The sequence below is a fragment of the Streptomyces sp. NPDC003023 genome, from assembly GCF_042888225.1.
Lineage (GTDB): Bacteria > Actinomycetota > Actinomycetes > Streptomycetales > Streptomycetaceae > Streptomyces.
This window is the reverse complement of record NZ_JBIAPL010000005.1, coordinates 113890-169938: the sequence shown is the minus strand read 5'-3', so window position 1 is coordinate 169938 and position 56049 is coordinate 113890. Positions and strand designations below refer to the sequence as shown.

Here is a 56049-nt window from a genome sequence, read left to right as displayed (position 1 = left end):
CTGGGCGACGGCGAGGTCGAGGGCCTCCCGCCCGATGCGCAGCGCGTACCCGCCGGACTCGCTGACCAGGTACTCCGAGGTGAGCGCCTTGCGCAGCCGGGAGGCGTAGGTACGGACGGCGGCGAGGGCCTGCGAGGGCGGCTCCTCGCCCCAGATGGCGTCGATCAGTTCACCGGCCGTGGCGGTGCGCCCGTCGCGGAGCAGCAGCGCGACCAGCAGGGCACGCTGCTGCGGCGAACCGGGCGGCAGCGTCTGCGCGCCCCGCCGCACCCGTACCGGACCGAGCACGCTGAAGTGGAGCTCGGCGTCTTCGCTCGCGAGCGGAGCGCGCTGGTTCGGTACGCGTGGCCCGCTGTCACGGTCCATGGCTGCCCCCTGCTGGTACTGCCGGTACTACCCGGAATCGCCCTCGACAGTCTGCCTTGTCGGGGGTGGCCGCGTCAGCAGTGGGGCCGGTCGGTCTGCGGCTTGACCGGGTGATCGGCGCAGCCGCGCTGATCAGGGGCGACAGACCGTGCCGGGCCCCGGGACGGCGGGTGAGAGCAGTTCGGTGACCGTGACGAAGGTGTAACCGCGTTCCCCGGGGCCGGAGATGATCCCGGGCGCGGAGGGAACGGTTCCGTCGTGGATGCCGTGCGGCAGGGTGACGCCGTCGCGTCCCGCCCGGTCTCCGTATGTCGGTCCGCGTAGCTGACGAACCGTCAGATCGGCGCTATCTTGAAACCATGGAGACCTTCCCCAGGATCATCTCGGTGGACGACCACACGGTGGAGCCGCCCGGCGTCTGGCGGGACCGGCTCCCGTCGAAGTACGCCGGCACCGGCCCGCGCACGGTCCGCGCCCCGTTGAAGGAAATGACCTTCATGGGCGGCAGGTTCGCTCCCGTGATGGGAGCGCCCGGCGACGACGGCCCGATCGGCGACTGGTGGGTCTACGAGGACCTGCACCGGCCCCTCACCCGCCTCGACACCGCCGTCGGCTACGACCGCGACGAGATCAAGCTGGAGATCATCACCTACGAGCAGATGCGCCCCGGTTCGTACAGCGTTCCGGACCGCCTCGCCGACATGGACGTCAACCATGTCCAGTCCGCGCTCTGCTTCCCGACGTTCCCGCGCTTCTGCGGCCAGACCTTCACCGAGGCCGCCGACCGCGAGCTCGGGCTGCTCTGCGTCCGCGCGTACAACGACTGGATGGTGGAGGAGTGGTGCGGCCCCGAGGCGCACGGCCGGCTCATACCGCTGACGCTCGTCCCGCTGTGGGACGCGGAGCTGGCCGCCGCCGAGGTCCGCCGCAACGCGGCACGCGGCGTACGTGCCGTCGCCTTCTCCGAGATACCGCCGCGCCTCGGGCTCCCCTCCGTCCACACCGACGACTGGGACCCCTTCTTCGCCGCCTGTGACGAGACCGGCACCGTCATCGCCATGCACATCGGCTCCTCGTCCAAGATGCCGTCCACCTCGGCGGACGCGCCCCCGGCGGTGGGCTCGACGATCACCTTCGCCAACTGCTGTTTCTCCATGGTCGACTGGCTGATGAGCGGCAAGCTCGAACGGTTCCCCGGTCTGCGGATCATGTACGCGGAGGGCCAGATCGGCTGGATCCCGTACATCCTCGAACGCGCGGACGTCGTCTGGGAGGAGAACCGAGCGTGGGGCGGAGTCGCCGACAAGGTCACCCGCCCGCCGTCCGAACTCTTCGCCGAGCATGTCCACGGCTGCTTCTTCGACGACGCGTTCGGCCTGAAGAACCTCGACGCGATCGGTGTCGGCAACGTCCTGTACGAGACGGACTACCCGCACTCGGACTCGACCTGGCCGAAGTCGAGGGAGGTCGGCGAGTCCCAGATGGGCCACCTGCCCGCGGACGTCGTCGAGCGGATCGTGCGGGGCAACGCGATCGACCTGCTGGGTCTGACCCCCGAAGGGCTGTGGCCGGGGCCGTAGCAAATCGCGTTGAGCGTTCGCCGTGTCCCGTGCTAACCCTGTCGTGATCAGGACGGACGACAGGGGGCGGGCGGCATGGTGCTCGGTGGACTGGTGAAGCTGCGGGCGATGGACGCGGGGGACGCCGACGCGCTGTGGCGGTGGAACCACGACCCGGACGTCATGCGCTGGATGGACGACAACCATCCTTCGTCCCTGTCGCATGTGCGGAAGTGGCTCGAGGAACGGCCGCGCAACACGTACGGCGATCTGCTTCTCGGGGTGGAGGTACTGAGCGACGGCCGGCTGATCGGTCTCGTCGCCCTGCGCGACACGGAGCCCGAGACCGGTATCGCGGAGCTGGACATCTATCTCGGCGAGAAGGACTACTGGGGCAAGGGCTACGCCACCGACGCGATGCGCACCGTGTGCCGCTACGGCTTCGACAAGATGCGACTGCACAAGATCACGCTCACCGTCGTGACGGAGAACACGGCCGCCCAGCAGGTCTACCGGAAGGTCGGCTTCGTCGAGGAGGGCCGTCTGCGGCAGTCCTTCCGGCGGGACGGCGTCTGGTACGACCAGTTCACGATGGGTCTGCTGGCGGGCGAGCTGCGCTGACGGCCGCGTCGGCCGCGTCGTACGCCTGCTTCCCGGGCGCCCCGGCCACCGGCACCATCGGGGCATGACACTTTCCATTGCCGAAGCCGACAAGATCCTCTTTGACAACTTCGCTCCCTGGGTTCTCGAACTCGGACTGTCCGTCCAGGAGGCGGGCGAACTCCACGCCGTACTGCGGCTGCCCTGGTCCGACCGGCTGGCCCGTGAGGGCGGAGGCATGAGCGGACAGGCACTGATGGCCGCCGCCGACACCGCGACCGTGATCGCCGTGTCGTCGGCCCGCGGCTCGTTCGTGCCCATGACGACCGTCCAGCAGTCCACCAGCTTCCAGCGCGCGGTCGTCGGCGCGGACGTGCTGGTGGACGCCCGGATCACCAAGCTCGGCAGGCGGATGGCGTTCGCCGAGATCACGATGACCGCGGAGGGGGCGCCGGAGCCGGCGGCCCGCGCGTCGACGGTGTACGCGCTGATGGGCTGAGGTCCGGGCCGCGGGCCTCTTGCCTGATGCGGCGGAAGCGATGACGATGGCCCTCGCGCAGTTTTTGACGTACCGTCAGATGTGAGGGAGTCCCCCATGGTGGCGTACGGGATGCAGCTTCCGGTCCAGTCGCAGAGCACCCTCTACACCGAACCCTGGGAGGCCTGGGCCGGGCCGGGCGATCTCCTGGAGATCGCCCGCACCGCGGACCGGACCGGTTTCGACTACGTCGCGGTCTGCGACCACGTCGCCATTCCCCGAAGGCTCGCGGACGCCATGTCCACGGTCTGGTACGACCCGGTCGCGACGCTCGCCTTCCTCGCCGCCGTGACCGGGCGGGTGCGGCTGCTCAGCCATGTGGCCGTCGTCGGGCTCCGGCACCCCCTGGTGACCGCCAAGCAGTACGCGACCCTCGACCACCTCAGCGGCGGGCGGCTGATCCTCGGAGTCGGGGCCGGTCACGTACGGGAGGAGTTCGACGCGCTCGGCGTCGACTTCGACGCGCGCGGACCCGTCCTCGACGAGAGCGTCGACGCGCTGCGCGCGGCTCTCGGACCCCAGGAGTACCCGGAGTTCGCCGGGGAGCGGTTCGCGTTCAAGGACCTGGGGCAGCGGCCGCGGCCCGCCCAGGCCCGCGTCCCGCTCTGGGTGGGGGGCTCCTCGCCCGCCGCCGTGCGCCGGGCCGCGCTCAAGGCGGACGGCTGGCTGCCGCAGGGCGACCCGCGCGACAGGCTGCCCGCGCAGATCGCCCGGATCCGGGCCCTGCGGGAGGACGCCGGGATCGAAACCCCGCTCACGATCGGTGCCATCACCGAACCGCTCTACGTCGGCGAACCGGCCTGGCCCACCGGACGCGGAACCCTCACCGGCAAGCCGACAGCGCTCGCGGAGTCGCTGCGCGCCTACGCGGGGATGGGCGTGGACCAGATCCAGGTCCGCTTCCGCAGCCGCGGCGTCACCGAACTCACCGACCAGATGGCGGCATTCGCCGCCGACGTCGCCCCGCACCTCGACTGACCAAGGAGAGCAGGCATGGGCAAGCTGGACGGACGCGTCGTCCTCGTCACGGGTGCGGCGCGCGGACAGGGGGAGCAGGAGGCCCGGCTCTTCGCCTCGGAAGGGGCGAAGGTCGTCCTCGCGGACGTGCTCGACGAACTGGGCGAACCGCTCGCCAAGGAGATCGGTGGGCTCTACGTCCATCTCGACGTGAGTCAGGAGGCCGACTGGAGCGCCGCCGTGGCCGCCGCGAAGGGCGCCTTCGGGAGGATCGACGGCCTCGTCAACAACGCGGGCATCCTCCGGTTCAACGAACTGGTCTCGACACCGCTCGAGGAATTCCAGCTGATCACACAGGTCAACCAGGTCGGCACCTTCCTCGGTATCCGCACCGTCGCCCCCGAGATCGAGGCGGCCGGCGGCGGCACGATCGTCAACACCGCCTCGTACACGGCGCTGACGGGTATGGCGTACGTCGGCGCCTACACCGCCTCCAAGCACGCGATCCTCGGCCTGACGAGGGTCGCGGCGCTGGAACTCGCGGCGAAGCGGATCCGGGTCAACGCCGTGTGCCCGGGTGCCGTGGACACACCGATGAGCAACCCGGAAGGAACGGACCCGGGCGCGATCGAGGACCTTTACCGGACGCTCGTGCCGCTCGGCAGGGTCGGACGGGCCGAGGAGGTGGCGAGGCTGGCGCTCTTCCTGACCGGTGAGGACTCCTCCTACATCACCGGACAGCCGTTCGTCATCGACGGCGGGTGGCTGGCCGGCGTCAGCGTTCTCTGACGAGGTTTCTGACGACTCGTCAGCTATTGACTGTGCGGACACCGGATGGAACAGTCGGCGGCATCCAGAACTGACGGGTCGTCAGGTCCGTCGAAGCCTGAAGGCGGTGAACCCCCTTGGAATTCGGCATCTTCGTTCAGGGATACCTCGGCAAACGCGCGGAGACCGACCCGCTGGCCGAGCACAAGGCGCTGATGGAGGAGACCGAGTACGTCATCCAGGCCGACAAGTCCGGGTTCAAGTACGCCTGGGCCTCCGAACACCACTTCCTGGAGGAGTACTCACATCTGTCGGCCAACGACGTCTTCCTCGGCTACCTCGCCCACGCGACCGACCGGATCCACCTCGGCTCCGGCATCTTCAACCCGCTGGCCCCCGTCAACCACCCGGTCAAGGTCGCGGAGAAGGTCGCGATGCTCGACCACCTCTCGGAAGGCCGCTTCGAGTTCGGCTCCGGCCGCGGCGCCGGATCCCACGAGATCCTCGGGTTCATGCCGGGCATCACCGACATGAACCACACCAAGGAGATCTGGGAGGAGACGATCGCCGAGTTCCCCAAGATGTGGCTGCAGGACGAGTACGCCGGCTTCCAGGGCAAGCACTGGTCCCTGCCGCCGCGGAAGATCCTCCCCAAGCCGTACGGGGCCGCCCACCCGCCCATGTGGTACGCGGCCGGCTCCCCGTCCTCGTACGCCATGGCAGGCAGCAAGGGCCTCGGGGTACTGGGCTTCAGCGTCCAGAAGGTCTCCGACATGGAGTGGGTCATGGAGTCCTACAAGACGGCCGTGAAGGACGCGAAGGCGGTCGGCGCGTTCGTCAACGACAACGTGATGGTGACGTCGACGGCGATCTGCGCGGAGACACACGAACGGGCGGTCGAGATCGCGGTCTCCGGCGGCCTGAACTACCTGCAGTCGCTGCTGTTCCGCTACCACGACACGTTCCCGCGCCCCGAGGGCATCCCGGAATGGCCGGAGCTGCTGCCCGAGTACACGGCCGAGATCATCGAGCTGCTGATCGCGGAGGAACTGATGATCTGCGGCAGCCCCGGCGAGGTCCTGCGCCAGTGCAAGCGGTGGGAGCAGGCGGGGGCCGACCAACTGTCGTTCGGCCTCCCGATCGGGGTGTCGTACGAGGACACGATGACGACGATCCGCCTGATCGGCGAGCACGTGATCCCCCAGATCGACACGGACCCGATCCACCGCACGACCCGGTTCCGCGGGGGCGCGGGCGGCTGAGCGCCTCCGCCGCGCCGGATGTTCCGGGGGCGTCGCCCCCGGACCCCCGCGCCTCGATCGGCGGCGGGGCCGGGTGGGGCGGAGCGGCACTTCCAGCCCGGCCGGCGTTTGAGGCCACCGCGCGAAGCGCGGTACGCCGGGCGGCGACGGGACCGGGCGGAGCCCGCCACGCGGCGGAGCCGCACATGGGTACAGCGGGAAGGGGCGGGTAGGGGAACGGCTCCGCGCAGCGGCCCACCCCCATACGCGTCCCCACCCCTCCCCACCCACGCGGACGGCGTCTTCCCGGACCGCCGTCCGTACCGGCCCGGCCGGAGGAGCCCGTAGCGCGGTCGCGGCCGACCGCCGAGCCTCCGACCGGGCCGCACCCGGCCCGCGACGCCGGACACCCGGCCTCAACGCCGCACCCGCGCACCCGCGCACCCCGCACCTGAACCGCCGCACCCGCACCCGCGTACGCGCGCACCCGCACCCCACCTGAACAGAAGGGGACGCCATGCCCGCCCACCTCATCCGCAACGCGACCGTCGTCGACGGCACCGGCGCCCCCGCCCGCGTCGCCGACGTCGGCATCGGTGACGACGGCCGTATCGCCGTCATCGCGGAGCCCGGAAACGCTCCCGAGGCGAGGACCACCGAGGACGCCACCGGCCTCGTCCTCGCCCCCGGCTTCGTCGACCCGCACACCCACTACGACGCCCAGCTGTTCTGGGACCCGTACGCCACCCCGTCCCTCAATCACGGCGTCACCACCGTCGTCGGCGGCAACTGCGGTTTCACCCTCGCCCCGCTCAACCCGGAGCGCCCCGGCGACGCCGACTACACGCGCCGGATGATGTCCAAGGTCGAGGGCATGTCCCTCGTCGCCCTGGAGGAGGGCGCCCCCTGGAACTGGCACACCTTCGGCGAGTACCTGGACGCCCTCGAAGGCCGCATCGCCGTCAACGCGGGTTTCATGGTGGGTCATTGCGCGCTCCGCCGGCATGTGATGGGCCCGGACGCGACCGGCGGGCAGCCGACTCCCGCCCAGCTCGAGGCGATGCTCGCCCTTCTCCACGACGCGATGGACGCCGGTGCCTGGGGGCTCTCGACCACCCAGTCGTCGACCCACTCCGACGGTGACGGAATGCCGGTCGCCTCCCGGCACGCCCTCCCCGCCGAACTCCTCGCACTGTCCAGGGCGGTCGGCGAGCACGAGGGCACGCAGCTCGAGGCGATCGTCGCCGGCTGCCTCGACCAGTTCGGGGACGACGAGATCGACCTGCTCGTCGAGATGAGCGCCGCCGCGGGCAGGCCCCTGAACTGGAACGTCCTGACCGTCGACGCTTCCGTACCCGAACGCGTGCCCCGCCAACTGGTGCCGTCCGAGCGAGCCCGCAAGGCCGGCGGCCGGATCGTCGCGCTCACCATGCCGATCCTGACGCCGATGAACATGTCGCTGGGCACGTTCTGCGCCCTCAACCTCATCCCCGGCTGGGGCGAGATCCTGTCGCTCCCCGTACCGCAGCGGATCGCGAAGCTCCGTGACCCGGCCGTCCGCGCCGAGATGCTGCGCCGCGCCGAGTCCAAGGAGGCCGGAGTCTTCCGCCGTCTCGCGCACTTCGGCCGTTACGTCATCGGTGACACGTACACGGCACAGAACGAGGGCCTGAGCGGTCGCGTCGTCAGGGACATCGCCGCCGAGCGCGGTCAGGACCCGTTCCACTGCCTGGTCGAGATCTGCGCCAACGACGACCTGCGCACGGTTCTGTGGCCCATGCCCGCCGACAACGACCCGGACTCGTGGGCGCTGCGCGCCGAGACGTGGCAGCACGAGGACGTCCTGCTCGGCGGCTCGGACGCGGGCGCGCACCTGGACCGGATGTGCGGCGCCCCGTACACGACCCGCTTTCTCGGCGACTGTCTGCGCGGCCGGAAACTCGTCGGCCTGGAGCAGGCGGTGAGGATGCTGACCGACGACCCGGCCCGCCTCTTCGGGCTGCGCGACCGGGGCAGGATCGTCGAGGGGCACCACGCCGACCTGGTGCTTTTCGACCCGGAGCGCATCGACGCGGGTCCGGCGACCCTCGTGCACGACCTGCCGGGCGACAGCCCGAGGCTGGACGCGAAGGCGATCGGCATCGTGTCGGTCCGAGTGGGCGGCGTGGAGACGATACGCGACGACCGGCTCACCGGTGCCGTGCCGGGCACCGTGCTCCGCTCCGGCCGTGACACCAGGACGGTGTCGACCCGGTGAGGGAGCAATTGTTCATAGGTGGCGAGTGGGTCGAACCCGACGACGGCCACTACGCGGTGGTCGACCCGGCCACCGAGGAGATCGTCGGACTCGCGCCCGAGGCGAGCCGCGCCCAGGTCCACGAGGCCGCGCGCGCCGCCCGTGAGGCGTTCGCCGCGTGGTCCCGTACGAAGCCGGAGGAACGGGCGGCGATCCTCGACCGGGCCGCCGACCTCGTACAGCGCGACTGCGAGGCGTACACGGAACTCGCCCGCGCCGAGAGCGGGGCGACGACGGCCACCGCCCGCGGTATGCAGGTGGCGGTCGCCGCGGCTCGCTTCCGCCGTTATGCCAGGGGCGCGCTCGAGCCGGTCGAGCAGCCGCTGCCCCCGCAGATCAACGCCGCGGGTCCGATGGGGAAGGCGGCCGTGCTGGGGGCGCTCGCCGTACGCCGCCCGGTCGGTGTGGTCACCTGCGTCACCTCGTACAACAACCCGTGGGCGAACGCGGCCGGCAAGGTCGCACCGGCGCTGGCCATGGGCAACACGGTGGTCGTGAAACCGGCACCGCAGGACCCGCTGTCCGTGTACCGCATGGCGGCGGCGCTGCGGGAGGCGGGCGCCCCGCCCGGCACGGTCAATGTGGTCACGGGCTCCGCGGCGGCCGTCGGCGAGGCCGCCGTCGACTCCCCGGACGTCGACATGGTCAGCTTCACCGGCTCGACGGCGGTGGGGCAGCGCATCGCGGAGGTCTGCGGCCGCGGGATGAAGCGGCAGCTGATGGAGCTGGGCGGCAAGGGCGCGGCGCTCGTGTTCGACGACGCGGACCTCGGCGCCGCGGTGCGCGGGATCGGTACGACGTTCTCCTTCTACAGCGGCCAGATCTGCACGGCGCCGACGCGGGTGATCGCGCAGCGCGGTGTGTACGACCGGCTGGTGGACGGTCTCGCCGCCTTCGCGGGCGCTCTGCGGGTCGGCGACCCCGCCGACCCCGCGACGGTCGTCGGCCCGGTCATCTCGGCGGTGCACCGGGACCGGGTGGAGTCGTACGTCCGGCTGGGCAGGAAGGAGGGCGCCCGTCTGGTCACGGGCGGCGAGCGCCCCGCGTACGACAAGGGCTTCCACGTCGCCCCCACCCTCTTCGCCGACTGCACGAACGACATGCGGGTCGTACGGGAAGAGATCTTCGGCCCGGTGGTCGTCGTGGTCCCGTTCGACGACGAGGAGGAGGGCGTCGCGCTGGCGAACGACAGCGACTACGGCCTCATCGACTACGTCTTCTCCGGTGACGTGGCGCGCGCGTTCCGGGTGGCGGGCCGGCTGCGGGCGGGCGGGGTGGGGGTGAACACGATCGGCAGGAACATGGAGGCGCCGTTCGGCGGGTTCAAGAGAAGCGGTGTGGGCCGGGACGTCGGCTCGTACGCGCTGCACGCGTACAGCGAGCTGCAGTCCGTGGTGTGGTCGGGCTGAGGGCTGAGGGCTGAGGGCTGAGGGCTGAGGGCTGGGGGCTGAGGGCTCAGGGCGGAGAAGCCGGTACGGCCGGGGCGCCGGGAGGAGGCCGTGGGCACCGGGCAGGGGCATCGCCGCTGCTTCGGTCACCCGCGAGCGTGGTTACCTCCGGAGTAATCGACGCCCGGTCGGCGCCTCGGCAGACTCGGTCCCATGACGACCACCACAGCGGACGCCACCCGCGCCACCGTCCAGAAGTTCCTCGCCCTCCGCTTCGCGGGGGACACCGAGGGGCTCACCGCGCTCTTCGCCGACGACGTCGACTGGCTGCTCGCCGAGAACCCCGTGGTCCCGTGGATACGTCCCCGCTCGACCGCCGCCGAATGCGCCGCCCAGGCCGCGGAGCTGAACGAGCACACCGTGGCCGAGGACGCCCGCGCGTCCGTCGACACCTTCCTCGTCGACGGTGCCGACGCCGTCCTGACGGGGCACCTCTCGGGGACCGTCCGAGCCACCGGCAAACCCTTCGCGGGCCCCTTCGCGTTGCGCCTCACCGTCGAGGACGGCCGCATCACCCGGCACCACCTGTACGAGAACAGCGTGTCGATCGCGGCAGCCTGCACTCCTTGACGGGTCGGTCGGCGGCAGCCCCGGCGATCGGGTCCGTCCTGGCCGCCCGAACGGCCGGTGAGCTGGGAGGATGCCTGCCATCGGCATTGCCGGGACGCTCACGACGGAGCGGACGCCGCCGGATTCGATCGAACGCACCCAGGCGCGGCCGTCCCCCGTCGTACCGGACGCGCCGGAGCCCTGTCCCCGTGGGCCGGGCGAGGGCAGGTGAATCACCGCGGGAAAATTTGAAACCGGGCAAATCGGACGTTGCTGCGGTTCCCGTATTCCGGAAGGGGGTTGCCGGACCTCTCGATGTACTGCCGGTAACCCTCGTGGGTCTTTCAATTGTCGCCCAGGTGGCCAACGCGACCTTGGAATCGAACCCCGGCGAAGTGTCCGGCATCCGGATCTTGATCTTCCGGATGTGGAAACCGCAGCACTTAACGTCCTGCTCATGACTCAGCTGGATGCGCGGCCACAGGCCGGAGACACGGTACGGAGCGCCCCCGACGGGGGTGTCCGCACCAAAGGCCTCGGAGGCAACTCCGTCGGCCTCATGGGTGGAGCCGTCATCGGTGTGTCGACGGTCGCCCCCGTCTACTGTCTGACCTCCACGCTGGGGCCGACCGTCGGAGAGGTCGGGCTGCAGATGCCCGCGATCTTCCTGGCCGGCTTCCTGCCGATGCTGCTCGTCGCCTTCGCGTACCGCGAGCTCAACAAGGCGCTCCCCGACTGCGGCACCTCCTTCACCTGGTCGGTGAAGGCCTTCGGCCCCAAGGTCGGGTGGATGTGCGGCTGGGGACTGCTCGTGGCCACCGTGGTGGTCCTCTCCAACCTCGCAGGCGTGGCCACGTCCTTCTTCTGGCTCACCGCCGGAGAGGTCACGGGCAGCGGGAGCGTCGCCGCGCTCGACGGCAACAAGGCCGTCCACATCCTCACCACCCTCGCCTTCATCGCCGTGGCGACGGCGATCAGCTACCGCGGGATCACCGCGACCAAGTGGGTCCAGTACGCCCTGGTCGGCCTCCAACTCGCCGTCGTCGTGATCTTCGCGGCCATGGCGATCGCCAAGTCCGACGAGGTCGCCGGCTCCCTCGACTTCTCCCTGTCCTGGATGAACCCCTTCGGCGTCGAATCCTTCTCCGCCTTCACCGCCGGGCTCTCCCTCTCGATCTTCATCTACTGGGGCTGGGACGCCTGTCTGTCCATCAACGAGGAGAGCGTCGGCAGCGCCCGCACCCCCGGCCGCTCCGCCATGCTCGCCATGGTCGTCATCGTCGCCTCGTACCTGATGGTCGCCATCGCCGTGCAGATGTACGCCGGCATCGGGGAGAAGGGCACCGGCCTCGGCAACCCGGACACCTCCGACAACGTGTTCGCCGTCCTGGCCGACCCGGTCATGGGCTCCGGACTCGGCATCCTGCTCTTCGTCGCGGTCCTCGCATCCGCCGCGGCGAGCCTCCAGACGACGTTCATCCCGGTCGCTCGCACCGCTCTCGCGATGAGCGCGTACGACGCCATGCCGAAGGCGTTCGCCAAGGTGCACCCCCGCTTCAAGACCCCTGGCCTCGCCACCGTGGCCGCGGGTGCCGCCACCGGTGTCTTCTACACGGTGATGAGCCTCGTCAGCGAGAACGTCCTGGTCGACACGATCTACGCACTCGGCCTGATGATCTGCTTCTACTACTCGATCACGGCCTTCGCCTGCGTCCGGTTCTTCCGCAAGGAGCTGACCCGCTCGACCGCGAACCTGTTCTTCAAGGGCGTCCTCCCCGGCATCGGCGGTCTGATGCTCACCGCCGTCTTCGGCAAGACCCTCTACGACATGTGGGATCCGGCCTACGGCTCCGGCTCCTCCGTCCTCGGCATGGGCTCGGTCTTCGTCATCGGCGTCGGCCTGCTGGTGCTCGGCTTCCTCCTGATGCTCCTCATGCGGCGCCGCAGCCCGGAGTTCTTCCGGGGCGAGGTCCTGACGAAGGAGACACCGGCACTGGTGCTGGCGGACTGAGCGTGCCGGTCCGCCGGCCCGGCTGTCGGTCGGTGGCCGACACCGGGCCGGTGCCCGCCACGCCGCCCCGCGTCACACCACCCGGTGCCACGCCGGCCCCGCGTCACGCCGTGCGCTCGGCCATGCCCCGTTCCACGCAGAACTCGTTGCCCTCCAGGTCGGAGAGGGTCACCCAGCCCCTCCCGTCCGGGACGCGGTGATCGGCGACCAGCGTGGCCCCGAGGTCCAGCAGACGCGCCACCTCCTCGTCACGGGTGCGGTCCGTCGGCACGATGTCCAGGTGGACGCGGTTCTTGAGAGTCTTCGGCTCCGGGACGGTGACGAACAGCAGCGTCCCGCCCTCCGTCTCGACCAGCGCCTCCGGGTCGCCCGGAGCGTCCTCGTCGGAGACCTCGGCGTCCAGTACCGCGGCCCAGAAAGTGGCGAGACGGTAGGCGTCGGCGCAGTCGACGGTGATGTGTCGAACAAGGGATCCCATGGGCGGAGGGTAGGGCCGAACCGGCGCGGCAGCACGGGGTTTTCACAGTCGGGGGCGATCCCCGATAGAGTCCGGGGCCGGGCCGCCCGCACCGCCGGCGGCCCGGACACAGTTGTGCTCTCGCCGGCGTCCGCGGCGTCAACTTCCCAGGAACACAGGGTTGGTGAAGGCCGCAGGCGGCCCCGGCAGCGGTGGCAGCACCGCCGGGTGACGCACCTCGGCGCGTACGTACGCCGCGTACTGCGCGGTCGTGCGCCACTCCACCGTGCCGGTGCCGTCCGCGGGGAGCGCCGCGGAGTGCAGCACCCCCTGGTCGGTCACGAACCGGACCGTGCAGCCGGGAGCGCCGGACACCTCGAGACGTACCGTCACCGGGTCGTCGTCCGCCACCCGCAGCCGCTCGCCGATGCCCGCGTGACGGCCGCGACCGCCACTCGCCGAGAACGCGAGGGACACGTCCTTGGACTCGGCCACGTAACTCCGCCCGGCGCGGATGCCGTCGAGGATCGCCCCACGAGTCAGGTCGTCGGCGAGGACGACGGTCTGCGGTGTGCCGACCGGGTCCGGGTCGCGGTGTGCGTCGCTGCTTCCCATGGCCGGGGTCCAGCGCTTCCCGGTGCGGGCGGCGAGCCCGAGCGTGCCGTCCCAGTCGGCGAGCGAGACCTCGTCGTCGGGGGTCCAGGGCCCGTTCCACACCTCCACCGCGTCCGCCTCCCCGAAACCGAACTTCCAGTTGCAGCCGATGCAGGTGGCGTGCGGGTGCGCCGGGACGACAAGGCCGCCCGCCCGGCGGATCTCACGGGCGTAGTGCCCGAAGCGGTTGTCGCGGGCACGGTAGCGCCAGTCGACGAACACTCCCGGGTCGGTGCCCAGCGCGACCACATGGCCGTTGCGGGTCGTGATCTCCTCCCCGAGCAGGATCAGCAGGTCGTCACCGGCCTCCTCGGCCCAATGGGCGTGCGCCGCGTGCGTGTTGTGCTCGGACGAGTTGATGAAGTCGAGCCCCGCCGCCCGGGCGAGGGCCGCGATCTCGGCGGGAGTGCGCCGGCCGTCGGAGTACAAGGAGTGGATGTGGCAGTCGCCCCGGTACCAGGCGCGTCCGCGCCCCTTCGCACGCTCCGGCGGATACACCGGCGTCACGGGCTTCGGCGTCGACCCGTGGATGAGCGTGACGGTGACCTCGTACGCCAATCCCTGCGGCGCCACCGTGTACGGGCCGAGCGCGATGTGCCACATGCCGGCGCGGATCGGGCCCGCGATGTAGCCGGGGGTCGCGTCGTCGGCCCGGATGAAGAACTCCTTGCGTGCACCGCCCGACCAGCCGCGGAAGCCGTCACCGCCGAGTCCGGTGCCGCGCTCGTCGAAGACGCCGATGTCGAGCGCGTTGCCCTGCGTACCGGCCGGGACGGCCGGCTTCTCGTACGTGTACGAGACCCGGATCTCCCGTACACCGCGCGGCACTTCGACCGGCAGGTAGACGTAGTCGGGGGAGCCGGGCGGCAGTGTGCCGCGCACGACCTCGGTCTGCGGCTCGCCGTCGCGCGCCGCGGCGCTCGCGAAGCTCACGCCCCCCAGCGTGAGCGCGGCGGCCGCTCCGGTGACGAGCAGACCGCGCCGTGCCATCGCGTGTCCCGCGTGTTCTTCCTCGTTGCACATGCCGTCGGACTCCCCAGGGTGTCGAGAGACTTCGGTGGCGCAGTCGAACTCTGGTATTGAGCCGTTAACGGACGGCCAAGGGAAGGGGTTCGACCGACGACGCCGTCATGACCGGCGACGGGCCGCCCCTGACGGCATACGTTGGTCGTATGCGGATCTCGACCACCATCTTCCTGACCGACGAGACGATCAGCCCGGTGCGGCTGGCCCGCGAACTGGAGCAGCGCGGCTTCGCCGGCCTCTACGTCCCGGAGCACACCCACCTCCCGGTGGAGCCGGCCACCGGCCACCCCGCGGGCGGCGAACCGGCCCGCGAGTACGGCCGCACACTGGACCCCTTCGTGGCCCTCGCCCAGGCCGCGGCGGTGACCTCCACCCTCCACCTCGGCACGGGCATCACCCTGGTCGCCCAGCACGACCCGATCGGCCTGGCGAAGCAGATCGCGTCCCTGGACCACGTCTCCGGCGGCCGTTTCACGCTCGGCGTGGGCTTCGGCTGGAACAAGGAGGAGGCGGCGGACCACGGCGTCGAGTGGTCGAACCGCCGCGAGCTCGTACTGGACCGGATGCGTCTGATGCGCGCCCTGTGGGCTCCTGAACCGACCGCCTACAAGGGCCAGTTCTGCTCGGTCCGCCCGTCCGCGGCCTTCCCCAAGCCGACGGGCGGCGCACCGCGCATCCTGGTCGGCGGCGCGGCGGGCCCCAAGCTGTTCGCCCACATCACGGAGTACGCCGACGGCTGGATGCCGATCGGTGGCCGCGGCCTCACGGAGACGATGCCGCGACTGCGTACGGCCTGGGAGTCGGCCGGCCGCGACCCGGGCACACTCCGGGTCGTCCCGTACGCGGTCCGCCCCTCGCCGGGCAAGCTCGCGCACTACGCGGAGCTGGGCGTGGAGGAGGTCGTCCTGCAACTGCCGCCGAGCGACGACGCGGCGGTGCTGCGCACGCTGGACGAGTACGCGCAATATCTGTAGGTCCGATACGTCGCACGACCGGATCGGGTACGGGCGCGCGTGCCGACACGAGCAGGCGCCGCGTACGCGACCGTCAGCGATCTCGACGCACTCCCCGCCCCGCCACTGGTGCTCATCGCTGACGCGGACGCATGTGGCCGCCGGCCAATCGCTGGTCAGAGCGGGGCGCGTGCACGGTGGTGGTTGCTGCCCATCGGCAGCCGGGGCCACGACCCCAAGACGCACCGTCCACGGTGAGGGGACGTTCCTGACCCGTCGTTGATCCGGCCGGAGGGCTCGACCTGTCGAAGGATCAGCCTGCGGACCACTCGGGCCTGTCCGGCGGACCTCGCCGGGGTCGCGGGGTTCCGCACGCGAGTCTGCGGCGTACAGGGGGGCGTCGACCCGATCCGGTCCGATCCGCCGGATCGGCCATAGGATGGCCTCTCATGAGCCGCCTCACCGATGACGTGCCGTTGCTGGAGTTGCTGTGCGCCGCTGACGAAGTGCGGGTCCCTGGCGAACTCGAGTCGTCGCGCCCTCACGAGAACGCTCCCGACGCGGTGGTGGACACCTACGCAGTCGACGGCGGTCGGCTGCTTCTCACCTTTTGGCGCGGCCGGTTGCACGAGGTGATCTACCAGACCCCGGCGGAGTCCGGAGAGGACGCGTCGCGGCGCAATGAACGACTGTTCGCGCACTACGGACAGGGCGACGGCTGGACCGAGATTCTCGACAACGGTTTCGGCAAGACCTATCGCCGTGCCGATCAGCAGCAGTACGCACTGTGGAGCTACGTGATGGACGTCGCGACCTTCGGCACGATGGACTTCCATCAGGTCAAGTGGTGAGTCCTGTCCGACGGATCGTGGTCGGAGCCACAGTCGGATCGCTGCCGCGGTGACTGTGCCGCGGAAGTTCCGGCGGGGGCCATGCCCGGGTCTTCGGTCTCACCTGCCGCGGACCGGCGCCCGTTCCGGTGGAGGCGAACGGGCGCCGTGACCGCTTCGGCGTCAGACCACGTCGACGTTCACGCGGATGTCGCCGTTGATGCGGACATCGACATCGAGGTCCACGTCGAGGCCCACCTGGGCCTTGAGCGTCGCCTTGAGCTTGGCCTCGATCTCGGCCGCGACAGCGGCCTCGACCGAGGCTTCGGCCTCGACGTCCGCCTCGGCGACGACGGCGATCCGGATGTCGACGGTGCGGTCCAGGTTGACCCGCGCGTCGACGGCGACCGTGACGTCGACGTCGAGCTTCGCCTCGAGCACTGCTTCCACATCGGCCGCGATGGCAGCCTCGAGCGGAGTGACCTGCTGCGTGGCCGAAGCGGCGACGGGCTCCGCCGGGACGGAGGCAAGTGCGGTGGAGGACGCGCCGAGTGCGAGAGCCAGTGCCGCGACGGGGACGACGACGGTCTTGAGAGCCTTACGGCCGGTGAACGACATGCTTGAACCTTCCGTGAGCGGGAAATGCCGTTTGGCCTGTCGCTCGGACAGGCCAGCCCCATGGCTTCCCCGGCCGGAGGTGCGCAGCGGCACGTCACGCGTGATCTTCGCTGAGTCGGGCGAAGGCATTTGCCACGCTCGTCCGCAGCGGCCCGGCAGTGCCGACGGTCGCCGGCGGGCGATGCCGTGCGATGCCGAGCGGCTCAGGCCGGTCGGCGCCCTCCCGCCTGTGACGCGCGCGTCATGGCATGGACCGCAGGGGCGGGTGCTGGGTCGTGATGCCCGGCGGCTGCAGCAGGGGGCCCGGTTCGGGGCCGGGGTCGTCGGCGGTGACGACACCGGCGGCTCGGTGGTCGAAGCCGGCGGGCCAGCGGGTGCGGTCGCTGGCGACCGCACCGGTGAGGCGGGCATCGGTGAGGTCGGCGGTGCTCAGGTCGGCGCCGCGCAGATCGGCCAGGCGCAGGTCGGTGCCGTGGAAGACGGCGCCGCCCGCGTCGGCCTTGCGCAGGACGGCCTCCCGCAGGTCGGCCTCGGTGAAATCCGCGTCGCGCAGGTCGGTTTCCACCAGCCGTGCGCCGCGCAGGTCGGACAGCGCGCAACGGGCCCTGCGCAGCACCGCGGTCTTGAAGTCGGCGTGCCGCAGGTTGGCGGAGACGAGCGACGCCTGCGTCAGGTTGGCCTGGTACATGCCCGCCGCCTCCAGGCAGGCGCGGTCGAGGTTCACCTCGGGCAGCCACAGCCCGTCGCAGTCGGCCCGGCGCAGATCGGTGACGCTGAGGTTGACCCAGGACTGCTCGCGGTGCCGGCACAGCACACCCAGACCGGTCAGCGCGACTTGCGCGTCCGGAGCGCGGATCTCCAGCGGAGCCACGTCGTTGATCGGCACGTCCGCCGGCGGTGACTGCGGCCCGTCGGGCGGCCAGGGAAGATGGGTACGCAGGTACGCGGCCTGGACGGAGATGACGATCTCGCGGTCGCGGGCGGAGTGCTCCGCGATCCGCCACAGCGCGTGTAGTCCGCCGATACGGGTCTCCAGCCTGTCGGTGCCGAGCTGGTCGACGGCCCGGCCGAACCGGTCGGTGACGTAGCCCTCCTGGGTGGCGCGCAGCCCGTCCTGGCTGATCCGGACCTGCCGCCAGGTGGCGTATGCGCCGAAGAGCAGGATGACGCCGCCGACGGCCTGCAGCAGTGTCGTGCGGACGTCGTTCACCGCCTTCAGGCGGTCCTGCGGAGCTATGTCGGACCCGGCGAGCTCCCGGTCGACCACCGCACTCGGCAGAACGAGGAGTGCCATGCCGAGAACAACCAGGACCACCGTCCCGGTGAGCAGGGCAGCGACGGCGCGACGCCCAATTGTGCGGCGTCGCCAAGGTGGTTGACGGCGATCCAGTTCCCCCATGCTCATGGCAAGGAGCTTACGACGCGGGTCGCAGGGCCGGCGGGTGGACGCCCGCCGTCACGTCGCTGACCAGTGAGTACTCCGACGCCGCCTGCGTCGGGTCGTACGCGCACTCCGCGTGGGCGCCGCCGTGGAACCGGCCGCCGTCCCTGTACCAGGTGTAGACCTGGCGGCCGTCGCCGTCGCGCTCGGTGCGCAGCGTCCAGTCGCCCCCGCCGGGTGACTCGTCGAACGACACGATCCGCCAGCCCTCCTCCTTCAGACGGTCGCGCAGGGCACGCAGCGCGGGGAGGGCGTCGGACTCCGGGACGCCGTCCAGCTTCCACTTGTGGGAGAGGGCGTAGGCGCCGTCGACGGACTCGTCGGCGACGCTCTCCAGGCCGTCCGGGTAGCAGTGGCCTGCCGACAGGGAGTTGAACTCGCCCGGCGGGAGCGTCGCACCGAAGCCGAGGACGTCGTACGCGACCTGGGAGCGGGCGGTCGTGCGGTCCGCCATGGTCTGCGGGGCGACCTTCGGGTAGTCCTCCGGGGTCGCGCGCTGGACGCCGTACGTCACCAGGACGACGAGCACCAGCAGCAGCGGGATGCCGATGATCGCGGCGACGGCGATACCGGCGAACCGGGCGACGGAGGTACCGGTGCGGGACCGGGCGAGGTCTTCGTTCACGGAACGGACGTTACGAGGACGGGCGGCCCGGCCGCACCCGTCGGCGGGCTCAGTTCGCATGGGCACGGGTACTCAGCGGACCTGGCAGGCCCGGGCCGGGTCGCCGGCCGGCGCTCGTATGCTCGATGCATGACCGATCACCAGGGCGGACACCAGGACGGACACCGGGGCGGACCCGGCTCCGTACGACCCACAGAGAACGCGATGCGACGTGCGCTGAAGCGGGCCAGGGACGGGGTGGCGCTCGATGTGGCGGAGGCCACCGTGCTGTTGCAGGCGCGGGGGGCGGATCTGGCGGACCTCACGGCGTCCGCGGCGCGTGTGCGGGACGCGGGGCTGGAGGCCGCCGGGCGGGCCGGGGTCATCACGTACTCGAAGAGCGTGTTCATCCCGCTCACCCGTCTGTGCCGGGACAAGTGCCACTACTGCACCTTCGCGACCGTCCCCGGCAAGCTCCGCCGGACCGGACACACGGGGGTGCCGGGGGTGCCTCCCACGTCGAGGACCGTGGGGGCGTTCATGTCGCCCGACGAGGTGCTGGAGATCGCGCGGCGCGGGGCGGCGCTCGGGTGCAAGGAGGCGCTGATCACCCTCGGCGACAAGCCGGAGGACCGCTGGCCGCAGGCCCGTGAGTGGCTCGACTCGCACGGGTACGACGACACGATCGCGTACGTACGGGCCATGGCGATCCGGATCCTCGAGGAGACCGGGCTGCTGCCCCATCTCAACCCGGGTGTCATGTCGTGGACCGACTTCCAGCGGCTCAAGCCCGTCGCGCCGTCCATGGGCATGATGCTGGAGACGACCGCGACCCGGCTGTGGTCCGAACCGGGCGGGCCGCACCACGGCTCGCCCGACAAGGAACCCGCCGTACGGCTGCGGGTGCTGGAGGACGCGGGCCGGACGAACGTCCCCTTCACCAGCGGCCTGCTGATCGGGATCGGCGAGACGTACGAGGAGCGCGCCGAGTCGCTGTTCGCGCTGCGCCGCGTCTCCCGTGCCTACCACGGCATCCAGGAGCTGATCCTGCAGAACTTCCGTGCCAAGCCGGACACGGCCATGCGCGGCATGCCGGACGCCGAGTTGGACGAACTCGTCGCCACCGTCGCCGTGGCCCGGCACATCATGGGACCCTCGGCCTGTCTGCAGGCCCCGCCCAACCTGGTGGACGCCGAGTACGCGCGGCTGATCGGCGCAGGCATCGACGACTGGGGCGGCGTGTCCCCGCTGACGCCCGACCACGTCAACCCCGAACGTCCCTGGCCCGCGATCGATGAGCTCGCGGCCCGGTCCGCCGCCGAAGGATTCGAGCTGCGTGAACGGCTCTGTGTGTACCCGGAGTTCGTGCAGCGCGGCGAGCCGTGGCTCGATCCGCGGCTGATGCCGCACGTACGGGCGCTGGCCGACCCGGAGACCGGCCTCGCGAGGCCGGACGCGATCGCGGCCGGGCTGCCGTGGCAGGAACCCGACGAGGGCTTCACCTCGGTCGGGCGCACCGACCTGCACCGAACCATCGACACCGACGGCCGTACCCACGACCGCCGCGACGACTTCGACCACGTCTACGGCGACTGGGACGCGCTGCGCGAGGCCGCCGCACCCGGCATGGTGCCGCAGCGCATCGACACGGACGTGAAGGCCGCTCTGAGCACGGCCGCCGACGATCCCACCGTCCTCACCGACGACCAGGCCCTGGCGCTCCTCCATGCCGACGGGCCGGCCCTCGACGCCCTCACCCGCATCGCCGACGAACTCCGCCGTGACGTCGTCGGCGACGACGTCACGTACGTCGTCACCCGGAACATCAACTTCACCAACGTCTGCTACACCGGCTGCCGTTTCTGCGCCTTCGCCCAGCGGCGCACGGACGCCGACGCCTACACCCTCTCCCTCGACCAGGTGGCCGACCGGGCGCAGCAGGCGTGGGACGTCGGCGCGGTCGAGGTCTGCATGCAGGGCGGCATCCACCCCGACCTGCCCGGCACCGCGTACTTCGACATCGCGCGGGCCGTCAAGGAACGCGTCCCCGGCATGCATGTGCACGCGTTCTCGCCGATGGAGGTCGTCAACGGGGCCAGCCGTACCGGCATGTCGATCCGGGAGTGGCTGACGGCGGCGAAGGAGGCCGGCCTCGACTCGATCCCCGGCACGGCCGCCGAGATCCTCGACGACGAGGTGCGCTGGGTCCTCACCAAGGGCAAGCTGCCCACCGCGACCTGGATCGAGGTCGTGAAGACCGCGCACGAACTGGGCATCCGGTCCTCGTCCACGATGATGTACGGGCATGTGGACCAGCCCCGCCACTGGCTGGGCCACTTCCGCACCCTGGCCCGCATCCAGCAGGAGACGGGCGGTTTCACCGAGTTCGTGACGCTGCCGTTCATCCACACCAACGCACCCGTCTACCTGGCGGGCATCGCCAGGCCCGGTCCGACCACGCGCGACAACCGGGCCGTCACGGCGATGGCCCGTGTCCTGCTCCACCCGCACATCACCAACATCCAGACCAGCTGGGTGAAGCTCGGTGCGGAAGGAGCGGCGGAGATGCTGCGCTCAGGTGCCAACGACGTCGGCGGCACGCTGATGGAGGAGACGATCTCGCGGATGGCCGGGTCGAGTTACGGTTCGTACCGCTCCGTCCGTGACCTGACCGCCATCGCGGAGGCGGCAGGCCGGCCGGCGAAGCCGCGTACGACCCTGTACGGCGAGGTGCCGGCCGAGCGGCAGCAGGCGGCGAGCGCGTCCGACGGGCATCTCCCGGAGCTGCTGCCGCTGCTGCCGGACTGACGGGGGCGCGGAGCGGCTCGTGGTTCGGCCGGGGCGGCGGCGTGCCGGAACTCCCCGCGGTCCTGGCGCGTCAACAACAGGCGTGACCTCCACCAGCCCGCCGTCCTGGCCCCACTGCGGCGCCGACGCCGGCCCCGCGGACCCGGTCGGCTGCCGCGGCGCCCGGGTCGCCGGCCGCCCCGCGTGTCTGGCCCACCTTGCCCCGGCCGACCGCGCCGCCTGGCTGACGGCCCTCGGACCGGGCGCGGACGTGGAACTTCGCGGGACCACGTTCACGACGGATCTGCTCCGCCGCCTGCTCGACGCGGTCCGGGACCCGGCGACAGGGCGCCCCGCCTTCGGGGAGGCGCTGTTCACAGGAGCGACGTTCCTCGGCGAAGTACGGCTGGCCGGTGTCTCGTTCGCCGGCAGCGCCCGGTTCGGCGGGGCGACGTTCCTGGGGGACGCGTGGTTCGTCAGCGCCACGTTCGCCGGCACGGCGCGCTTCGGGTCGGCCGACTTCGCCGGGGCCGCGCGGTTCGACCGGGCCGTCTTCTCCGGGGACGCCAGATTTCCCGGCGCGCGGTTCCAGGGCCGGGCCTGCTTCGCGGGCGCGGCGTTCTCCGGAACGGCCCGGTTCGGCGGGACGGAGTTCGCCGGCGCCGCCGAGTTCGACGGTGCGGTGTTCGATGGAACCGCGCGCTTCACACGGGCGCGGTTCGAGGGTGCCGACCAACTGGGTCCGCTGGTGTGCGGCGGCCGGATGGACCTCTCGTCGGCGGTGTTCGCCGAGCCCGTGACGATCGAGGCGGCGGCGTCGGAAGTCGTGTGCCGCGCGACACGATGGCAGTCGACCGCCATCCTGCGACTGCGGTACGCCGCCGTGGATCTGGCCGACACGCGGCTGGCCCAACCGGTCTCCGTCGTGGGCCGGTTCGCGCCGCTGCTGTCCGAGCCCGGGCAAGGAGCACAGGCCGAACAGGCGCTCGGGGACGATCCGGGCGTCCGTGTGCTCTCCATAAGGGGTGTCGACGCCTCCATGCTCACCCTGGCCAACCTGGACCTGGAACGCTGCGTCTTCAGCGGCGCGCTCCACCTCGACCAACTGCGGCTGGAGGGGCGTTGGACGCTGGGCACCGCGCCTTCCGGCTGGCACATGCGCGGCCCGCTGCCGCTGCGATGGACGCGACGGCAGGTCATCGAGGAGGAGCGGCAGTGGCGTGCCCTGCGGGGTCGGCCGGCCCCCGCCCGCAGAGGGTGGGGCGACGCACCGCCCGACCCGGACACGGTCCCCGGCCTCGCCTCCCTGACCACCGTCTACCGGCAGCTCCGCAAAGCCCGCGAGGACAGCAAGGACGAACCAGGGGCCGCCGACTTCTACTACGGCGAGATGGAGATGCGCCGCCACAGCCGGGGATCCGGCACCGCCGAACGCCGGCTGCTCCAGGCGTACTGGCTGCTCTCCGGCTACGGACTGCGCGCCACGCGTGCTCTCGCCTGGCTGCTCGCGGCCATGACCGTGTCCGTTCTCGCACTGACCCTGTGGGGTCTGCCCACGTCGGAACCGAAGCCGCGTACCACCGGCACGATGCCGGTCGCGGGGCGTGAGATCTCCCTCGAGACGGAGGCGCCGCCGCCCACCCTGAGCGGGCCGGTGGCCGATCGGATCACCGGCGCGCGGATGGAGAAGGCGCTCCGCATCGTGATCAACTCCGTCGTCTTCCGCGCGAGTGGCCGGCCGCTCACCACCGTCGGCAGCTATGTGGAGATGACGTCGCGGATCGTGGAACCGGGCCTGCTCGCCCTCGCGTTGCTCGCCGTTCGAGGACGAATCAGGCGATAGCGACAGCTGGCGACACGTCGCGACATTCCTGCCCGTATTCGTGTCCGTACTCCGCGAGGAGAAGCCGGGGGGTCGCCGGGCGTCCTCTGAACGGCCGCCCCGTTCGATTACAGTGCTGGGCCGGGCACGATTCGTTCGGCGATGTCGGGGGAGGAGCGCGGTGAGCGCAGCAGCCACGGCCGTGTGGGGCCGGGCCGAGCAGCAGGACTTCCGTGCCAGGGTGCGCGGTGCGCTGCTCGGCGGGGCCATCGGCGACGCGCTCGGCGCAGGTGTCGGCGGGCTCACCATCGACGAGATCCGCGCCGCTCACGGTGCCGACGGGCTGACCGACCTCACGCCCGTCAACGGCCGCAGGGGCGCCGTCACGGCCGCCACCCAGCTGACCCTGTTCACCGTCGACGGGCTGATACGGGCCCAGGTCCGCCGCGACACCGGGGCGTGGCACCCGCCGACCGATGTGCACCGCGCGTACCTGCGATGGGCCGCGACCCAGAGCGACTGGGGCCCCGACGAGCGCCGCAAGGAAAACGGCTGGCTCGCCCGCGAGGAGTGGCTCTACACCCGCCGCAATCCTTCCCGTGACACCGTCACCGGGCTCGCCGACGAGAACATGGGCACGCTGCAGGCCCCCAAGAACCCGACCGCGCGGGACGCGGGGGCGCTGGTGCGGTCCGCACCGTTCGGGCTGCTGGTGGGCTGGGAGCCGCAGCTGGTGTGCCAACTCGCCGTCGAGTGCGCCGCGCAGACCCACGGGCATCCGACCGCGTACCTGTCGGCCGGCGCGTTCGCCGTCATCGTGCACGGCCTCGCCCGCGGTGAGACGCTCGACGGCTCCGTACAGCGGGCGCTGGCCCTGCTGGCGTCCCGGCCCGGACACCAGCCGGTGACGGACGCGCTCAAGCACGCGCTGGGCGCCGTACGGCAGGGCATTCCGAGCCCGGCGCGTGTCGCATCGCTCGGGGAGGCGCACGTCGCGGAGGACGCGCTCGCCATCGCCGTCTACTGCGCGCTCGTCGGCGAGGACATCCGCCACGGGCTGCGTCTCGCCGTCAACCACGACGGCCCGTCGGAGGTCACCGGGGCAGTCTGCGGCGCGCTGCTGGGCGCGCTGCACGGGGAGACGGCGCTGCCGCCGGCGTGGCTGTGCGAACTGGAAGGGCGTCCGACGGTCCTGGAGATCGCGGACGACTTCGCGATGGAGATGACTCAGGGCCCGGCGCTGCACAGCCCGACGGTGACGGCGCCGGGCTGGCTGGCGCGGTATCCGCGGGGTGCGGCGGAGCTCACGTGACGGCCTGACGGCTGACGGCGACAGGGGCCTCGAGCGGCTTGGGGGGCCTCGAGGGCGGTGGCCCGGCGGTCGCGTGGTCAAAGAGGGGCGGCCCGTGCGGCCTGGGGACGGGGACGTACGAAAGCCTGGGGCCCGGCGGCCGGGGGTGTACGAGGCGTGTGCGACCAGTTGCTCGTACGGACGAGCGGCGGCCCGGGGGCCCGGGGGCCCGGGGGTCCGGCGGGTGTACACACGGGCCGGTGGCACGACCGTCGTCACGACGGTCAGCGGGCATCCGTTCCGCGGGCGAGGAGGGCCCGGACTCCGTCCGGTCCCCTCGTCCCGCGGCGCGAATGCCCGCGCAGGAGGTGGCAGGCGGGGTCAGCCGCCCGCGGCCTCGCGGCCGGCAGCGGCCGGGACCAGGCCCACCGCGCCGGCGCCGCTCGCGTCGTCGCCGCCGTCGTCACCGTTGATCTTCGCGAGGACCTCGTCCCGCCCCGGGGTGTCCTCCGGCTTGATCCAGCCGATCACGATGTAGAGGACCAGCGACACGGCCAGCGGTACCGAGATCTGGTACTGGAGCGGCACACCGCCCTCGACGTTCCAGCTGATCGGGTAGTTGACCAGCCAGAAGGCGACCAGGCCGACACCCCAGCTGGTGAGGGCCGCGGTCGGTCCGCTCTTGCGGAACCAGGGGAGCAGTCCCAGCATCAGCGGGATCGCGATCGGCCCCATCAGACCCGCCACCCACTTGATGACGACGGTGATGATGTCGCCGAAGAACGGCGAGTTGACCTGTGTGGCGATCGCCATCGACAGGCCGAGGAACAGCAGCGTCGTCAGGCGCGCGGCGAGCAGACCGGCGCGGGTGTCCCACTCGCGGACCTTGCGGGACACGGCGGGCATGATGTCGCGGGTGACGACCGCGGCGATGGCGTTGGCGTCGGACGAGCACATGGCCATCGTGTGCGAGAAGAATCCGACGATGACCAGACCCAGCAGACCGTGCGGCAGCAGCTGCGCGGCCATCAGCGCGTAGCTGTCGGCGGGGACGTCGGTCTCGACGAGCAGTGGTGCGACCCACATCGGGAAGAAGAGCACGGCCGGCCAGATCAGCCACAGCAGGGCGGACAGGACACCCGAGCGCTGCGCGGACTTCGCGGAGTCGGTGGCCATGTAGCGCTGGGCCTGGTTCCACATGCCGCCGTTGTACTCGAAGGTCTTGATGAAGAGGTACGCGATGAGGAACACCATCATGTACGGGCCGGCCAGCGGCTCCGCGTGGCCCTTGAGCTCGGGCTCGTCCCACACGGTCCACAGGCTGCTGAAGCCGCCCAGTTCGGCCATGACGGCGACGAGCATCGCGATGCCCGCCACGAACTGGATGACGAACTGGCCCAGTTCCGTGAGCGCGTCGGCCCACAGGCCGCCCACCGTGCAGTAGACGGCCGTGACGGCACCGGTGATCAGGATGCCCATGTTGAGGGAGACGCCGGTGAAGACGGAGAGGAGCGTGGCGATGGCCGCCCACTTGGCGCCGACGTCGACGATCTTCAGCAGTACGCCCGACCAGGCGAGTGCCTGCTGCGTCGGCAGGTTGTAGCGGTTCTTCAGGTATTCGAGCGGCGAGGCGACGTGCAGCCGCGACCGCACCCGGTTGAGCCGGGGCGCGAACAGCCGGGCGCCTGTCGCGATGCCGATGGCGATGGGGAAGGACCAGGTGACGTACGAGGTGACGCCGTAGGTGTAGGCGATGGCCGCGTACCCGGTGAACATCACCGCGCTGTAGCCGGACATGTGGTGCGAGATACCCGAGAGCCACCACGGCATCTTGCCGCCGGCCGTGAAGAAGTCGCTGACGTTGTCCACACGCTTGTGGGACCAGACGCCGATCGCGACCATCACGCCGAAGTAGCCGATGAGTACGGCCCAGTCGAGACTGTTCATGCCCCCTCCAGGGGTCCGGTCCGTCTTGTGAACGCCGTTCATGGTGTGGCGCGCCACAGCAGCGGGACAACGCGTTGACGAGTCAAGAGGAGGTAAAGATGTTCGACTTGTTGACTTCAGTTCATATCCATGACCGACAGAAGGGCGAAAACATGGCCGCATCGGATGTTCGCCGATGCGGCCCCTTCATGTCGAGAGCGGCTGTCACCTCATCAGTTCGCCCGCGTTGACGAGAAGCGACTGACCGGTGATGGAGCGGGCGCGGTCGGAGGCCAGGAAGGCCGCGGCCTGGGCGACGTCCTTGTCCGTGGCCAGTTCCGGAAGAGCCATCCGCTCGGTGAGCCGCCCGAGCACCTCGTCCTCCGGCACGCCCTCGGAGTCCGCGGTGAAGCTGACGTGCGCCTGCACGGGCGGCCCCCACATCCAGCCGGGCAGCACCGTGTTGACGCGTATCCGATCGGGGCCGAGCTCCCTCGCCAGCGAGTACATCGCGGAGGTGAGCGCACCCTTGGACGCGGCGTACGCCGCCTGCCGCACCTGCGACGGCGCGGCCACCGCCGACTGTGTGCCGATGATGACGACGGATCCGCCCCGCGCCCTGAGTCCGGGCAGGCACGCACGGGTCATCCGCAGCGTGCCGAGGAGATTGACGTCGAGGACCTTCTGCCAGGTCGTGAAGTCCGCGTCCTGGAGGCCGCCGAAGCAGCTGTCCCAGGCGGCGACGTGCACCACCGCGTCGATCCGCCCGAAGCGTTCTGTCGCGAGCGCCGCCAGTGCCTCGCACTGGGTCTCGTCGGTGATGTCGGTGGCCCGGTGGGCGGTGCGCGCGCCGCCGGGGTCGATCTCCCTCGCCGACTTGGCCAGATTCGCCTCCGTGCGCGCCCCGAGGACGGCGTTGCCACCGTCCTCGACGACGGCGGCCGCGACCTGGTGCCCGAGTCCGGGCCCGACGCCGGACACGATGACTGTCCTGTCCCGAAGCAGCATCCCGGCGCCTCCCGAGGCTGGCGATCCATCTGACGGAGCGTCAGAGTAGGTCGCACCGGCCGAGGACGGAAGGGGAACACCCGTGAACGAGGACACGCGAAGCGAGGATCGGCGCGCCGAGGACACGCGCAGCGGGGTGTACGCGGAGCTGGCGTCGGTCGGCCCGTACGGGGTCCGCCCCGGCCACGCGCTGATCACAATGGTCGAACCGCATCCCGGACAGGAGTACGCGTACAACCGCTGGTACGAGGACGACCACTACTACGCCGGCGCGATGGCGATGCCCTGGATCTACGCGGGCCGCCGCTGGGTGGCGACCAGGGACCTGCAACTGCTGCGCTACCCCGAGGACTCGGCGGTCGCCCGGCCGGTGACCGCGGGATGCTACATCTCGACGTACTGGATCACCGAGGGCCGATACGCCGACCACATGAAGTGGACGGTCGCCATCAACAAGCGGCTCAACCGGGACGGGCGCGTGCATCAGCAGCGTACGCACGTCTTCACGGCCTTCCAGGACCACGAGGCCACCGTCTACCGCGATGGAGCGGCCGGCCCTCGCGACCACCATGCGCTGGACCATCCGTACGACGGGCTGGTGGTCCAGGTCATCGACGCCGACGGGCCCGCACGGCGGGCGGAGCTCCTGGAATGGCTGCGGGTGAAGCACCTGCCGGGGAGGCTGGCGGGCTCGCCCGCGGCGATGGTGACCGTGTTCAGGCCCACGCCGCTGCCGGGCGACCGGATGACGTATGTGAAGCAGGTGGAGGGCGTGGACACCCGGCTGACGCTGCTGTGGTTCCTCGAGGAGGATCCGAGGGAGCGGTGGGAGGACACGTTCGCCGGACTGGACGCGGCGGTCGCCGAGTCGGGGCTGGGGAGGGTGGAGCTGGTGGCGCCGTTCGTACCGACGGTTCCCGGGACCGATCGTTACGTCGACCTGCTGCGGTGAACCGGACCGGCGGCGTGGCCGAGCCCCCTCGGCCGGGACGGCGAACCAGTCGAGAGGGCTCTCGGTAGTGTCTTGGTGCTGGGCGTTGCTCGCGTTGCCTGCGTCGCTCGCGTTGATCGCATCGCTCGTGTTGGCCGCATCGCTCGCGTCGCCCGGGTCGGTGCCGTGGCCCGCGCTGTGCGCTCGGACGTGCTCAGCCGAGGTCGAACGCGCCGTCGCCCGCGTCGTTCACTTCGTTCACGAACGCGTTCCACGACTCGGGGACGAAGGTGATCGTCGGACCCGCGGGGACTTTGGAGTCCCGTACGGAGATCGCCTGGACGACTGGAGACCTGACCTCGATGCACGCGCCGTTCCCGGTGGAATACGAGGACTTCGTCCATGTCTCCGTCGCGCCCTGAAGGATTGCCATGTTCGCTCCGCTTCCGGCAAGTGGTGTGATCTGAGCCAACGTTCTTGCTGGCGTGATCGACGCTACTCGCCGAGTGGGGCGCGTGAGACGGGCGTTCACTCGACCGGATGGCATATTCCATACGGCTCTTCCGCCGCGCCGTAGCTCTGGTGTACCGTTCCGCTCCCCTTGTCAGACCGGGGATGTTCGCACGTAGTCCTTGGCGATGTCGGCGATGAACTGCCGGGTCTGCTCCACGTTCAGCGCCTGGGCGCGCAGATGCTCGTACATGACGCTGTACTTCTGCACGTCGTTGGCCTTCTCGAGGTACAGGTCACTGGTGACGCCCTCGATGTAGACGACGCTCGAGTCGGAGGCGTCGGGGAACTCGAGGATCGCGTACTGGCCGTTGATGCCCGGATGCGCGCCCATGTCGAACGGCAGCACCTGCACCGTGACATGGGGCTGATGCGACAGTTCCACGAGATGCTCGAGCTGCTCACGCATCAGCTGCTTGTCGCCGACCTGCCGACGCAGCGCAGCCTCGTCGATGACCACCCACAGGCGCAGGGGGTGCTCGGTGTCCCTGATCCGCTCCTGGCGGCGCAGACGTACGCTGACCCGCTTCTCGATGTCGGTCGACCCGCTCTCGGGCAGCGCTCCCGTGATCAGCGCTTCCGCGTACTGCCGGGTCTGCAGCAGTCCGGGGACGACCTGCGGCTCGTACACGCGCAGGCTGGCCGCATCGGTCTCCAGACCGATGTAGACGCTGTACGGGATGTCGCCGAAGGCGTGCCACCAGCCCTGCTGGCGGGAGTCCTTGGCCATCTGCATCAGTGAGTCGACGATGCGGTGGTCCTCGACCTCGTACACCCCGCACAGATCGCGGACATCGCGCTGGCTGATGGAGCGGCGGCCGTTCTCGAGGCGGCTGATCTTCGACTGGGAGACGAGCAGGCGCTCGGCCACCTCCTCGGCCGTCATACCTTTCAGCTCCCGGAGCCGGCGCAGCTCCTGCCCCAATCGGCGTCTCCTGACGGTGGGATTGACGTTGGACGCCACGGAAACTGCACCTCCGGCTGTGTAGCTGTGCGTATCTACTGCTGAGCACATTGCCACCAATGGTGGTCGCCGCGCTGCGAAATGGCTACACACGCGGACGCCGCGGCTGCACATGGGAACGCGCGGGGCAGCGGCGTGGCTGCCCCGCGCGTCCCACTTGCGGCTCCCGAACCGGCCGTTGGGGACGACGGTGCGGCGGTCCTGCGATGGGGTGTCGGGTGGTGCGGGTGGTGCGGCTCCTGCGGGTTCTGCGATGCCGCGGTCAGTGCGCGGCGACACGTGCGGCCATGCTGCCGCGGCGTGGTTGCATCGGTACGGGCCCCGGCTGGCGGCCTACGGGTGCCGCTGCCTGGTTGTTGCGGCGCGGCGGCTGCGCGGCCACACCGTTCTGGACGTCCATCACCGCGTGCGCGACGAGACCGCCCATCGGGTCGTGCCTGATGAGGTCCCGCAGACGGGACCGCGAGGAACGCCCTTCGTTGCCCGGGTACAGGTGCTTGCCGAGTCCGACCGCGTGGGCCAGCGCGGCGAGCGCCGCGGTCCGCGGGTCCGGCGGTACGCCGGTGCGGATCGCACTGTCCAGCCGGGCCCTGATGTCCCGGCTGATAGCCGTCTCCGTCGCCTGGTAGCGAGTCGTCGGCAGAACTCCGCACATCTGACCCGCCACGGCATGCACCATGCCGCACCGCTCCAGATGCGAGAGGTAAATCTGGCGCAGCCCCAGGCGGGGCCCGCCGATCCAGTGGACCGCCCGTACCGGGCTGCCGCGTCTGCGCAGCAGTTCCAGTGCGGAGTCCAAGGTCGGATCTCCTGTCGGCCGTGGCATCACCACGGCGATACGATCCCCGTCTGGGGCTATCCGTCCTGCCAGAGCCAGCTCTACTAGCTGTGCCCCGGCCAGGCCGAGGTCGAGCGACTGCGGCTGCGCTGTGGTACCCGTTGCCGGGTCCAGAGCGAGCAACAGAAGCTCCTCCGGAAGTGTTCTGCGGCTCCTGCCCATCCATGCCTCCCCGCGTGGATGAATGACAGGGTGACCCCTCTCACATTGGTCTGTCGAGAGCGCCTGGGTGCTTTGTTAGGGAACCGATAGGTATGTCGTTCTCGTCTAGCACGGGAGCCAAGCGCTCACACAGGACACTGGTAGATGGTTCGGACATCGACGGACCGTCGCGGGTCGCCGGTATTCGGCACCTGTGAAGAGATACGCATGGCGCATGGCACATGACTCATGGAGGAGGCACGGTGGCGGGCGAGTCCCCCGACAAGTCGGAGCAGCGGAAGTCGTCGGGGGAGACGACTCAGGAGGAGCGCGACCCCCGTCTCGCCGTATTCCGTCAGGCCACGCACGGGCCCGGTTCCGATCACGACACCTCCCGGACGACGGCGGACGACACCCCGGAGGGTCCGGTCCGCGTGGACCAGCCGACGGCGGTCTTCAGGACCACGCCGCCGTCGGACGAGCCGGACACTCCTACGGGCAACGACGCGCGCCTGCGCGCCGCGGTTGCAGCGTGGGTGGCGTCGGACGCCGACGGGGCCGACGGCACCGAGGCGGCCGACGCTTCGGAACCGCCTGCCTCGGCTCCGGAGGCCCCGGAGGGTTCGTCGGATGCGTCCGATGCGTCCGATGCGTCGGACGCGGGGAGCGCGGGGGGCGCGGGGGACGATGACGCGTCCGGTGCCGCACAGGACACGGCCGCGCCGTCGGAGGACGGCGACGCGGAGCAGGCCGACGCGCAGCCGCAGGCGTCCGTCTCCGGGGACTCCCGTACCGCCGGGTCGCCTGGGGACTCCGAGGCCGTCCTGGACGGCCACACGGACGCCGGTGCCGCTTCTGAGCGCCGGGCGGACTCGTCGGACGACGACGCCGCCGACGCGGAGCCGGAGGCGTCCGACCCCGAGATCACCCCCGGGACAGCGGCCGCGCCGGCTGCCGCCCACGACACCGCCGACGCCGCCGACACCGCCGACACCGCCGACGCCGAAGGCGACGCGGGCGACGAAGCCGCGACGCCCGCCACCGCGACCGAGAGCGCGCCCGCGGCCGCCGACGCAGACGGCGGCGCCGTGAAGAAAGCTTCCCCCGCACCGTCGATGAGTGCGGATGCAAAGCTGGGCGACGTCGGTGTCGACCAGCCGACGGCCATGTTCAAGGCGCTGCGTCGCCCGGTCGTCGACCAGCCCACCACCGCCCTCAAGATGCCTCCGGTCGCCGAGCCCGCGGCAAAGCCGGATCCGCAGCCGGAACCGGAGCCGGAGCCGGAGCCCAAGGGCGAGTCGAAGCCGGAACCGGAGCGCGCACCGGAGTCGAAGACGGCGCCCGCACCGAAGGCGGCGGAGCCGGCATCGAAGCCGGAACCGAGGCGCGAGCCGGAGGCCGAGGCCGAGCGCACCAGCACCTTCGTGCCGCTGCGCCGCGACGACGTGCGCCCCGCGCCCGCCCAGCCCCTCCCGGCCGCCGCGCAGCCCGCCGCCGCGCAGCCCGCCGCCGCGCAGCCCGCCGCCGCGCAGCCCTCCGCCGCACAGCCCTCCGCCGCACAGCAGCAGCCCGCCGCCGCGCAGCCCCCCGCGTCGCTCGGTGAAGCCGAGCGCACCAGGCAGCAGCCGATGCCTCCGCTGCCGCCCCTGGACCTGCTCGCCGAGCTGACGAACACTCCGCCGCCGCCGGAGACGCCGGTGCGCACGATCGTGCGCCGGGTCAAGATCTGGACCCCGCTGGTCCTGCTCCTGCTGATCGTCTTTGCAGTCGTACAGCTGGTGCGTCCGCTCCCGGACCCGACGCTGGCGCTCTCCGTCGAGGAGACCTACACCTTCGAGGGCGGCAAGCTCGAGCTGCCGTGGCCTGCCGAGGGCCAGGGCGCGGCGGAGGTGGTCGGGGTCGGCAGCCTCGGTACGTACGGTGCGCAGAAGCCCGCCCCCATCGCGAGCGTCGCGAAGACGATGACGGCGTACGTGATCCTCAGGGACCACCCGATCAAGGGCAAGGAAGTCGGCCCGAAGATCACCGTGGACAAGCAGGCCGAGGAGGAGTCGAAGGCCAAGAGCGAGTCGACGGCTCCGATCAAGGAGGGCCAGCGGTTCACGGAGAAGCAGATGCTGCAGCTGCTGATGATCCCCTCGGGGAACAACGCGGCCCGTCTGCTCGCGCGCTGGGACGCCGGTTCCGAGGAGGCGTTCGTCAAGAAGATGAACGACGCCGCCAAGGACCTGGGCATGACGAACAGCACCTACACCGACCCGAGCGGCCTCAAGTCCAGCACCGTCTCCACCCCGCTGGACCAGATCAAGCTCGGCAAGGCCGTCATGGAGAACGACGTCTTCCGGGAGATCGTCAACATGACCCAGGCCGAGATCCCCGGCATCGACGGAAAGATCCGCAACAACAACGACCGCGCTCTGCTGATGGAGGGTGTCGGCGGCATCAAGACCGGCTCCTCCACTCCGGCCGGCGGCAATCTGCTCTGGTCCGCCAACGCCCTCGTGGACGGCGAGATCCGCCGCATCATCGGGATAGTGATGGGCGCGCAGGACGCTGCCCAGCTCTGGCAGAAGCTGGAGAAGGCGATCGACTACAGCATCGCGGTGATCCCGCCGGCCCAGGAGGCCGTCACCTCCGCCACCGTCGTCAAGAAGGGCGATGTCGTCGGTTACGTCGACGACGGCCTCGGGGGCCGCACACCGGTGGTCGCCACCAAGGATCTGAAGGCGGTCGGCTGGTCGGGCCTCGACGTGAAGATCGAGATCGCCCCGAACGGCAACGCGCTCCCGCACTCGGCGAAGGCGGGCACGACCATCGGCCAGGTGTCGGTCGGCGAGGGAGTCGGGAAGGTCAGCGCGCCCGTGGCCCTTCAGCAGGACCTCGCGGAGCCGGGCTTCGGGGCAAAGCTCACCCGGCTCGGCTGAAGCCGCGGGCGGCACCAGGGCCGTTGACGCCGGAGGAGGAGGGGAAGCCCGTGGCAGGGCTTCCCCTCCTCCTCTCGTCTCACCCGCCGGCCCCGGCGCCGGCCCGGCTCCCGTCGACGCCGAAGTCGCGGAGCCCGTGCCGCGCTTCGCCTCGTACAAGGTGTCCCCGGCCCGCATCCGCCTGGCGACCGAGCGGAGGGCTCCCGCGGTCCGCCCAGTAATGTGAAGGGCCTTCGCCGCGTCCCAGACGTCCCGACCAGGAGCCCGAAATCACCACCATGCTGAACGTCTCGCCGCCCGTCGCCGCGGAACGGGCCGTATGGACCCCCCGTACCGCCGCCGCGGTGATACCTCTGACGGTGGCGTTCGTCCTGGGTGTCTGGGGCATCCGGCGTGAGGGCGGCGTCTGGCGGGACGAGGTCGTGACGTACGACATGGCGCACCGCACCCTGCCGGAACTGTTCGGCACACTGCAGAACGCCGATGCCGTCCACGGCCTGTACTACCTCCTCATGCACGGGCTGTTCGCGACCTTCGGCGGGGACCTGATCACCCTGCGGATGCCGTCCGTACTGGCGACGGCCCTGGCCGCGGCGGGCATCGGACTCCTGGGCCGCCGGCTCGCCGGGCCCAGGGCCGGCATCTTCGCCGGACTCGTCTTCGCCGTGATCCCCGCGGTGCAGGAGTACTCGCAGGAGGGCCGCTCGTACGCGGTTGTCTGCGCGCTGGTCGTCTGGGCCTCCTACCTGCTGGTGAGCGTCGTGTCCCGGCCCAGGGGGCCGCTCTGGGCGGCGTACACGCTGGTGACGCTGACCGCCTGCCTGCTCCACGAGTTCGCGGTGCTGATGCTGACCGCGCACGGTGTGACCGTCGTGTTCGCCGGCGTGCCGCGTGCGGTCAAGCGGGCCTGGGCCAGGTCGGCCCTCTGCGTGGTCGCCGGTCTCGCCCCGCTCGCGGTGTTCAGCATGGGCCAGTCGGAGCAGGTCGGCTGGATCATGTGGCCCGACCCCGTACAGCTGTTGACCTTCGGGGCGATGGCGGTCGTGGGGCTGCGGTGCGCCCGTACCCCGGTGCGGTCGGGCGGGCCGATCCGGCTCAGGACACTCGCGGTACCGCTGCTGATCCTGCCCTCGGTCGTTCTGATGCTGGCGTCGCAGCTGAAACCGATGTACGTCGAACGCTATGTCCTCTACTACGTCATAGGGTTCGCGCTGCTGTTGGGGGCGGCGCTCGACCGCGGACTGCGGTCGCACTCCGCGCCGGACCGGACCGCGCGCCGGAAGTGGGCCTCGCTGTTCACGGTCGCCGCGGTGCTCGTGGCCCTTGTGCCCGTCGCCGTTCATCTGCGCAGTCCCGAGAGCCGGGTGGACGACGCCACCGCCGTGGCGTCGGCCGTGGCGGAAGCCTCCGAACCCGGCGACGGCGTCGTGTTCTCACCGGCCAGGCGCCGGGTCTGGGCCCTGGCCCGTCCGGAGGAGTTCAGGGGCCTGCGCGACCTGGCCCTGGTGCAGCAGGTGGCGTCGTCCGAGTCCCTCTACGGCGAGGAGACATCGCCCGAGCGGACTCGCACGCGGATGCTCGAACAGAACCGCATCGTCGTGCTCGGCGACCCGGAGGGCAGCCCGCTCGACGCGAACGAGCAGGAGGCCGTGAAACGCGCGACGCTCGAGGACCACTTCGAGCAGTGCAGCAGCAAGGAAGTCACGGGCGCGCGGATCTCGGTCTACGCACGGCCGGGACACTGCTCCGGCCGCTGACGCTCCCCACCTCGCCCTTCCTGTGCCGTGCCCTGCACGGCGGGCGGCCGATGCGCGCCACTCTTACCGGCGTTAACACTTATGCGACCGTGGCCACTGATGCATAGTGGTCGAGCTCTGACATACCGATCGGTCGGTCTACGGGGTTCGGGTGCGACATGGTCTTCAAGCGATGGAACGGATGGGCCGTCTCGGCAGGGGGCGTCGCGCTGCTGATGCTGACGCCCGCAGTCGCCGGATGCCAACCGTCCGGAGGCGGCCCCTCATCGGCGGGGGCCCCGGCGCCGGGAACGGAGGGCGACCCGAGCGACCTCGGCGGCGCGCCCGACCGGATCGTGCCCACCGAGGAACCGGAAGCCACGCGGGCACCCGCCCGCCCCAGCCCGAAACCGCCGACGGGGCCCAAGGAACCGGCGACACCCGGTCGCCCCCCGTACTCGGCCTGGGCGGGGCCGGGCTGCACCGGGGGCGGCGGTTACCGCGAGAGCGGCCGCGTCGGCGACGGCTTCGACGGCTGGTACACCGTCAGGTCCGGCGGCCACCGCGGCGACGGCTGCGACGGGCGCTTCACGGCGATCCCCGTGTCGGGCAGCCGCACCGAGGACAGCGGCGGCACGGCGACGTGGTCCTGGTACGTGGGCAGCGGCTACCGCACCTGCTCGGTCGCCGTGGTCGTTCCCGTGAGCGATCGCGACCGTGACGTGGCGGGCGAACCGACGACGTACCACGTCCTGTCCGACCCGGACGATCCCGGCAGTGTCGTCAAGGCGTTCGACATCGACCGGACGAGACTGCGGGGCACCGGCCTCGTCGTGGAGAAGGTCCCGGTGCACGACCAGCGGCTGACCGTCCAACTGGTCGACAGAGGCGGTGACCGGGGCGGCGAGGGCCGCGACGGCGCGCACCACGCGGCGGCCCAGATGCGCGCGGAGTGCCGCGCCTGACGGCGGTCACACCGAAGATCGACCTTGCCGTACCGGCGGGAACGGCACTGCTGCATAGTGTCCGTCATGGTTTGCGAGGGATGCAGACGCACGTCGGGTACGTGCGACAGGTGCGCGGGTGCCACCACCCGGACACGACGCCGTCACCGGGCCGCTCCGGCGCGCCCCAGGATGCTGCTGGGCGTCTGCGTGGCCCTCGTCGCCATGGGGACACTGCTCACGGGTGCCGTGCTGCTGATCGGTGACGGCGGGGGCCAAGCGGTGAGCGAACCCGCGGTCCCCGGAACGGACATCGGGGTCGGTGGCCGCCCCAACCTCATCTCCCCGACGGACGTGGCGCCGTCCGTCTCCCAGGACGCCTCGAAGTCCTCGCGTCCCACGGCCGATTCGTCACCGCTCGCCACCCGGTCCGCCACGTCGGCCTCCGCGAGCCCGACGCCCTCGACCCTCCGGTCGGCTTCTCCCTCCGCCTCGCCTCCGTCGGGCGAGCCGACGCCGTCCGGCACCCCTGGCTCCGGCCCGAGTCCCGGTCCCACACCGTCCGGCGACTGGCGTGACAACGACAACTGCGACGAGTGGGGCGACGGCGACCGCAACGGCAACGGAAACGGCCGACACGGCCGCGACGACTGCTGGTGACGTGACAATCCCGGAGTGAAGATCACCGCCCGCGCGCTCAACCGCGCCACGCTCGCCCGGCAGTTGCTGCTCGAACGACGACCGCTCGATGTCGGGGACGCCGTTCGGCAGGTGGTGGCGTTGCAGGCACAGCAGCCCGCCGCTCCCGCCTCGTCCCGGGCGACCTGATCCTCAACTTGTGGGGGCGGCCACGTCCAGCTCTGCATCGGCAACGGCAAGGTCGTCCAGCGCCCGGTTCCGGCCGGACGGTCACCGTCGCGCGGCTGCCGCCGGCCTCGCAGGCCGTCGCATGCCGGCACATCGCAGGCAGGGGCGGCGCCGCAGGTTTCGAACGGAGACGTCGGCGTACAAGTGTCCTGTCGTCAGCTCGCCGTTCGGTCCAGCCGCAAAGGGGAGGCGAGGATCTCCTCAAGAACGAACGACGCATCCGTCGGCAGGCCATCGCCGTCGCGAACCGCTCCGGCGCAGACGACCAGGGCCTTCCAGAGCGCCCAGGCCCGTCCACGCTCCCAGGTGGCCTCGTCCACACCCAGCCGTTCACGGAACGCGGCGCGGCTCCTGCCGGTCAGCATCGTCCAGGCGATCGACAGATCGCAGGCCGGATCCCCGACTCCGCAGGTGCCGAAGTCGATAACGGCCGCGAGCCCACCGTCCTTCACCAGAAGGTTGCCCGAGGCCATGTCACCGTGGAACCAGACTGGCCTACTGTCCCACGGGGCTCGCAACGCCCGTTCCCAGATCTCCTCGGCTGCCTCGGTCCGGATCACACCGTCCAACGTCTCCAGAGCTGTCCGGGCCCACCGGTCGTAGGTCGTCAGTGGCCCGCCTCGGTACCAGTTGTGCAAGCCCGGCCCCGGTCCGCCTGCCGGGTCGATCCGCTGCAGGGACATGAGGAACTCCGCAAGGCGGATGGCGAAGGCCGTCATGTCCTCGACGACGGCACGAGTCGCAGGCTCGCCATCGATCCACCGGTATACCGACCATTTGTGCGAAAAGCCCTCATCGGGCACGCCCTCGGCCAGCGGAACCGGGACCTCCAACGGCAACCCTGCCGCGAGCACCGGCAGCCACCGGTGCTCCTTCTCAACCGCCAGCGCGTACTCCTCGGCGGTCGGTAGCCGCACAAGCATCTCGTCACCGAGACGGAAGGTGCAGTTGTCCCAACCTGGTGCGTCGACCGGCCGGACCTCAAGGCCGGACCACTGCGGGAACTGCGCGGCGATCAGCCTGCGCGCCACTGCCGCGTCGACTGGTTGCCGGTCCGGCAACGGCACATCCTCGGGCGTCTCGTTCATCGGAGGCGACCGTACGGCCCCCGTCGGATCACCGCAAGGGATACAAGGTCCCGCCGCCGCCATCGACCGACACATCAGATCGGAACCCGAAAACGGACGGATGGACGGGCCCGGGACCCACCCCGGCGACCGTCCGATCGTCGGCCGAGGGGGGCGTCGGCCGAGGCCCGACGGGCGCGCGGACCCCCTGTCAGTGGACGACGTCGAAGACGTTCTTCTGCAGGCCGTTGGCGTAGGCCTCGTGCTCCACCAGCTTCAGCTTCTGGGTGTCCTTGTCCGTGGAGCTGAACAGGCGCTTGCCCGCACCGAGCAGGAGCGGGAAGACGAGCAGGTGGTAGCGGTCGATCAGGCCGGCGTCCGAGAGCCCCTGGTTCAGGGTGGCGCTGCCGTGGACGATGATCGGGCCGCCCTCGGTCTTCTTGAGCGCGGCGACGTCGTCGAGTGAGCGCAGGATCGTGGTCTCGCCCCAGTTCGTAACCAGGTCGTCGTCGGTGAGGGTGGTGGAGACGACGTACTTCGGCATCAGCTTGTAGGTCGTGAAGTCCTCCATGTCGGGCCAGACCGGGCTGAACGCCTCGTAGCTGACCCGGCCCATCAACATCGCGGCGGCTTCCTCCTGCTCCCGGCCCTTGATCTCGAACGCCCCCGGGACGAACTCCATGTCCTTGAAGGTCCATCCCGAGTTCCGGTAGCCGGGCTCACCGCCCGGGGCCTCCACCACACCGTCGAGCGAGACGAAGGCAGTGCTGATCAGAGTGCGCATTCGAGGTCTCCTGGCTCTGGTTTCCGGTTCTCAGCCGTTCGGGCGTCCACACGTCGACCGCACTCGCGGCCGCGTCGCGCCAACATGATCCATGACCGGGGAACACGGAAAAACTCATCGGTCGTCGTGTCCTTCCTCGACCCGGACACCCTCGGACACCCCCGGACATCCCTCGGGCACACGGCCGGCACGCCGCTCGTACTCAGCTGAAGCGGTCACGGAAGCTGAGTACTTGCGCTCTGGTCGATCACGGGACGGGCGGGAAGGCTCGACGCATGCGACAGCGACTTGTGAAACCCGTTCCCGGACTACTGGCGTTCCTTGTGTCGGCTCTGGTGGCCCTGGCGGGCTGGGCCGCCTGGCTGGGCTGGGACCAGCATCGTGACGTGCACCCCGACGGATCGACGACCGGCCCGTACGAGGCGTGGCAGGTGATCGGGTTGGTGCTGACTCTGCTGGTGCCGGTGTACTGGGCGGCATCCCGGCGCTACTACGCAGCCGCTGTGCCGGGCATCACGGTCGGCCTGACCTCTGCCGCCTTCTACGACTGGTCGGACGACGGCAGCGGCCTCTTTCTGATCGGCGTGGGGATGGTCATGGTGGGGAGCCTCGCCGTGACCTCAGCCGTCACCGCCGTGATCGTCGCCGTGAAACGACCACGGCCCCCGGCGTCCGCCGCCGAGTGAGTGCGGCGAGGGTGTGCGTGGCCGTGAACCTTCGTAGTTCTCACGTGTGCACGGGGTGCTTCGGCCTCTCGCGCCCGATCACGTAACCTCCGACGCCGGCCAGGGCCAGCACGATCCCGAGGCTTCCGAGTGTCACCAACACCGTGGGGGCGGGGGAGCCCTCCAGCACTCGTCCCTGCACCCCGGCGGCCGCGACGCTGCCCGACCGCTCGTCGAGGTGGAAGCGCGAGTCGTTGGCGTTCGCCCGGTGGTCGCCCAGCAGGAACAACCGCCCTTCCGGCACCCTCACTTCGTACGGCTGGACCATCGGGTTCTCCCCGTCGTCCGTCATGTACGGCTCGTTGACGGGTCTCCCGTTCACCGTGACCCGGTTCCCCTCCCCCGCCACGTGATCGCCACCCACTCCGATCACCCGCCGAAGCAACGGCGCGTTTGGAAGGTGCTCGGGTGCCTCGATGAGCAGGACATCGCCCCGGCGTATCTCGCGCGCGTCGATCCGCTCGATGAACAGCCGATCGCCCTGGCGGTACGCGGGTCTCATCGAGTCGCCCATGACGGTGGCCATCTTGTAGTTCGCGAGGGTGTACACGACGGTCCCCACCAGGACGGCCAACCCGAGTGATACCGACACCCAGGCCGCACTTCTCCACCAGCCGGCCTCGTTGCGCTGCTGCCGCATGAGCATCCTTCCCTTGCACCGCCCGCCGGCAGAGGTTATGCGGCCTCGGGTCGGAGACGGCACCGGGCTCCTGCCCACCTGACCTCCGGCGGAACTGCCGCTGTCCCCCCACTCCAGCGATTCAGACCGGTCACGCCTCGGGTAGACCTCGACCATGCGCTCGGCGCTCACTTCGGCCGGTCGCCTGCCAGCGACTGGGACCAAGGTCCCGCCTTCCCGTTGTCGGGCCGGCCGGCTTTCGCGTGTTCCGGCAGGTGTCCCAGGACCCGCAGCGCGGCGCGATCAGCCACACGGACCGGCTGCTCAAGCGGCGACCGATTGTGAGTGACCGCCCGCGTTGATGCCAGAAGTGGACGTCAAAGGCCCCGGACCAAGATCGGTCCGGGGCCTTTTGCCTGGTGCCCCCGGCAGGATTCGAACCTGCGACACCCGCTTTAGGAGTTCGACCGGCCCGCCCCGTTGACACGGTCGCCCCTGTTTCGGCAGCCGCACGGAGCCATCGAGAGCTGCTGGCGTGCGCTCTCGTTGATGTCACGTGTGGATGTCAGCCCCGCCAAGGGGGCTCCGTTACCGCTTCTTCAGGAGCTTCCACGTCTCTACTCCGGCCTCCTACTTCCTCACGTGTCGGACAGTACAGATGAACCTACAGATCCCTGACAACTCCTCCCGATTGTCAGTGGCGAGGTGGATAGTGGTCGCGTGACGCAACCACCCACGTCCCCCGAACCGCTGCCAGCCCCGAGCGCCGACCATGCGTGGAAGGCCCTGGCGCTCGTCGTGGATTGGATCAAACACGCCGAGACGAAAGCGGGGGTCACTTTGGCGGGGGCCGGAGTGGCTGGCGGCGTCCTCTACAACCTGTTGAAGGACGTCACAACCCCATCGAGCTGGCTGATCTTGTGTGCTGCCCTGTGTGTGCTGGGATTGGTGGCGACTGGCCTGTGTGCCGGCTTGGCACTCTGGCCGCGTCTGAGAATGAAGGAAGAGCCAACGAGCCTTCTCTATTTCCACCACATCGCACGTGGCCATCCGCAGAGCGACACCTATACTGCCTCGTTGATTTCCCTCACCGGGGACATAAATGCATTGATTGAAGAGATCGCCAAACAGGGGTGGGCGAATTCTAAGGTTGCTCACGAAAAATACATGTGGGGCGGATGGGCCATTCGCTTCTTGATCAGCTCTCTGGCAGCCCTAGCCGTGACCGCAGGATTGCGCGTAGTCGACTAACTTGGAGAGTTCTTTGGACAGCAATTACAGGGTCTACGATCACACCGCCAGCGCTCGTCGAATTAGGGACTATCTCACCAGTTCGACGAGCTCGTATGAAGAGGTGAATTCACTTCCAGACAGAGACAAGCTGACGTTCTCTAACGGCTTCTACGCCAACTGCTCGGCCATCTTCGTAGATATCCGGAAGTCTTCCCAGCTTCCGAGCCACTACAAGCGCCCACGTCTGGCCCGGATCTATCGCGCCTACCTCTCTGAGTTGGTCGCCATCTTCAACGGTGACCCGAACACCCGAGAGATCAATATCGCTGGCGACGCCACCTGGGCTGTCGTGAACACGCCCTACAAGAGGGACGTCGATTCGGTCTTCGGCCTGGGCGCGAAAGCCAACTCGATGGTCAAGATCCTCAACTACGAGATGAAGAAGGCTTCCTATGGTCAGCCCATTGAGGTCGGCATCGGAATGTCGTGGGGTCGGGCGCTCATGATCAAAGCTGGATATAGTGGCAGCGGTATCAGCGACGTCGTATACATGGGGGATGTAGTAAACGAGGCGGCCAAGTTGGCGAACTATGGAAGTAGTGGTTGGAACATTCCACCCGTGGTCACCTCGTCAAATTTCCACGAAAATCTCAATGATCACAATAAAGAGCTTCTCAAGTACGACTACTCGCGCAGCTGCTACACGGGGACAGTAATCAATACTGTGATGGAGGAGTGGTTTAAGGAGAACTGTAAGTGAGCCTGGTTGGGTGCAGGCATAACCCTTCCGGTGCGGCAGATCAAGTCTGGGAGCCCGGGCCAGAGCGAGGTCCTGGTGCCGAACAGAAAACGGTCCTGGTTGGTCACCAGACATGCAGCGGTGCTGAGCCTGTCGACGCGATGCTGCGCCGCTACGCACCCTAATTGACCGCGGCTGGCTGCTCGATCTGGCACGCGCCCTACCGCTGACACCTGCCTTGTAAGTTCGCTCACCGGGCCGTGCCGCCTGCTCCGCGCCCACGACGCTGGCAGTTCGCGGTGCTCCTACGGCTGTTCAAGTCCGTTGCCGTCCGGGGGCGTTGATGTCATCCGCTGATGTCACTCCCCGGAGCGCCGACGTGCTGCCAGTCGCCGTAGCCTACGGCGGCGCTGTCCCGCTGCGCGCTGCTGAGATCTCACGATGGCGACCGTCTGCGGATCACTGATCAGGTCGTAGTCGTACATCAGAAGCGCGTCGTCATCCTCTGCGAGCAGGCATCGCAATGTGTCGATGTGGCGCTCAGGGCTGGTGAGTAGCCGCTTCGACTCCAGCCAGGCGGTCAGACCACCATCGTCTTCCAGCACGAACCCACCGTAGTCAGCCGGCCCGGCGTCGTCATGCCAGTTCTCCGGGCTTAGGCATGGCCTTCCCAGTGTCGCAGATCATCTCCGGTCGCCCCGGCCAGAGCGGGGTGTGGGTGGTCACCCGTGGGTGCCGACTGTCAGCGTTGGTCGACCTCGGACGGTCCAGGGACGGCCCAGGGCACGAGGGAACCAGAACCACTGGCCTGCCTGCTGGGAAGCTCAGCGACAATCCCGAGTCGTGAACTTCGTAGCCGGTTCTGTGCCGATACCAGTGTCAACCGACGGTAGGTTCCAACTGGCAACGCCGCCCCACTCGTCAGTGATGATCAAGGTGCCACCTTTAGACGGTGGATTGACATCCGTGATCGCTTTGTACTCATTGCCGGGCTCAAGGTCGGCATAGATCGAGTAGGCGTCAATGCACCCCTGCCATGGAGCGTTCACGTAGTCCCACTCCTCGACCTGGGCTCCGCCACCCTCCCACTTGATCATGTTGTTGGTCTGCTCACCGATGGCGCCACCGGAAGCTGACTTCAAGGTGAAGGCAAGAGCGACGGCATACTTGCCCCGCACGCTGGCAGTCTTGTCCTTGGCGAGAGCGTCACGGTAAGCAACCCCAGTTAGCGTGATCTTGAGGGGTTCACCATCTGAGTCACTCAGAGTAACCGTGTCTCCTATCGTTCGCGCGGTGGGATCAGCCCCCTGAGCGGCATCAGCACTGCTGGGCGAGGTGCCAGATACTGGCACCCCACCACTCCCGCCTGCCGAACAAGCGGACACGGCAAGCGCCGCGAGTAAACAGACAGTGACTGCGTTCGTGCGCACTACGGTTAGCCCCCAATGTTCAACGCTGCGTGTTGATCACAGTACCAACGGGTTACTAGGTCGGCGGAGCGGCTTTGGGCTGGAGCTGCTTTGGGGCGAGTGATCATGGCCCCGTAAGCTGATGGCGAGTCGGGCAGTCTGTGGACCTGCCCGTTAAAGCACGACGTTGGGGCCATGATCTTAGAGGCTCGCCCCAAAGTGGCTGCCTAAAGCCGTGGAGCCGACCGCCCCAGCCAACGACGTCTGAGCCTCAGCACTGTCAGGCGAGGCTTTCGAAGCCGAGCTTGGCCAGTCGCGACCGGATGGCGCTGGGCTTCCGGCCGAACTGTTTCCCGAGCATGCCGAAGTCTCGTTCGCCCTGCTGGTAGAGCGCAAGGAGGCGGGCGTCGTCCTCGGGTGACCACGGGTGGCCCATCCGCGGAAAGCGAGCCCGTAGCTCTTCCGGCGTCTCACGCCTCCTGCCGGCATCACCGGAGGGGCAGACGGACTCGATGATGTCGAGCGGGAATTCTGCGACGTGGGTGCCTGTAAGCCAGAGGTTCAGGTGGCCGTCGTCGAACGTGAGCCGGTCGGCATAGACGGTGACTGCCCGCCGCAGGACGTCGCTGTCGTTCGGGTCTTGGCGGTAGTCGGTGAACGTCAGACGGAACGCTGCGTGCACGGTGGAATCCCCCATGGGGCCATCCTGGCGTTCCCGTTGGGCATGCGGTAGATCGTTTCTCGTCCTTGTCCGCTGCACGCAGCGCGCCGCCGGGCGGGGCCGCCGCTGGCGAAGACAGGGCGGCGGCCCCGCCGTACAGGCGGCGCGCGCCCGCGCCGTGCGCGGGCCTTGAACCCGTAGAGAAGGTTTCTACTCACTCGCCCGAGTGGCATCGGGGATGAGCCGACTGGTGAACCCCTGGGCCTGCAAGCGCTCGTAGGCATCCTGCACGTCCTGCGGAACCTCCTGGCTGATCATGAAGCCCTGGGCGGGATAGACCAGCAGGCGCTGAAGCGCTCCCACGAGCATGTCAACGACGAGACGGGCATCACCGATCGAGCCGATGTAGTCGGCCAGGGTCATGGGCGCCGACGCACTGACGAACTCGGCTTCCGGCCACAGCTTGCGCGCCGTGGCGTGGGCCCGACGCTCCTCGTACGGCTTGCTGACCAGCAGCACGGACGACACGGGGATGCCTTGCTCCTCCAATAGTGCGCGTGAGAAGCGGATGTTCTCCCCGGTGTTCCGGGCGCGCGGCTCCACGAGGATGGCGTCGTCGGGTACGCCCAGCTCGACGGCGCGCTCCCGGTAGTGCTCCGCTTCCCCGCGCGGCATCCGCTCGCGGGTCGTACGGCTGGTGGCTCCCGTGAAGACGACAACAGGCGCCATCCCCTGCCGGTACAGATCGGCGGTGACGTCGGCCACGCCCAGGTCGTGACTGCCCAGGCCGATGACGACGGAGCACGGCCGCGGAGTGTGTCCCATGAGCTGGTAGTCCCAAAGGAGTTGGGCATCCTTCAGGATCGTGTCCGGCAGGGTCATGAGCCCTCCTTCGGCTGCGCCGAGTCCGGCACCTTGAAGTCGTACTCCCACGCGAACCGCGAGGCTGCGTGGATGCCTACGGCGAACTCGACCACGGTCCCGTCTGCCGTGTACGTGGTCCGGTGAAGCTCCATGACCGGCTCACCTGGTGGCAGTTGCAGGAGCTTGGCCTCCTCGGCCGTGGGCACGCGTGCCAACAGTGCTTCCCTCATGTGGTCGATCTCGTACCCCGCGTCATAGAGCACCCTGTAGCCACCGCCCCTGCCGGCGGGTCCGGGCGTCGGGTCGACCAGTCGCGTCCCCTCGACATGCTCCGGCCGGTAGTAGCTGGTCAGGGAGTGGGTCGGCTGCTCACCCTCCTTCACCAGGCGGGCACGGGCATAGACCTCGGAATCTGCTGGGACACCCAGAGCCTCGGCAACCTTGGGCGGTGCCGGGACGCGACTGACTGTCTGGGTCTGCTCGTTGCGGCGGTAGGCACGCCCCGAAGCCACACGGTCGGCAATGAACGCGACCTCGTCACCGTCGCGCCACTTGGCCTTGTCGTAGCGGCCGATGCCGAGACGCTTCAACGGCGTCTGCTCCCGGACGATCGTTCCGTGTCCGCGGGAGGACGTGACAAGACCTTCAGCTTCGAGCGCCTTGTAGGCCGCGTGCACCGTGGATTTCGAGCCTTCGCCTGCTTCGACCAGGTCGCGAATGTGCGGAAGTTGCTGGCCAGGGCCGTACTCGCCGCTTCTGATCCGCTCCGCCAGCCTGTCCGCCAGCTCTCGCCACTTCGGTGCCACGGGGCCTCCTTCTCTACAACGCCAGTGAAGCACAGTCCTAGGACATTGACAGTCCTGGGACTGCGCTACATTCTTATGGCAGGCGCTCGCAGTCCTAGGACAGCGAAGAGGCGTGTGTCCTCGTGCGCGTTGACTCAAGGAGTGGCTATGTCGTCCTTCAAGATCGACACTTCGACCGCTGTCGTGTTCGTCGCCGTGGAGCCGAAGGCGAAGGTCATCAACAAGCAGACCGGTGAGATCGCGGTCGACCGGGAGACCGGCGCGAAGATGATGACGGTCGGCCTGACCATCGCGGATGAGGGTGAGGCGAACCTCTACACCGTCTCGATCCCGGAGACCGGTGTCCCGGAGGGGATCACGCTGGGTATGCCGGTCAAGGTCGTCGGCCTCAAGGCGCGGGACTGGGAGAACACCTTCAACGGTGAGAAGCGGTTCGGTATCGCCTTCCGCGCGGTCGCGCTGGTCGGCCCGTCCGCGAAGGGCTGAGCGGCATGTCGACCACGACGCTTCTCGTCTTAGGTCTGGTGGTGGTCGCCGCGGCCCTGGTGCTGCGGTGGCTTCGGCCGGCCTGGTACTGGCTGAGCATCGGCGTCACGCTCGCCACGCTGCGGGTCGTCGTCCGGTACGTCTCGGTCATGGACGCCTGTGGGCTGACTGTTCCGCCGTCCCGGCTGCGGCTCACGCTCGCCCGGCTCACCAATCGGTCGGCGCCCGAGTCCCGGCCTCCCCGCATCCTGGCCATTCGGCCGACGCGTACCGGGCTGGTGGTTCGGGTGAAGCTTCGGCCGGGGCAGGACGCGTTCGACTTCGCCGCGTCCACGGACCGGCTGCGTCACTCGTTTTCCATGCACAGCGTCACGTCCCGTGAGATCAGGTCCGGTGTGGTCGAGCTGCGGATGACCGGCTACGACGTGCTGGAACGGGTGCAGATGCCCGCCGCCAAGGTCGAGCGGGAAGGGCTCCGCGTCCCGGTCGCGCTGCGGGAGGACGGGGCAGTTCACTACCGCGACTATCAGGAGGTGCCGCACTCGCTGAACCTCGGCGCGACGAAGTCGGGTAAGTCCGTCTACCAACGCCGCCTGGTCAAGGAACTCGCCTCCCGGCACGTCGCGCTGGTGGGCATCGACTGCAAGCAGGGTGTGGAACTCGCCCCGCTGGCCCGCCGGTTCTCTGCGCTGGCCGACAACCCGGACGATGCGGCCGACCTGCTGGAAGCCCTCGTGCTGCGCATGGCGGACACGTATCAGGTGATCCGGCGCGAGCAGCGCATCTCCGCGGACACGGCGGATGAGGAGATCACCGCCGACCTGTGGGGCCTGCCGGAGGAACTGCGGCCGGTGCCGGTCGTCCTCCTGGTGGACGAGGTCGCCGAACTGGCGCTGTTCTCCAACACGGCGGAGAAGAAGCGCCGCGAGCGGATCATCACCGCTCTGGTCCGCCTCGTCCAGCTTGGCCGGGCTGCCGGCATCTACGTGGAGATCTGCGGGCAGCGCTTCGGATCGGAACTCGGGGACGGGATCACGATGCTCCGTTCCCAGCTCACCGGCCGTATCTCGCACCGGGTCAACGATGAAGCCTCGGCCAAGATGGCGTTCGGCGACATCTCCCCCGATGCGGTGCTCGCCACGACGCAGATTCCGGTCGAGCGTCCAGGCCTAGCGGTGGCCGGTGACTCCACGGGTGGCTGGGTCCGCATCCGTACGCCGTTCACGACGATGCGCCAGGCCGTGAACGCCTGCACCGCCAACGCGCACCGCACCCCGGTCCTCGACGGCCTGGAGTCCTTCCGCCCGGTCCTGCCGGACCTGGCCCCGGTCGAGATCCCGGCCCCGGCTTCGGCGGCCAAGCCTCTCACCGCCTGACGCCTGTTCCTCCCTCGGTTGGCGTGACTGCTTCGCGCCATGTCCCTACCCCCGCCATGCCCGAAACGGCTTCCGGGGCCCGGCGACCGGCCCGTGTGCCTCGTCCGGCCCCGGCCCAACCCTCAAGGAGGTGAAGACTCATGTTCCGCTCGATCCGCCTGGACGCCGTCCTCGTGCAAGCCGTGATCGCCGGTGCCCTGTCCTTCGCCCACCTGCACGACCTCGCCGCCGCTGCCGGACAGGACGGCTGGAAAGCATGGGCCTATCCCGTCTCCGTCGACCTGCTGCTCGTCGCCGCCTGGCGACGCCTGCGGACCCTGCGCGCCCAGGGCAAACCCGCCCGCGCGGCGTGGACCTGGTTCGCCGTCGCCCTCGCTGCCTCGCTCGGGGCCAACGTCGCTACCGCGGGCCTGCTCGACCTGAACGACGTGCCCGACTGGCTGCGCATCCTCGTCGCCGGATGGCCCGCCCTGGCCTTCCTCGGCGGCACCCTCCTCGTCCACTCACCCACCATCCCGAACCCTGCGCCTGAGTCTGCCGACCTGGAGCCGCTGCCGGTGGTCGAGCCGGTGACTGTGCCGGCCGAACCGGACCCCGCCCCAGCGGCGGATGCGGTCGAGCCCGCGGAACCGGTCCGGTCTCTCCCCGCTGCACCGCCCGCAGACGTACCGCCTGCCCTGGTCGACCACGCCCGCAAGCTCGCCGATGCCCACCGCGCTACGACCGGCAGCCCGATCGACGCCGCCACCCTGCGCGACCGCCTGGGCCTGCCCAGCCCCATGGCCGACCAGCTCGCCGCCCACCTCGCCTGACAGGAGAACTCCCGTGCGCAACTCGACCCGCCACGCGCTGGAACGCGCCGCCGAACTCACCCGAAAGGGCCGCCTCGTGGAGGCCGTGGCCACGGCGGAAGTCGTGATCAACGCCGCCGACGAATTCGAGTCGGTCGACATCCGCCAGTGGCTCACCGACCACGCCGACGACTTCACCCGAGAGGACTGACCAGCCATGCCCGCCCGCGACTTCTTCCACTCCGTGATGCGGATCGGCCCCGTGCAGATCGGCACCCACAGCGACCGGCACGGACGCACCAAGCACGCCGCCGTCTGCTCCCGCGACAACTGCGGCTGGTCCGCCGACTACTCCACCGCCTCCGCCGCCCAGCTCGCCGCCCGCACCCACCGCTGCCGCGCCAACTAACCCGAGAGGCCCGCCGTGAACGTCGAACTTCCGCTGATCATCCTCGTCGCCATCTTCGGCTACTTCGGCATCAAGCTCATGCGCCCGCCGATCTGGCTCATCGTCGTGCTCCTCCTCGGCGGCTTCCTCCTCGCCGACACCTTCCTCGCCCCCGCCATCGAATCCGGCACCCGCACCGGCGTCGACGCCGTCAACGGGACCACCAAGTAACCCGCCCGGATCCGCCAGAAGGGAGATCCACCATGCTCCGCCCGCGTATCCCGACCATGCCGACCCCGACCGGCATCGTCTCCCCGCTCATCCCCCCGGCCCCCGGCTCGCCCCAGGTCGAGCAGCACCAGACCGCCGCGGCGTGCGCCTGCCAGCACACCGCCCCGGCCCCGGCCGTCGTCCCGGCCCCGGCTGCTCCTTCGGCGCCCGCGGTCCGGCTCACCCCGACCGGCCTCCTGGTCGCCGCGGGTGGCGGTGCCGCGGTCGTCCTGGTCGTCGGCGCGGTCTTGGTCTCCATGCTCCTCGCGGTCGCCGTGACCGCCATGTCCGTCGCGGTCTGCGCCGTGGTGCTGCGCTCCATGGCCAACGGCACCGTGCGCCGTCGCTGACCGGCCCTCCGGGCGGCCCTGAAACCGCCAAGTCTCCGCCGCCCGGACGGCCAGCCCCTACCCGATCTCATCAACCGGAAGGACCACCCATCATGCAGCACCGCCCTGCCCCGGCCCGTATCTGCCCGTCCTGCGACGGCTTCGCCTCCGCCTCGATCACCCTCGGCGGACGGGACCGCAACGGCCAGCGCCGCACCATCACCGCCCACTGCCGCACCTGCCACGGCACCGGCACCGTCCCGCCCCTGCGCCAGCTGCTCAACAACGCCGCCGACGCCGCGTTCACGAGCTGACCGCCATGGCGGACCTCGCCCCCACCGCCGACCAGCCCGGGGTGCACGTCGCGAAACCCGCCCGGGACTTCCCCGCCACCGGCTCCTACGCCTGTTGCTGCGGTGCCACTGGCCGGGCCAGGGGTGACGACAACGTCCGGGACCTGGTCGCCGAGTGGATCGACCACCGCAACACCTGCCCCCACCGCTAACCCCGCCGGGGCACCGGCCGCGACCGCACTTCGGCCGGCCGGTACCCCGCCCCCTATTCCGACCTTCGAGAGGAGGACTTGCCTTGACCATCACGACACCGCCGCCGCTGCGTGACCTCGCCTTCCTCGCCTCGCTCGGCACCATGCCCGGCCTCATGCGCCAGCTCCGCGGCCTCGGCGGCTGCACCACCCCGATCCGCCTCGACGGCCACCGCACCGACGTCCACACCACCACCGGCGAGATCCTGCACCACCTCACCGCGGCCGACCTGCCCGCCGGGAACCTCCTCGTGCGCTGCAACAATCGCCGCACGACCCGCTGCCCGGCCTGCGCCGAGACCTACCGCCGCGACACCTATCAGCTCATCACCGCCGGACTCCGCGGCGGCAAGGGCACCCCCGACCGTGTCGCCACCCACCCCCGCGTGTTCGCCACCTTCACCGCCCCCAGCTTCGGCCCCGTCCACAACCGCCCCACCCGCGGCCGCTGCCGCTGCGGCACCACCCACGCCGAGGACGCACCGGAACTCGGCACGCCGCTCGACCCGGAACGCTACGACTACGAAGCCGCCGTCCTCTGGAACGCGCACGCCTCCAAGATCTGGGCCCGCTTCTCCATCTACCTGCGCCGCGAAGTCGCCAAGCGCGCCGGACTCTCCCAACGTGCCTTCAAGGAGCACGCCCGCGTGTCCTTCGCCAAGGTCGCCGAGTACCAGCGTCGCGGCGCGATCCACTTCCATGCCGTGATCCGCCTCGACGGCCCCGAAGGCGGCGATACACCACCCCCGGCCTGGGCCACCGCCGAACTCCTCGCTGACGCCATTCGCGCCGCCGTGACCGCTGCCGATGTGCCCGGCCCGGTAATCGACGGCCGCGCCCACACGTTCGCCTTCGGCCGCCAGCTCGACATCCGCCCCATCCGCTCCGCCGACTTCGATGGCGGCACCGAACTCACTGAGCGGGCTGTCGCGGCCTACATCGCCAAGTACGCCACCAAAGGAGCAGAGACCGCGACCGGCACCCTCGACCGCCCCATCAAGTTCCTCGCCGAACTCGGCCGCAAGTCCATCCCCGAACACGCCCGCCGACTCATCCGCACCGCCTGGACCCTCGGCGCCCGAAAAGACCTGGAAGACCTCCGGCTCCGCGCCTGGGCCCACATGCTCGGCTTCCGCGGCCACTTCTCCACCAAGACCCGCCGGTACTCCACCACCCTCGGCGCACTCCGCACCGCCCGCGCCGAATGGCAACGCCTCCAAGCCGCGATCGCCCGCGGCGACCAGGCCGTGCCGGCCGAACCGCAGGACGAGGACACCACCCTCGTCCTCGCGCACTGGACCTTCGCCGGAACCGGCCTCGGCCGCGCCGAGGAATGGCTCGCCGCCTCACTCACACCCGACAGCACCGACATGGAAGGAGCCGCAGCATGACCACCGCCCCCGCCGAACTGCTGACCGTGCCCGAGGTCATGGCTCGACTGCGGCTCGGACGTTCCACGGTCTACGACCTGATCCGGTCGCGCCGACTGACCTCCATCACCATCGGCCGCGCCCGGCGTGTACCGGCGGACGCCCTGCGTGACTTCATCGTCCGTGAGATCGAGGAGGCTGCCTGATGGCGTCCCAGCGCAAGCGCAACCCCAACGGCGCGGGCACGATCACCAAGCGCAAGGATGGCCGCTATCAGGCCGCTGTGTACGTCCTCCAGCCGGATGGCACCCGCGCCCGGAAGTTCGCCTACGGCAAGACCTGGGCCGAGTGCGACGCCAAGCGCCGCGAACTCCTCGACAAGGTCGACCAGGGCGTGCCCGTGCCGACGCGTTCGGCCAGGCTCTCCGAGTGGCTGCCGTACTGGTTGGACAACGTCATCAAGCCGCGCCGCAAGCTCAGCACGTACGACAAGTACGAGGCGCACGTCCGGCTGTACCTCGTGCCCATGCTCGGCTCGAAGCGGCTCGAATCCCTGGGCGCTGCCGACGTTCGGCGCTTCGTCGTCCAGCTGGAGAACAAGACCACCGCGGCCACCGCCAAGGAATCGCACCGGGTGCTGCGCACCGCCCTGACGGCGGCCTGCCGCGAGGAGCTGGTCACCCGCAACGTGGCGAGCCTCGTCGAGCCGCCCCGGGCAAAGTCCCGGGAGTTGAGCCCCTGGTCGCTTGACGAGACGCTGGACTTCCTCGCTGCCGCTCGAAAGGACCCGCTGTACGCGGCCTTCGTCCTTGCCATCGCCATGGGCCTGCGACGGGGCGAGATCATCGGTCTCCGCTGGGTCGACATCGACCTGGACAAGCGCGTGCTCTACGTCCGCCAGCAGACCCAGCGTCGCCGCGGCGTCCTCTACAACGACGACCCCAAGGGCCGCCGTCGCCGGGCCGTGCCGCTTCCGGCGATGTGCATCGCGCCGCTCCGCTGGCACCGGATGCGCCAGGCCGCTGCCAAGCTGCGCGCGGGGGAGTCGTGGGATGAGGGCGGCTACGTCTTCGCCACCCGGAACGGCCGACCGGTCGAGCCGCGCAACGTGTATCGGTCCTTCACCCGGGTCGCCGACTCCGCCGGCCTTCGCGTCATCCGCTTGCACGACGCCCGGCACGGCTGCGCCACCTTGCTCACTGCTGCCGGGGTCGCTCCTCGCGTCGTGATGGAGATCCTCGGGCACAGCCAGATCAGCATCACCATGGACGTCTACACACACGTCGTCCAGGACACGCAGCGGGAGGCCATCAGCCACATGGACCGGCTGCTCAAGAGGCGGCCTGGCCGTGAGTGACTGCCCCCGTTGATGTCAGAAGCTGATGTCAAAGGCCCCGGACCATGATCGGTCCGGGGCCTTTTGGCTGGTGCCCCCGGCAGGATTCGAACCTGCGACACCCGCTTTAGGAGAGCGGTGCTCTATCCCCTGAGCTACGAAGGCGGGGCTCTGACGGAGATCGTTCCAGAACCCTGCCCGGACGGGCGGTGGGCCTTGGACCGGCCTTCGACAGATTGTGGCGGTCCGCCTGGTGAGGGCTGGGCCACCGCCGACAGTGTAGCGGGTGACGTGCGGTGCCCACCCGGGGTTCCGGCGGGACCTGCTGCGGCGACGGGCGAGTCGTGCCTGAGTGGGGGCAGGAGGTGGCTATAGGCGTGCGGGGCGAGGCTGATCACGGGGCGCTCAAGGCGGGGGCGGCGACGGGGGCCGTTCCGGGATTCGTCGGATGCGAGGTTCGGGATGGCAGGTCCTGGCCTCGGCGGTGATGTCGGACATCAAGAGCGTGTGAAGACTGCCGGGATCCGGCAGTGCATTGCCGGATGCGAGGTGGGAACCTTCGCGTACTCGAGAATTCCGACACGGGACGGGGTGTGCGGACATGGGGTGGTTTCTCGGTCTCGGGATTGCCGGTCTTGCGCTCCTTGCTCTGTCCCTGCTGTTCGACGGGGTGCTCGAAGGCGCCTTCGACGGGTTGAGCGGCGGTCTGGACGGAGTGCTGTCGCTTCCGGTGATTGCCGGATTCGTGTCGATGCTCGGCTTCGCCGGAGCGATCACGCTGGGTGCCACTGGCCTCGGCGCCGCGGTCGCCACCGGTGTGGGTGTGCTGGCCGGACTGGGTGCCGGGTGGCTGACCTGGCGGTTCAGCCGGGCCCTGATGCGTGACCGCGGTTCGGCCGCCCCGCGTGGTGAGGATCTTGTCGGCAGCGCCGGGACCGTCGTGACCGGGATTCCCTCCGTCGGCTACGGCGAGGTGCTGGTCCATCTCGGCGGGCAGCCCGTGAAGCTCGCCGCGAAGAGTGCCGCCCCGGTGGCACGCGGTACGGAGGTGTGGGTGGAGTCGGTGCTCACCGCCTCGTCCGTGCTGGTCCGTGCCGTGGAGCGCTGAGCGCCGCACCTGCCCGCCCCCGTCCTGTTCTCTCCCTTTTCCACTCACACTCACGTTCCACTCAAGGGGATTCGCCATGAGCCCTGTACTCATCGCAGTGGTGGGAGTCGTCGTACTCCTCGTGCTGCTCGCCCTCGTCGTCATCACGCGGTACAAGGTCGCCGGTCCCAGTGAGGCGTTCATCATCACCGGCAGGCGCGGCAAGACGTCGACCGATCCGGCCACCGGCCGGGTGTCCACCGACAACAGTGGGCAGAAGGTCGTGGTCGGCGGCGGTGTCTTCGTCGTGCCCTTCGTCCAGCAGAAGTTCACCCTCGACCTGTCCAGCCGGCACATCCCCGTCGCGGTTCGAGGGGCGGTCACCCTGCGGGGCGTGAAGGCCCATCTCGAGGGTGTCGCGATCGTCAAGGTGGGCGGGACCGAGGATTCGATCCGGGCAGCGGCCCAGCGGTTTTTGATGCAGCAGGACGGCATCGTCGGCTTCACACAGGAAGTGCTGTCCGGCGCGCTGCGTTCGATCGTGGGCCGTATGTCGGTCGAGGACATCATTCGCGACCGGGCCGTGTTCGCCGGGCAGGTCGCGGAGGAGGCGGAGGCCAGCCTGTCCGGTCAGGGTCTGGTCCTCGACGCCTTCCAGATCCAGGACATCACCACCGAGGGCTCCTACCTCGAGGACCTGGGCCGGCCCGAGGCCGCCCGTGCCAAGCAGGAGGCGGACATCGCCGAAGCGGTGGCGAGGCGCGCGTCCGAGCAGGCCCGGCTGAAGGCCGAGGAGGAGATCGCGATCGCCCAGCGGACGTTCGCGCTCAAGCAGGCCGAGATCAAGGCTGAGACGGACGAGGCCGCGGCGAAGGCCGCCGCTGCCGGACCGCTCGCCGAGGCCGACCGGCAGCAGGCGATCCTGAGCGAGCAGGAGAAGGTCGCGGAGCGCCAGGCGGCCCTGACCGACCGGGAATTGGACACCAAGGTGCGCAAGCCCGCCGACGCGGCCCGCTACCAGGCCGAGCAGGAGGCCGAGGCTCGTCGGATCGCCCTCGTCAAGGAGGCGGAGGCCGACGCCCAGCGCTCCCGGCTGACCGGTGAGGGCGAGAAGGCGCACCGGGCCGCGCTCGCCGATGCCGTACGCATCGAGGGTGAGGCGGAGGCCGCGGCCATCGCCGCGAAGGGCTCGGCCGAGGCGCAGGCCATGCAGAAGAAGGCCGACGCGTTCGCCCAGTACGGCGACGCCGCTGTCCTGCAGATGCTCGTCGAGGTTCTTCCGCAGGTCGTCGGCAAGGCTGCAGAGCCGCTGTCGGCCATCGACAAGATGACCGTCATCTCCACCGACGGTGCCGGCCGGCTGCCGCGGGCTGTGGCCGACAACGTCACCCAGGGCCTGGAACTCCTCACGTCCACCACGGGGGTCGATCTCGCACAGCTCCTCCAGGGCATCACACAGAAGAAGAGCGCTCCCGCCGAGAACGGAGCGATCGAGATCACCGACTAGCGCTGGACGGGGCGCGGTTGTCATGAGGACGAACTTCGAGGCACACGCCGGTC

General features: G+C 70.0%; 55 protein-coding genes, 1 tRNA gene and 2 pseudogenes (1 of these 58 only partly in view). 38 read left to right on the top strand and 20 right to left on the bottom strand.

Features of this window, described 5'->3' with window-relative positions:
* Window positions 1-366: the 5' end (the start) of a BTAD domain-containing putative transcriptional regulator gene (locus ACFYV1_RS18795; protein ID WP_389396610.1), read on the bottom strand. It extends 2583 nt beyond the left edge of the window; only the first 366 of its 2949 coding nucleotides appear in the window; its start codon is at window positions 364-366; the stop codon falls past the left edge of the window.
* 359 nt (window positions 367-725) lie between these two features.
* On the opposite strand from ACFYV1_RS18795, the gene ACFYV1_RS18790 reads away from it, so the two are divergent.
* From ACFYV1_RS18790 to ACFYV1_RS18745, 10 genes are all read left to right on the top strand, one after another.
* Entirely contained in the window at window positions 726-1946 is a 1221-nt protein-coding gene (locus tag ACFYV1_RS18790; protein ID WP_389396609.1) for an amidohydrolase family protein, read from the top strand.
* Window positions 1947-2021: 75 nt separating this feature from the next.
* Entirely contained in the window at window positions 2022-2546 is a 525-nt protein-coding gene (locus ACFYV1_RS18785) for a GNAT family N-acetyltransferase (RefSeq protein ID WP_389396608.1), read from the top strand.
* 64 nt (window positions 2547-2610) lie between these two features.
* Window positions 2611-3024, top strand: coding sequence for a PaaI family thioesterase (locus ACFYV1_RS18780; RefSeq protein WP_389396607.1), 414 nt, complete (start codon window positions 2611-2613; stop codon window positions 3022-3024).
* A gap of 96 nt (window positions 3025-3120) precedes the next feature.
* Window positions 3121-4041: an LLM class F420-dependent oxidoreductase gene (locus ACFYV1_RS18775; RefSeq protein WP_389396606.1), complete on the top strand. Its 921-nt coding sequence runs from the start codon at window positions 3121-3123 to the stop codon at window positions 4039-4041.
* Window positions 4042-4056: 15 nt separating this feature from the next.
* Window positions 4057-4809: an SDR family NAD(P)-dependent oxidoreductase gene (locus ACFYV1_RS18770; RefSeq protein ID WP_389396605.1), complete on the top strand. Its 753-nt coding sequence runs from the start codon at window positions 4057-4059 to the stop codon at window positions 4807-4809.
* A gap of 116 nt (window positions 4810-4925) precedes the next feature.
* Entirely contained in the window at window positions 4926-6050 is a 1125-nt protein-coding gene (locus ACFYV1_RS18765) for an LLM class flavin-dependent oxidoreductase (RefSeq protein ID WP_389396604.1), read from the top strand.
* Between the two features lie 496 nt (window positions 6051-6546).
* A complete protein-coding gene (locus ACFYV1_RS18760) occupies window positions 6547-8286 on the top strand; it encodes an amidohydrolase family protein (RefSeq protein WP_389396603.1) in 1740 nt (579 codons plus the stop codon).
* Complete coding sequence (locus ACFYV1_RS18755; protein WP_389396602.1) at window positions 8283-9734, top strand: aldehyde dehydrogenase family protein; 1452 nt, start codon at window positions 8283-8285, stop codon at window positions 9732-9734. Before ACFYV1_RS18760 ends, ACFYV1_RS18755 begins: the two co-directional genes overlap by 4 nt.
* A 192-nt stretch (window positions 9735-9926) precedes the next feature.
* Window positions 9927-10343, top strand: a complete 417-nt coding sequence (locus ACFYV1_RS18750; protein WP_389396601.1) for a nuclear transport factor 2 family protein — start codon at window positions 9927-9929, stop codon at window positions 10341-10343.
* A gap of 436 nt (window positions 10344-10779) precedes the next feature.
* Window positions 10780-12333: an APC family permease gene (locus ACFYV1_RS18745; RefSeq protein WP_389396600.1), complete on the top strand. Its 1554-nt coding sequence runs from the start codon at window positions 10780-10782 to the stop codon at window positions 12331-12333.
* A gap of 106 nt (window positions 12334-12439) precedes the next feature.
* Here the strand turns inward: ACFYV1_RS18745 and ACFYV1_RS18740 are convergent.
* Both ACFYV1_RS18740 and ACFYV1_RS18735 read right to left on the bottom strand, forming a co-directional pair.
* Window positions 12440-12811 (bottom strand): annotated as a pseudogene (locus ACFYV1_RS18740) (VOC family protein); the annotation flags it as partial.
* A gap of 138 nt (window positions 12812-12949) precedes the next feature.
* Window positions 12950-14467 carry a CehA/McbA family metallohydrolase gene (locus ACFYV1_RS18735; RefSeq protein WP_389396599.1) on the bottom strand — a complete coding sequence of 506 codons (1518 nt, stop codon included), beginning with the start codon at window positions 14465-14467 and terminating at the stop codon, window positions 12950-12952.
* Window positions 14468-14616: 149 nt separating this feature from the next.
* Here ACFYV1_RS18735 and ACFYV1_RS18730 point away from each other — a divergent pair, with 149 nt between their 5' ends.
* Window positions 14617-15444: an LLM class F420-dependent oxidoreductase gene (locus ACFYV1_RS18730; protein ID WP_389396598.1), complete on the top strand. Its 828-nt coding sequence runs from the start codon at window positions 14617-14619 to the stop codon at window positions 15442-15444.
* Window positions 15445-15872: 428 nt separating this feature from the next.
* Complete coding sequence (locus ACFYV1_RS18725; protein WP_389396597.1) at window positions 15873-16274, top strand: hypothetical protein; 402 nt, start codon at window positions 15873-15875, stop codon at window positions 16272-16274.
* 162 nt (window positions 16275-16436) lie between these two features.
* Here the strand turns inward: ACFYV1_RS18725 and ACFYV1_RS18720 are convergent, their stop codons facing one another.
* The 3 genes from ACFYV1_RS18720 to ACFYV1_RS18710 form a co-directional block, all read right to left on the bottom strand.
* Window positions 16437-16871, bottom strand: a complete 435-nt coding sequence (locus ACFYV1_RS18720; protein WP_389396596.1) for a hypothetical protein — start codon at window positions 16869-16871, stop codon at window positions 16437-16439.
* 241 nt (window positions 16872-17112) lie between these two features.
* Window positions 17113-18165 (bottom strand): pentapeptide repeat-containing protein, encoded by a 1053-nt coding sequence (locus tag ACFYV1_RS18715; RefSeq protein WP_389396595.1) that lies wholly within the window; start codon window positions 18163-18165, stop codon window positions 17113-17115.
* 121 nt (window positions 18166-18286) lie between these two features.
* Window positions 18287-18937: a hypothetical protein gene (locus ACFYV1_RS18710; RefSeq protein WP_389396594.1), complete on the bottom strand. Its 651-nt coding sequence runs from the start codon at window positions 18935-18937 to the stop codon at window positions 18287-18289.
* A gap of 129 nt (window positions 18938-19066) precedes the next feature.
* Between ACFYV1_RS18710 and ACFYV1_RS18705 the strand changes: the two genes are divergently transcribed.
* The 3 genes from ACFYV1_RS18705 (at window position 19067) to ACFYV1_RS18695 (ending at window position 24837) form a co-directional block, all read left to right on the top strand.
* Window positions 19067-21724 (top strand): bifunctional FO biosynthesis protein CofGH, encoded by a 2658-nt coding sequence (locus ACFYV1_RS18705; RefSeq protein WP_389396593.1) that lies wholly within the window; start codon window positions 19067-19069, stop codon window positions 21722-21724.
* Window positions 21725-21806: 82 nt separating this feature from the next.
* Window positions 21807-23546: a pentapeptide repeat-containing protein gene (locus tag ACFYV1_RS18700; RefSeq protein WP_389396592.1), complete on the top strand. Its 1740-nt coding sequence runs from the start codon at window positions 21807-21809 to the stop codon at window positions 23544-23546.
* A 160-nt stretch (window positions 23547-23706) separates the two neighbouring features.
* Window positions 23707-24837, top strand: coding sequence for an ADP-ribosylglycohydrolase family protein (locus tag ACFYV1_RS18695; protein ID WP_389396591.1), 1131 nt, complete (start codon window positions 23707-23709; stop codon window positions 24835-24837).
* Window positions 24838-25197: 360 nt separating this feature from the next.
* On the opposite strand, the gene ACFYV1_RS18690 is transcribed toward ACFYV1_RS18695, so the two are convergent.
* On the bottom strand, window positions 25198-26763 hold the full coding sequence (locus ACFYV1_RS18690) for a sodium:solute symporter family protein (protein WP_389396590.1): 1566 nt from the start codon (window positions 26761-26763) through the stop codon (window positions 25198-25200).
* Between the two features lie 204 nt (window positions 26764-26967).
* Window positions 26968-27750, bottom strand: coding sequence for an SDR family oxidoreductase (locus ACFYV1_RS18685; RefSeq protein WP_389396589.1), 783 nt, complete (start codon window positions 27748-27750; stop codon window positions 26968-26970).
* A gap of 82 nt (window positions 27751-27832) precedes the next feature.
* Between ACFYV1_RS18685 and ACFYV1_RS18680 the strand changes: the two genes are divergently transcribed.
* Window positions 27833-28702: a hypothetical protein gene (locus tag ACFYV1_RS18680; protein ID WP_389396588.1), complete on the top strand. Its 870-nt coding sequence runs from the start codon at window positions 27833-27835 to the stop codon at window positions 28700-28702.
* A 193-nt stretch (window positions 28703-28895) separates the two neighbouring features.
* On the opposite strand, the gene ACFYV1_RS18675 is transcribed toward ACFYV1_RS18680, so the two are convergent.
* The 3 genes from ACFYV1_RS18675 to ACFYV1_RS18665 all read right to left on the bottom strand — a co-directional run bounded on the left by ACFYV1_RS18675 (window position 28896) and on the right by ACFYV1_RS18665 (window position 31155).
* Window positions 28896-29114 (bottom strand): DUF397 domain-containing protein, encoded by a 219-nt coding sequence (locus ACFYV1_RS18675; protein WP_389396587.1) that lies wholly within the window; start codon window positions 29112-29114, stop codon window positions 28896-28898.
* 171 nt (window positions 29115-29285) lie between these two features.
* On the bottom strand, window positions 29286-30155 hold the full coding sequence (locus tag ACFYV1_RS18670) for a helix-turn-helix domain-containing protein (protein ID WP_389396586.1): 870 nt from the start codon (window positions 30153-30155) through the stop codon (window positions 29286-29288).
* Window positions 30156-30417: 262 nt separating this feature from the next.
* Complete coding sequence (locus ACFYV1_RS18665; protein ID WP_389396585.1) at window positions 30418-31155, bottom strand: GPP34 family phosphoprotein; 738 nt, start codon at window positions 31153-31155, stop codon at window positions 30418-30420.
* 221 nt (window positions 31156-31376) lie between these two features.
* Here ACFYV1_RS18665 and ACFYV1_RS18660 point away from each other — a divergent pair, with 221 nt between their 5' ends.
* The 5 genes and pseudogenes from ACFYV1_RS18660 to ACFYV1_RS18640 form a co-directional block, all read left to right on the top strand.
* Window positions 31377-34058 carry a D-alanyl-D-alanine carboxypeptidase gene (locus ACFYV1_RS18660; protein ID WP_389396584.1) on the top strand — a complete coding sequence of 894 codons (2682 nt, stop codon included), beginning with the start codon at window positions 31377-31379 and terminating at the stop codon, window positions 34056-34058.
* 278 nt (window positions 34059-34336) lie between these two features.
* Window positions 34337-35815 carry a glycosyltransferase family 39 protein gene (locus tag ACFYV1_RS18655; protein WP_389396583.1) on the top strand — a complete coding sequence of 493 codons (1479 nt, stop codon included), beginning with the start codon at window positions 34337-34339 and terminating at the stop codon, window positions 35813-35815.
* Between the two features lie 158 nt (window positions 35816-35973).
* Entirely contained in the window at window positions 35974-36759 is a 786-nt protein-coding gene (locus ACFYV1_RS18650; RefSeq protein ID WP_389396582.1) for an adhesin, read from the top strand.
* Window positions 36760-36930: 171 nt separating this feature from the next.
* Window positions 36931-37398, top strand: a complete 468-nt coding sequence (locus ACFYV1_RS18645) for a hypothetical protein (RefSeq protein ID WP_389396581.1) — start codon at window positions 36931-36933, stop codon at window positions 37396-37398.
* Between the two features lie 15 nt (window positions 37399-37413).
* A pseudogene (locus tag ACFYV1_RS18640) lies at window positions 37414-37545 on the top strand (winged helix DNA-binding domain-containing protein); the annotation flags it as partial.
* Window positions 37546-37760: 215 nt separating this feature from the next.
* Here ACFYV1_RS18640 and ACFYV1_RS18635 read toward each other — a convergent pair.
* Together ACFYV1_RS18635 and ACFYV1_RS18630 are read right to left on the bottom strand one after the other, a co-directional pair.
* Window positions 37761-38693 (bottom strand): aminoglycoside phosphotransferase family protein, encoded by a 933-nt coding sequence (locus ACFYV1_RS18635; protein WP_389396580.1) that lies wholly within the window; start codon window positions 38691-38693, stop codon window positions 37761-37763.
* Between the two features lie 190 nt (window positions 38694-38883).
* The gene (locus ACFYV1_RS18630) at window positions 38884-39456 is read right to left on the bottom strand and encodes a dihydrofolate reductase family protein (protein WP_389396579.1); all 573 of its coding nucleotides are present in this window, start codon (window positions 39454-39456) and stop codon (window positions 38884-38886) included.
* A 275-nt stretch (window positions 39457-39731) separates the two neighbouring features.
* On the opposite strand from ACFYV1_RS18630, the gene ACFYV1_RS18625 reads away from it, so the two are divergent.
* Window positions 39732-40142 (top strand): hypothetical protein, encoded by a 411-nt coding sequence (locus ACFYV1_RS18625; RefSeq protein WP_389396578.1) that lies wholly within the window; start codon window positions 39732-39734, stop codon window positions 40140-40142.
* Between the two features lie 40 nt (window positions 40143-40182).
* On the opposite strand, the gene lepB is transcribed toward ACFYV1_RS18625, so the two are convergent.
* Window positions 40183-40821 carry a signal peptidase I gene (lepB, locus tag ACFYV1_RS18620; RefSeq protein ID WP_389396577.1) on the bottom strand — a complete coding sequence of 213 codons (639 nt, stop codon included), beginning with the start codon at window positions 40819-40821 and terminating at the stop codon, window positions 40183-40185.
* Between the two features lie 699 nt (window positions 40822-41520).
* Here lepB and ACFYV1_RS18615 point away from each other — a divergent pair.
* Window positions 41521-42051 carry a Pycsar system effector family protein gene (locus ACFYV1_RS18615; protein ID WP_389396576.1) on the top strand — a complete coding sequence of 177 codons (531 nt, stop codon included), beginning with the start codon at window positions 41521-41523 and terminating at the stop codon, window positions 42049-42051.
* 13 nt (window positions 42052-42064) lie between these two features.
* Window positions 42065-42793: a hypothetical protein gene (locus ACFYV1_RS18610; RefSeq protein ID WP_389396575.1), complete on the top strand. Its 729-nt coding sequence runs from the start codon at window positions 42065-42067 to the stop codon at window positions 42791-42793.
* Between the two features lie 338 nt (window positions 42794-43131).
* On the opposite strand, the gene ACFYV1_RS18605 is transcribed toward ACFYV1_RS18610, so the two are convergent.
* The 5 genes from ACFYV1_RS18605 to ACFYV1_RS18585 all read right to left on the bottom strand — a co-directional run bounded on the left by ACFYV1_RS18605 (window position 43132) and on the right by ACFYV1_RS18585 (window position 46512).
* Window positions 43132-43377, bottom strand: coding sequence for a hypothetical protein (locus ACFYV1_RS18605; RefSeq protein WP_389396574.1), 246 nt, complete (start codon window positions 43375-43377; stop codon window positions 43132-43134).
* A gap of 219 nt (window positions 43378-43596) precedes the next feature.
* Window positions 43597-43950 (bottom strand): hypothetical protein, encoded by a 354-nt coding sequence (locus ACFYV1_RS18600; RefSeq protein ID WP_389396573.1) that lies wholly within the window; start codon window positions 43948-43950, stop codon window positions 43597-43599.
* A gap of 511 nt (window positions 43951-44461) precedes the next feature.
* Window positions 44462-44878, bottom strand: a complete 417-nt coding sequence (locus ACFYV1_RS18595) for a hypothetical protein (RefSeq protein WP_389396572.1) — start codon at window positions 44876-44878, stop codon at window positions 44462-44464.
* 174 nt (window positions 44879-45052) lie between these two features.
* Window positions 45053-45724, bottom strand: coding sequence for a YdcF family protein (locus ACFYV1_RS18590; RefSeq protein WP_389396571.1), 672 nt, complete (start codon window positions 45722-45724; stop codon window positions 45053-45055).
* A complete protein-coding gene (locus ACFYV1_RS18585; RefSeq protein WP_389396570.1) occupies window positions 45721-46512 on the bottom strand; it encodes a GntR family transcriptional regulator in 792 nt (263 codons plus the stop codon). Before ACFYV1_RS18585 ends, ACFYV1_RS18590 begins: the two co-directional genes overlap by 4 nt.
* 147 nt (window positions 46513-46659) lie before the next feature.
* Here ACFYV1_RS18585 and ACFYV1_RS18580 point away from each other — a divergent pair, with 147 nt between their 5' ends.
* From ACFYV1_RS18580 to ACFYV1_RS18525, 12 genes are all read left to right on the top strand, one after another.
* Entirely contained in the window at window positions 46660-46998 is a 339-nt protein-coding gene (locus ACFYV1_RS18580) for a hypothetical protein (RefSeq protein WP_389396569.1), read from the top strand.
* Between the two features lie 5 nt (window positions 46999-47003).
* Window positions 47004-48374 (top strand): FtsK/SpoIIIE domain-containing protein, encoded by a 1371-nt coding sequence (locus ACFYV1_RS18575; RefSeq protein WP_389396568.1) that lies wholly within the window; start codon window positions 47004-47006, stop codon window positions 48372-48374.
* 140 nt (window positions 48375-48514) lie between these two features.
* Entirely contained in the window at window positions 48515-49186 is a 672-nt protein-coding gene (locus ACFYV1_RS18570) for a DUF2637 domain-containing protein (protein WP_389396567.1), read from the top strand.
* 13 nt (window positions 49187-49199) lie between these two features.
* Window positions 49200-49376, top strand: coding sequence for a hypothetical protein (locus tag ACFYV1_RS18565; protein ID WP_389396566.1), 177 nt, complete (start codon window positions 49200-49202; stop codon window positions 49374-49376).
* A gap of 6 nt (window positions 49377-49382) precedes the next feature.
* Window positions 49383-49574 (top strand): mobile element transfer protein, encoded by a 192-nt coding sequence (locus tag ACFYV1_RS18560; RefSeq protein ID WP_389396565.1) that lies wholly within the window; start codon window positions 49383-49385, stop codon window positions 49572-49574.
* A gap of 15 nt (window positions 49575-49589) precedes the next feature.
* On the top strand, window positions 49590-49784 hold the full coding sequence (locus ACFYV1_RS18555) for a hypothetical protein (protein WP_389396564.1): 195 nt from the start codon (window positions 49590-49592) through the stop codon (window positions 49782-49784).
* A gap of 32 nt (window positions 49785-49816) precedes the next feature.
* Window positions 49817-50173, top strand: coding sequence for a SpdD-like protein (locus tag ACFYV1_RS18550; protein WP_389396563.1), 357 nt, complete (start codon window positions 49817-49819; stop codon window positions 50171-50173).
* Between the two features lie 92 nt (window positions 50174-50265).
* Window positions 50266-50466: a hypothetical protein gene (locus ACFYV1_RS18545; RefSeq protein WP_389396562.1), complete on the top strand. Its 201-nt coding sequence runs from the start codon at window positions 50266-50268 to the stop codon at window positions 50464-50466.
* Window positions 50467-50471: 5 nt separating this feature from the next.
* Window positions 50472-50657, top strand: a complete 186-nt coding sequence (locus ACFYV1_RS18540; protein ID WP_389396561.1) for a hypothetical protein — start codon at window positions 50472-50474, stop codon at window positions 50655-50657.
* Window positions 50658-50800: 143 nt separating this feature from the next.
* Window positions 50801-52087: a replication initiator gene (locus tag ACFYV1_RS18535; protein ID WP_389396896.1), complete on the top strand. Its 1287-nt coding sequence runs from the start codon at window positions 50801-50803 to the stop codon at window positions 52085-52087.
* Window positions 52084-52272 carry a helix-turn-helix domain-containing protein gene (locus tag ACFYV1_RS18530; RefSeq protein ID WP_389396560.1) on the top strand — a complete coding sequence of 63 codons (189 nt, stop codon included), beginning with the start codon at window positions 52084-52086 and terminating at the stop codon, window positions 52270-52272. The genes ACFYV1_RS18535 and ACFYV1_RS18530 overlap by 4 nt, the downstream gene beginning before the upstream one ends.
* Window positions 52272-53423 (top strand): tyrosine-type recombinase/integrase, encoded by a 1152-nt coding sequence (locus ACFYV1_RS18525; protein ID WP_389396559.1) that lies wholly within the window; start codon window positions 52272-52274, stop codon window positions 53421-53423. Before ACFYV1_RS18530 ends, ACFYV1_RS18525 begins: the two co-directional genes overlap by 1 nt.
* A 68-nt stretch (window positions 53424-53491) precedes the next feature.
* Here the strand turns inward: ACFYV1_RS18525 and ACFYV1_RS18520 are convergent.
* Window positions 53492-53567 (bottom strand) — tRNA-Arg (locus tag ACFYV1_RS18520).
* 436 nt (window positions 53568-54003) lie between these two features.
* Between ACFYV1_RS18520 and ACFYV1_RS18515 the strand changes: the two genes are divergently transcribed.
* Window positions 54004-54510 carry a hypothetical protein gene (locus ACFYV1_RS18515; RefSeq protein WP_389396558.1) on the top strand — a complete coding sequence of 169 codons (507 nt, stop codon included), beginning with the start codon at window positions 54004-54006 and terminating at the stop codon, window positions 54508-54510.
* 76 nt (window positions 54511-54586) lie between these two features.
* Window positions 54587-55996 (top strand): flotillin family protein, encoded by a 1410-nt coding sequence (locus tag ACFYV1_RS18510; protein WP_389396557.1) that lies wholly within the window; start codon window positions 54587-54589, stop codon window positions 55994-55996.
* Window positions 55997-56049: the final 53 nt, after the last annotated feature.

Coding starts and splice junctions, on each gene's coding strand:
- ACFYV1_RS18790 (WP_389396609.1), top strand. CDS start 726: ATGGAGACCTTCCCCAGGATCATCTCGGTGGACGACCACACGGTGGAG.
- ACFYV1_RS18785 (WP_389396608.1), top strand. CDS start 2,022: ATGGTGCTCGGTGGACTGGTGAAGCTGCGGGCGATGGACGCGGGGGAC.
- ACFYV1_RS18780 (WP_389396607.1), top strand. CDS start 2,611: ATGACACTTTCCATTGCCGAAGCCGACAAGATCCTCTTTGACAACTTC.
- ACFYV1_RS18775 (WP_389396606.1), top strand. CDS start 3,121: ATGGTGGCGTACGGGATGCAGCTTCCGGTCCAGTCGCAGAGCACCCTC.
- ACFYV1_RS18770 (WP_389396605.1), top strand. CDS start 4,057: ATGGGCAAGCTGGACGGACGCGTCGTCCTCGTCACGGGTGCGGCGCGC.
- ACFYV1_RS18760 (WP_389396603.1), top strand. CDS start 6,547: ATGCCCGCCCACCTCATCCGCAACGCGACCGTCGTCGACGGCACCGGC.
- ACFYV1_RS18750 (WP_389396601.1), top strand. CDS start 9,927: ATGACGACCACCACAGCGGACGCCACCCGCGCCACCGTCCAGAAGTTC.
- ACFYV1_RS18745 (WP_389396600.1), top strand. CDS start 10,780: ATGACTCAGCTGGATGCGCGGCCACAGGCCGGAGACACGGTACGGAGC.
- ACFYV1_RS18735 (WP_389396599.1), bottom strand. CDS start 14,467: ATGTGCAACGAGGAAGAACACGCGGGACACGCGATGGCACGGCGCGGT.
- ACFYV1_RS18730 (WP_389396598.1), top strand. CDS start 14,617: ATGCGGATCTCGACCACCATCTTCCTGACCGACGAGACGATCAGCCCG.
- ACFYV1_RS18725 (WP_389396597.1), top strand. CDS start 15,873: ATGAGCCGCCTCACCGATGACGTGCCGTTGCTGGAGTTGCTGTGCGCC.
- ACFYV1_RS18720 (WP_389396596.1), bottom strand. CDS start 16,871: ATGTCGTTCACCGGCCGTAAGGCTCTCAAGACCGTCGTCGTCCCCGTC.
- ACFYV1_RS18715 (WP_389396595.1), bottom strand. CDS start 18,165: ATGGCACTCCTCGTTCTGCCGAGTGCGGTGGTCGACCGGGAGCTCGCC.
- ACFYV1_RS18705 (WP_389396593.1), top strand. CDS start 19,067: ATGACCGATCACCAGGGCGGACACCAGGACGGACACCGGGGCGGACCC.
- ACFYV1_RS18690 (WP_389396590.1), bottom strand. CDS start 26,763: ATGAACAGTCTCGACTGGGCCGTACTCATCGGCTACTTCGGCGTGATG.
- ACFYV1_RS18685 (WP_389396589.1), bottom strand. CDS start 27,750: ATGCTGCTTCGGGACAGGACAGTCATCGTGTCCGGCGTCGGGCCCGGA.
- ACFYV1_RS18675 (WP_389396587.1), bottom strand. CDS start 29,114: ATGGCAATCCTTCAGGGCGCGACGGAGACATGGACGAAGTCCTCGTAT.
- ACFYV1_RS18665 (WP_389396585.1), bottom strand. CDS start 31,155: ATGGGCAGGAGCCGCAGAACACTTCCGGAGGAGCTTCTGTTGCTCGCT.
- ACFYV1_RS18660 (WP_389396584.1), top strand. CDS start 31,377: ATGACTCATGGAGGAGGCACGGTGGCGGGCGAGTCCCCCGACAAGTCG.
- ACFYV1_RS18655 (WP_389396583.1), top strand. CDS start 34,337: ATGCTGAACGTCTCGCCGCCCGTCGCCGCGGAACGGGCCGTATGGACC.
- ACFYV1_RS18650 (WP_389396582.1), top strand. CDS start 35,974: ATGGTCTTCAAGCGATGGAACGGATGGGCCGTCTCGGCAGGGGGCGTC.
- ACFYV1_RS18645 (WP_389396581.1), top strand. CDS start 36,931: ATGCTGCTGGGCGTCTGCGTGGCCCTCGTCGCCATGGGGACACTGCTC.
- ACFYV1_RS18635 (WP_389396580.1), bottom strand. CDS start 38,693: ATGAACGAGACGCCCGAGGATGTGCCGTTGCCGGACCGGCAACCAGTC.
- ACFYV1_RS18630 (WP_389396579.1), bottom strand. CDS start 39,456: ATGCGCACTCTGATCAGCACTGCCTTCGTCTCGCTCGACGGTGTGGTG.
- ACFYV1_RS18625 (WP_389396578.1), top strand. CDS start 39,732: ATGCGACAGCGACTTGTGAAACCCGTTCCCGGACTACTGGCGTTCCTT.
- lepB (WP_389396577.1), bottom strand. CDS start 40,821: ATGCGGCAGCAGCGCAACGAGGCCGGCTGGTGGAGAAGTGCGGCCTGG.
- ACFYV1_RS18595 (WP_389396572.1), bottom strand. CDS start 44,878: ATGGGGGATTCCACCGTGCACGCAGCGTTCCGTCTGACGTTCACCGAC.
- ACFYV1_RS18590 (WP_389396571.1), bottom strand. CDS start 45,724: ATGACCCTGCCGGACACGATCCTGAAGGATGCCCAACTCCTTTGGGAC.
- ACFYV1_RS18580 (WP_389396569.1), top strand. CDS start 46,660: ATGTCGTCCTTCAAGATCGACACTTCGACCGCTGTCGTGTTCGTCGCC.
- ACFYV1_RS18575 (WP_389396568.1), top strand. CDS start 47,004: ATGTCGACCACGACGCTTCTCGTCTTAGGTCTGGTGGTGGTCGCCGCG.
- ACFYV1_RS18570 (WP_389396567.1), top strand. CDS start 48,515: ATGTTCCGCTCGATCCGCCTGGACGCCGTCCTCGTGCAAGCCGTGATC.
- ACFYV1_RS18560 (WP_389396565.1), top strand. CDS start 49,383: ATGCCCGCCCGCGACTTCTTCCACTCCGTGATGCGGATCGGCCCCGTG.
- ACFYV1_RS18550 (WP_389396563.1), top strand. CDS start 49,817: ATGCTCCGCCCGCGTATCCCGACCATGCCGACCCCGACCGGCATCGTC.
- ACFYV1_RS18545 (WP_389396562.1), top strand. CDS start 50,266: ATGCAGCACCGCCCTGCCCCGGCCCGTATCTGCCCGTCCTGCGACGGC.
- ACFYV1_RS18540 (WP_389396561.1), top strand. CDS start 50,472: ATGGCGGACCTCGCCCCCACCGCCGACCAGCCCGGGGTGCACGTCGCG.
- ACFYV1_RS18535 (WP_389396896.1), top strand. CDS start 50,801: ATGCCCGGCCTCATGCGCCAGCTCCGCGGCCTCGGCGGCTGCACCACC.
- ACFYV1_RS18530 (WP_389396560.1), top strand. CDS start 52,084: ATGACCACCGCCCCCGCCGAACTGCTGACCGTGCCCGAGGTCATGGCT.
- ACFYV1_RS18525 (WP_389396559.1), top strand. CDS start 52,272: ATGGCGTCCCAGCGCAAGCGCAACCCCAACGGCGCGGGCACGATCACC.
- ACFYV1_RS18515 (WP_389396558.1), top strand. CDS start 54,004: ATGGGGTGGTTTCTCGGTCTCGGGATTGCCGGTCTTGCGCTCCTTGCT.
- ACFYV1_RS18510 (WP_389396557.1), top strand. CDS start 54,587: ATGAGCCCTGTACTCATCGCAGTGGTGGGAGTCGTCGTACTCCTCGTG.